Source organism: Enterococcus sp. HMSC076E04 (assembly GCF_001814285.1).
GTDB lineage: Bacteria > Bacillota > Bacilli > Lactobacillales > Enterococcaceae > Enterococcus_B > Enterococcus_B lactis.
Window position 1 is genome coordinate 8,791 of sequence record NZ_KV815578.1, and the last position, 57,671, is coordinate 66,461.

At 38.2% G+C, this 57,671-nt stretch carries 50 protein-coding genes, 1 tRNA gene and 2 pseudogenes; 43 read left to right on the forward strand and 10 right to left on the reverse strand.

Annotated features, from left to right (window positions below):
* The 7 genes and pseudogenes from HMPREF2961_RS15630 to HMPREF2961_RS03145 all read left to right on the forward strand — a co-directional run.
* A pseudogene (locus HMPREF2961_RS15630) lies at positions 1-113 on the forward strand (PTS fructose transporter subunit IIB); the annotation flags it as partial.
* 19 nt (positions 114-132) lie between these two features.
* Entirely contained in the window at positions 133-1,230 is a 1,098-nt protein-coding gene (locus tag HMPREF2961_RS03120) for a PTS fructose transporter subunit IIC (RefSeq protein WP_002315682.1), read from the forward strand.
* A gap of 56 nt (positions 1,231-1,286) precedes the next feature.
* Complete coding sequence (alsE, locus tag HMPREF2961_RS03125) at positions 1,287-1,976, forward strand: D-allulose 6-phosphate 3-epimerase (RefSeq protein WP_002315683.1); 690 nt, start codon at positions 1,287-1,289, stop codon at positions 1,974-1,976.
* A 213-nt stretch (positions 1,977-2,189) separates the two neighbouring features.
* Complete coding sequence (locus HMPREF2961_RS14435; protein ID WP_025477311.1) at positions 2,190-3,116, forward strand: PTS sugar transporter subunit IIAB; 927 nt, start codon at positions 2,190-2,192, stop codon at positions 3,114-3,116.
* Between the two features lie 23 nt (positions 3,117-3,139).
* Positions 3,140-3,937 (forward strand): PTS mannose/fructose/sorbose/N-acetylgalactosamine transporter subunit IIC, encoded by a 798-nt coding sequence (locus HMPREF2961_RS03135; protein ID WP_070703945.1) that lies wholly within the window; start codon positions 3,140-3,142, stop codon positions 3,935-3,937.
* The gene (locus HMPREF2961_RS03140; RefSeq protein WP_033650113.1) at positions 3,924-4,730 is read left to right on the forward strand and encodes a PTS system mannose/fructose/sorbose family transporter subunit IID; all 807 of its coding nucleotides are present in this window, start codon (positions 3,924-3,926) and stop codon (positions 4,728-4,730) included. Before HMPREF2961_RS03135 ends, HMPREF2961_RS03140 begins: the two co-directional genes overlap by 14 nt.
* 135 nt (positions 4,731-4,865) lie before the next feature.
* Positions 4,866-7,283: a hyaluronate lyase HylB gene (locus HMPREF2961_RS03145; RefSeq protein ID WP_002315687.1), complete on the forward strand. Its 2,418-nt coding sequence runs from the start codon at positions 4,866-4,868 to the stop codon at positions 7,281-7,283.
* A gap of 46 nt (positions 7,284-7,329) precedes the next feature.
* Here HMPREF2961_RS03145 and nrdF read toward each other — a convergent pair whose 3' ends face one another.
* From nrdF to nrdH, 3 genes are all read right to left on the reverse strand, one after another.
* On the reverse strand, positions 7,330-8,295 hold the full coding sequence (gene nrdF, locus HMPREF2961_RS03150; protein WP_002287792.1) for a class 1b ribonucleoside-diphosphate reductase subunit beta: 966 nt from the start codon (positions 8,293-8,295) through the stop codon (positions 7,330-7,332).
* 49 nt (positions 8,296-8,344) lie between these two features.
* Complete coding sequence (nrdE, locus tag HMPREF2961_RS03155) at positions 8,345-10,504, reverse strand: class 1b ribonucleoside-diphosphate reductase subunit alpha (protein WP_002315688.1); 2,160 nt, start codon at positions 10,502-10,504, stop codon at positions 8,345-8,347.
* A 158-nt stretch (positions 10,505-10,662) separates the two neighbouring features.
* The gene (gene nrdH / locus HMPREF2961_RS03160) at positions 10,663-10,887 is read right to left on the reverse strand and encodes a glutaredoxin-like protein NrdH (protein WP_002287795.1); all 225 of its coding nucleotides are present in this window, start codon (positions 10,885-10,887) and stop codon (positions 10,663-10,665) included.
* Positions 10,888-11,288: 401 nt separating this feature from the next.
* Here nrdH and HMPREF2961_RS03165 point away from each other — a divergent pair, with 401 nt between their 5' ends.
* The 6 genes and pseudogenes from HMPREF2961_RS03165 to HMPREF2961_RS03190 all read left to right on the forward strand — a co-directional run bounded on the left by HMPREF2961_RS03165 (position 11,289) and on the right by HMPREF2961_RS03190 (position 17,865).
* Positions 11,289-11,762 (forward strand): FeoA family protein, encoded by a 474-nt coding sequence (locus HMPREF2961_RS03165; RefSeq protein ID WP_002290585.1) that lies wholly within the window; start codon positions 11,289-11,291, stop codon positions 11,760-11,762.
* A pseudogene (feoB, locus tag HMPREF2961_RS03170) lies at positions 11,759-13,890 on the forward strand (ferrous iron transport protein B). The gene HMPREF2961_RS03165 and the pseudogene feoB overlap by 4 nt, the downstream one beginning before the upstream one ends.
* Before the next feature lies 1 nt (position 13,891).
* The gene (locus tag HMPREF2961_RS15110) at positions 13,892-14,026 is read left to right on the forward strand and encodes a hypothetical protein (RefSeq protein ID WP_002290587.1); all 135 of its coding nucleotides are present in this window, start codon (positions 13,892-13,894) and stop codon (positions 14,024-14,026) included.
* 93 nt (positions 14,027-14,119) lie between these two features.
* Entirely contained in the window at positions 14,120-14,764 is a 645-nt protein-coding gene (locus tag HMPREF2961_RS03180; protein WP_002287801.1) for a GntR family transcriptional regulator, read from the forward strand.
* A 187-nt stretch (positions 14,765-14,951) separates the two neighbouring features.
* Positions 14,952-16,145 carry a quaternary amine ABC transporter ATP-binding protein gene (locus HMPREF2961_RS03185; RefSeq protein WP_002290588.1) on the forward strand — a complete coding sequence of 398 codons (1,194 nt, stop codon included), beginning with the start codon at positions 14,952-14,954 and terminating at the stop codon, positions 16,143-16,145.
* Positions 16,138-17,865 carry an ABC transporter permease/substrate binding protein gene (locus HMPREF2961_RS03190; RefSeq protein WP_002290589.1) on the forward strand — a complete coding sequence of 576 codons (1,728 nt, stop codon included), beginning with the start codon at positions 16,138-16,140 and terminating at the stop codon, positions 17,863-17,865. Before HMPREF2961_RS03185 ends, HMPREF2961_RS03190 begins: the two co-directional genes overlap by 8 nt.
* A 173-nt stretch (positions 17,866-18,038) precedes the next feature.
* Here the strand turns inward: HMPREF2961_RS03190 and HMPREF2961_RS03195 are convergent.
* Positions 18,039-18,111, reverse strand: a tRNA-Lys gene (locus tag HMPREF2961_RS03195).
* Positions 18,112-18,492: 381 nt separating this feature from the next.
* Here HMPREF2961_RS03195 and HMPREF2961_RS03200 point away from each other — a divergent pair.
* The 7 genes from HMPREF2961_RS03200 (at position 18,493) to HMPREF2961_RS03230 (ending at position 25,690) form a co-directional block, all read left to right on the forward strand.
* Positions 18,493-19,059 (forward strand): DUF1836 domain-containing protein, encoded by a 567-nt coding sequence (locus HMPREF2961_RS03200; RefSeq protein WP_002290590.1) that lies wholly within the window; start codon positions 18,493-18,495, stop codon positions 19,057-19,059.
* Positions 19,049-19,909 (forward strand): DegV family protein, encoded by an 861-nt coding sequence (locus HMPREF2961_RS03205; protein WP_002315692.1) that lies wholly within the window; start codon positions 19,049-19,051, stop codon positions 19,907-19,909. Before HMPREF2961_RS03200 ends, HMPREF2961_RS03205 begins: the two co-directional genes overlap by 11 nt.
* A gap of 189 nt (positions 19,910-20,098) precedes the next feature.
* Positions 20,099-20,803, forward strand: coding sequence for a response regulator YycF (yycF, locus tag HMPREF2961_RS03210; protein WP_002290592.1), 705 nt, complete (start codon positions 20,099-20,101; stop codon positions 20,801-20,803).
* Between the two features lie 4 nt (positions 20,804-20,807).
* Positions 20,808-22,643, forward strand: a complete 1,836-nt coding sequence (walK, locus tag HMPREF2961_RS03215) for a cell wall metabolism sensor histidine kinase WalK (protein WP_002290593.1) — start codon at positions 20,808-20,810, stop codon at positions 22,641-22,643.
* On the forward strand, positions 22,640-23,956 hold the full coding sequence (locus tag HMPREF2961_RS03220; RefSeq protein WP_002315694.1) for a YycH family regulatory protein: 1,317 nt from the start codon (positions 22,640-22,642) through the stop codon (positions 23,954-23,956). The genes walK and HMPREF2961_RS03220 overlap by 4 nt, the downstream gene beginning before the upstream one ends.
* The gene (locus HMPREF2961_RS03225; RefSeq protein WP_002290596.1) at positions 23,957-24,826 is read left to right on the forward strand and encodes a two-component system regulatory protein YycI; all 870 of its coding nucleotides are present in this window, start codon (positions 23,957-23,959) and stop codon (positions 24,824-24,826) included. It begins immediately after the preceding gene.
* 54 nt (positions 24,827-24,880) lie between these two features.
* The gene (locus tag HMPREF2961_RS03230; protein WP_002315695.1) at positions 24,881-25,690 is read left to right on the forward strand and encodes an MBL fold metallo-hydrolase; all 810 of its coding nucleotides are present in this window, start codon (positions 24,881-24,883) and stop codon (positions 25,688-25,690) included.
* Between the two features lie 99 nt (positions 25,691-25,789).
* Here the strand turns inward: HMPREF2961_RS03230 and HMPREF2961_RS03235 are convergent, their stop codons facing one another.
* Positions 25,790-26,419 carry an NAD(P)-dependent oxidoreductase gene (locus HMPREF2961_RS03235; RefSeq protein WP_002315696.1) on the reverse strand — a complete coding sequence of 210 codons (630 nt, stop codon included), beginning with the start codon at positions 26,417-26,419 and terminating at the stop codon, positions 25,790-25,792.
* Between the two features lie 168 nt (positions 26,420-26,587).
* Between HMPREF2961_RS03235 and HMPREF2961_RS03240 the strand changes: the two genes are divergently transcribed.
* Positions 26,588-27,886, forward strand: a complete 1,299-nt coding sequence (locus HMPREF2961_RS03240) for a PTS sugar transporter subunit IIC (protein WP_002315697.1) — start codon at positions 26,588-26,590, stop codon at positions 27,884-27,886.
* A 76-nt stretch (positions 27,887-27,962) separates the two neighbouring features.
* Here HMPREF2961_RS03240 and HMPREF2961_RS03245 read toward each other — a convergent pair whose 3' ends face one another.
* Positions 27,963-28,625, reverse strand: a complete 663-nt coding sequence (locus HMPREF2961_RS03245; RefSeq protein ID WP_002290604.1) for a CPBP family intramembrane glutamic endopeptidase — start codon at positions 28,623-28,625, stop codon at positions 27,963-27,965.
* A gap of 224 nt (positions 28,626-28,849) precedes the next feature.
* On the opposite strand from HMPREF2961_RS03245, the gene groES reads away from it, so the two are divergent.
* The 5 genes from groES (at position 28,850) to HMPREF2961_RS03270 (ending at position 33,841) form a co-directional block, all read left to right on the forward strand.
* The gene (gene groES / locus HMPREF2961_RS03250; protein WP_002315699.1) at positions 28,850-29,134 is read left to right on the forward strand and encodes a co-chaperone GroES; all 285 of its coding nucleotides are present in this window, start codon (positions 28,850-28,852) and stop codon (positions 29,132-29,134) included.
* 51 nt (positions 29,135-29,185) lie between these two features.
* Positions 29,186-30,811, forward strand: a complete 1,626-nt coding sequence (gene groL, locus HMPREF2961_RS03255; RefSeq protein WP_002290607.1) for a chaperonin GroEL — start codon at positions 29,186-29,188, stop codon at positions 30,809-30,811.
* A 330-nt stretch (positions 30,812-31,141) separates the two neighbouring features.
* On the forward strand, positions 31,142-32,548 hold the full coding sequence (locus HMPREF2961_RS03260) for a PTS sugar transporter subunit IIC (protein ID WP_002315700.1): 1,407 nt from the start codon (positions 31,142-31,144) through the stop codon (positions 32,546-32,548).
* Positions 32,549-32,630: 82 nt separating this feature from the next.
* Positions 32,631-32,903 carry a hypothetical protein gene (locus HMPREF2961_RS03265; protein WP_002315701.1) on the forward strand — a complete coding sequence of 91 codons (273 nt, stop codon included), beginning with the start codon at positions 32,631-32,633 and terminating at the stop codon, positions 32,901-32,903.
* A gap of 14 nt (positions 32,904-32,917) precedes the next feature.
* Positions 32,918-33,841, forward strand: coding sequence for a LacI family DNA-binding transcriptional regulator (locus HMPREF2961_RS03270; protein WP_002293627.1), 924 nt, complete (start codon positions 32,918-32,920; stop codon positions 33,839-33,841).
* A 115-nt stretch (positions 33,842-33,956) separates the two neighbouring features.
* On the opposite strand, the gene HMPREF2961_RS03275 is transcribed toward HMPREF2961_RS03270, so the two are convergent.
* On the reverse strand, positions 33,957-34,709 hold the full coding sequence (locus HMPREF2961_RS03275) for a MerR family transcriptional regulator (RefSeq protein WP_002315703.1): 753 nt from the start codon (positions 34,707-34,709) through the stop codon (positions 33,957-33,959).
* A gap of 222 nt (positions 34,710-34,931) precedes the next feature.
* On the opposite strand from HMPREF2961_RS03275, the gene HMPREF2961_RS03280 reads away from it, so the two are divergent.
* The gene (locus HMPREF2961_RS03280; RefSeq protein WP_002293629.1) at positions 34,932-35,288 is read left to right on the forward strand and encodes a DUF1827 family protein; all 357 of its coding nucleotides are present in this window, start codon (positions 34,932-34,934) and stop codon (positions 35,286-35,288) included.
* Positions 35,289-35,889: 601 nt separating this feature from the next.
* Here the strand turns inward: HMPREF2961_RS03280 and HMPREF2961_RS03285 are convergent.
* Positions 35,890-37,431 (reverse strand): helix-turn-helix domain-containing protein, encoded by a 1,542-nt coding sequence (locus HMPREF2961_RS03285; RefSeq protein WP_070703947.1) that lies wholly within the window; start codon positions 37,429-37,431, stop codon positions 35,890-35,892.
* 440 nt (positions 37,432-37,871) lie between these two features.
* On the opposite strand from HMPREF2961_RS03285, the gene HMPREF2961_RS15635 reads away from it, so the two are divergent.
* From HMPREF2961_RS15635 to nadE, 8 genes are all read left to right on the forward strand, one after another.
* Positions 37,872-38,648, forward strand: coding sequence for a hypothetical protein (locus HMPREF2961_RS15635; protein ID WP_256277966.1), 777 nt, complete (start codon positions 37,872-37,874; stop codon positions 38,646-38,648).
* A gap of 63 nt (positions 38,649-38,711) precedes the next feature.
* On the forward strand, positions 38,712-40,667 hold the full coding sequence (locus HMPREF2961_RS03290; protein WP_256277967.1) for an L-type lectin family protein: 1,956 nt from the start codon (positions 38,712-38,714) through the stop codon (positions 40,665-40,667).
* A 73-nt stretch (positions 40,668-40,740) separates the two neighbouring features.
* Entirely contained in the window at positions 40,741-41,037 is a 297-nt protein-coding gene (locus HMPREF2961_RS03295; protein ID WP_002315707.1) for a hypothetical protein, read from the forward strand.
* A complete protein-coding gene (locus tag HMPREF2961_RS03300) occupies positions 41,027-41,599 on the forward strand; it encodes a hypothetical protein (RefSeq protein ID WP_025477312.1) in 573 nt (190 codons plus the stop codon). The genes HMPREF2961_RS03295 and HMPREF2961_RS03300 overlap by 11 nt, the downstream gene beginning before the upstream one ends.
* Before the next feature lie 22 nt (positions 41,600-41,621).
* Positions 41,622-42,245: a WxL domain-containing protein gene (locus HMPREF2961_RS03305; RefSeq protein WP_025477313.1), complete on the forward strand. Its 624-nt coding sequence runs from the start codon at positions 41,622-41,624 to the stop codon at positions 42,243-42,245.
* Between the two features lie 106 nt (positions 42,246-42,351).
* Positions 42,352-43,380, forward strand: a complete 1,029-nt coding sequence (locus HMPREF2961_RS03310; protein ID WP_070703949.1) for a WxLIP family cell surface protein — start codon at positions 42,352-42,354, stop codon at positions 43,378-43,380.
* Between the two features lie 179 nt (positions 43,381-43,559).
* Complete coding sequence (locus HMPREF2961_RS03315; protein WP_002291453.1) at positions 43,560-45,032, forward strand: nicotinate phosphoribosyltransferase; 1,473 nt, start codon at positions 43,560-43,562, stop codon at positions 45,030-45,032.
* A gap of 11 nt (positions 45,033-45,043) precedes the next feature.
* A complete protein-coding gene (gene nadE / locus HMPREF2961_RS03320; protein WP_002315712.1) occupies positions 45,044-45,868 on the forward strand; it encodes an ammonia-dependent NAD(+) synthetase in 825 nt (274 codons plus the stop codon).
* Positions 45,869-45,943: 75 nt separating this feature from the next.
* Here nadE and HMPREF2961_RS03325 read toward each other — a convergent pair whose 3' ends face one another.
* Positions 45,944-46,834, reverse strand: coding sequence for an ArsR/SmtB family transcription factor (locus HMPREF2961_RS03325; protein WP_002310057.1), 891 nt, complete (start codon positions 46,832-46,834; stop codon positions 45,944-45,946).
* Between the two features lie 196 nt (positions 46,835-47,030).
* On the opposite strand from HMPREF2961_RS03325, the gene HMPREF2961_RS03330 reads away from it, so the two are divergent.
* The 8 genes from HMPREF2961_RS03330 (at position 47,031) to HMPREF2961_RS03365 (ending at position 55,995) form a co-directional block, all read left to right on the forward strand.
* Complete coding sequence (locus HMPREF2961_RS03330) at positions 47,031-48,548, forward strand: arabinosylfuranosidase ArfA (protein ID WP_070703951.1); 1,518 nt, start codon at positions 47,031-47,033, stop codon at positions 48,546-48,548.
* A complete protein-coding gene (locus tag HMPREF2961_RS03335) occupies positions 48,520-49,809 on the forward strand; it encodes an ABC transporter substrate-binding protein (protein WP_002315714.1) in 1,290 nt (429 codons plus the stop codon). Before HMPREF2961_RS03330 ends, HMPREF2961_RS03335 begins: the two co-directional genes overlap by 29 nt.
* Before the next feature lie 174 nt (positions 49,810-49,983).
* On the forward strand, positions 49,984-50,880 hold the full coding sequence (locus HMPREF2961_RS03340) for a carbohydrate ABC transporter permease (RefSeq protein ID WP_070703953.1): 897 nt from the start codon (positions 49,984-49,986) through the stop codon (positions 50,878-50,880).
* Between the two features lie 13 nt (positions 50,881-50,893).
* The gene (locus tag HMPREF2961_RS03345; RefSeq protein ID WP_002310062.1) at positions 50,894-51,757 is read left to right on the forward strand and encodes a carbohydrate ABC transporter permease; all 864 of its coding nucleotides are present in this window, start codon (positions 50,894-50,896) and stop codon (positions 51,755-51,757) included.
* A 5-nt stretch (positions 51,758-51,762) separates the two neighbouring features.
* Complete coding sequence (locus HMPREF2961_RS03350) at positions 51,763-52,326, forward strand: DUF624 domain-containing protein (protein WP_025477314.1); 564 nt, start codon at positions 51,763-51,765, stop codon at positions 52,324-52,326.
* Positions 52,327-52,347: 21 nt separating this feature from the next.
* Positions 52,348-53,859, forward strand: a complete 1,512-nt coding sequence (locus tag HMPREF2961_RS03355; RefSeq protein ID WP_174126263.1) for an alpha-N-arabinofuranosidase — start codon at positions 52,348-52,350, stop codon at positions 53,857-53,859.
* Positions 53,860-53,870: 11 nt separating this feature from the next.
* Positions 53,871-54,830 (forward strand): glycoside hydrolase family 43 protein, encoded by a 960-nt coding sequence (locus HMPREF2961_RS03360; RefSeq protein WP_025477315.1) that lies wholly within the window; start codon positions 53,871-53,873, stop codon positions 54,828-54,830.
* An 85-nt stretch (positions 54,831-54,915) separates the two neighbouring features.
* Entirely contained in the window at positions 54,916-55,995 is a 1,080-nt protein-coding gene (locus tag HMPREF2961_RS03365; RefSeq protein ID WP_002315719.1) for a GntR family transcriptional regulator, read from the forward strand.
* A 157-nt stretch (positions 55,996-56,152) separates the two neighbouring features.
* Here the strand turns inward: HMPREF2961_RS03365 and HMPREF2961_RS03370 are convergent, their stop codons facing one another.
* Positions 56,153-57,553 carry a sugar porter family MFS transporter gene (locus HMPREF2961_RS03370; RefSeq protein ID WP_070703957.1) on the reverse strand — a complete coding sequence of 467 codons (1,401 nt, stop codon included), beginning with the start codon at positions 57,551-57,553 and terminating at the stop codon, positions 56,153-56,155.
* Positions 57,554-57,671 lie beyond the last annotated feature (118 nt).

A 57,671-nucleotide genomic window follows, 5' to 3' on the forward strand; every position in this document is an offset into this window, starting at 1 on the left:
GAGAACGATTTGAAGGAAAACGTATCATTCAAGTCCCCACTGAAATAGCCGTAAAGTCACCCAATAAACTGATCGAAAAAGCACAAGAAATAATTGAAAAACAACTTGTTTGATCATAAGGAGGGAAAAAAGATGGAAAAGATAAAAAAGTTAAATTTAAAGGGACATTTATTGACAGCGATTTCTTATTTGATTCCAATCGTTTGTGGAGCAGGGTTCTTGATTGCTATCGGGATGGCGTTCGGTGGAACAAGTCAAGGGACACTGGTACAAGGTAAATTTTCTTTTTTTGATGCTTTAGCAACAATGGGAGGCGCTGGTTTAGGGTTACTTCCTGTAGTCATTGCAACAGGGATTTCTTATTCTATTGCAGCAAAACCAGGGATTGCTCCAGGGTTCATCATCGGATTGACAGCGAATGCTATTGGGGCTGGTTTTATTGGGGGGATATTAGGTGGCTATCTTTCTGGATTTCTCGTGTTAGCTATTTTAAACCATGTGAAAGTCCCAAATTGGGCAAAAGGACTGATGCCAACATTGATTATTCCATTTGTTGCTTCTATCCTAGGTGGGTTAATCATGGTCTATATCATTGGAACACCTGTTGCCTTGTTTACGTCTTTTCTTACGAATTTCTTAGATGGATTAGGTAATTCGTCCTTGTTGATTTTTGGCGGTGTAATCGGCTTACTAAGTGGCGTTGATTATGGTGGACCAATTAACAAAACTGTTTTTGCCTTTGTTCTCACAATGCAAGCAGAAGGAATCAATGGGCCAATTACAGCCCTCCAATTGGTAAATACGGCGACGCCTATCGGTTTTGGATTAGCTTACTTTGTCGCAAAAATATTTCGGAAAAACATCTATACAAAAGTGGAAGTCGAAACATTGAAATCAGCTGTTCCAATGGGTGTGATCAATATCGTCGAAGGTGTGATCCCACTAGTGATGAATGATATCGTCCGAGGTGTGGTTGCTACGGCTATTGGCGGATTTGCTGGTGGTGCAACGACAATGATCCTAGGCGCCGATGCAACAGTACCCTTTGGCGGCGTATTGATGATTCCGACGATGTCCAGACCTTGGGCAGGCGTGATAGCAATCTTAGTGAATGTTCTTGTGACAGCCGTTGTTTTGGCAATTATCAAAAAAGATGTGGGGAAAGAAGTCGAATCCGTAGTGGAAAAGGAAGAAGAAGATATTGACTTGGGAGACATTCAGATTTTCTAAGTCCTACATTTAGTCGGGGATTCAATCATTGATTTTTAAATAAAGGAGTCTTATATATGAGTAAAGTTTTGTTCTCACCATCTTTAATGACGATGGATCTAGATAAATTTAAGGAACAAATTGAATTTTTGAATCAGCATGTCGATTCTTATCATATCGATATCATGGATGGACATTATGTACCTAATCTGACATTGTCTCCATGGTTCATTGAGGAAGTACGAAAAATCAGTCATTTACCAATGTCTGCCCATTTAATGGTCACAGACCAAAGTTTTTGGGTGAATCAATTGATTGCACAAAAATGCGAATGGATTTGTATGCATGTCGAATGTTTAGACGGGCTAGCCTTTCGATTGATCGATCAGATCCATGCTGCAGGGCTAAAAGCAGGAGTCGTATTAAATCCTGAAACACCTATTGAAACTATTTTCCCTTATATTGATTTAGTGGATAAAATCACTATCATGACAGTCGATCCCGGTTTTGCTGGACAGCGCTTCATCGAAAGCACATTAGATAAAATCGTTGATTTAAGAAAACTTCGTCAAGAAAAGGGATATCATTATTTGATCGAAATGGACGGATCTTCGAATCGAAAATCATTTAAGCGAATTGATCATGCCGGACCAGATATCTATATCATCGGCCGTAGTGGATTATTTGGTTTAGACGAAGACATTGAGAAATCATGGACCATCATGAAAAGAGACTATGAGGAAACAACTGGAAAAAGTATAGAATAAGGAAATAGTTAAAAAGGTGAGAGGCAAAAGTTTAAGAGCTACTTTTGCCTCTCACCTTTTTTGTATGCTGATACTTTTTAGATAATTGTACAGAAATAAAAAAAACATAACATGTTAAGATGTTAGGTTTACGAATGAGATAAACTATGTTATAGTGTGTTTGTACAAAAGATAATATGTTAAGTAGGATTTTATTTTTGGGGAGGAAAAGTGATGCAGAATATTATATTGATTAGTCATGGCAGTATGGCTGAAGGCGTCAAGGCAAGTTTAGAAATGATCGTCGGAAAGCAAGATCATGTTCATGTCGTTGCGTTGACGCCTGATGGAGACAATCGGCAATTCGAAGAAGAATTATTAAAAAAAATGAAAGCCCTTAACGGCTCATCCTTGATTATTGCAGATCTTTTAGGTGGTACGCCATGTAATGTAGCATTAAGCAACTATCTAGAATCAGAAAATGTAGAAATTATTGCAGGGATGTCTTTACCATTAGTCATAGAAGCAACGTTGAATTCAACTGCTACGGTAAAAGAATTGATCCAAGCAGCAACAACTGGCATTGTTGATGTGAAGCAAAAAATGAAACAAACAGAAATCGAAAAAGAACCAAGCCTTCCAATGGATAATAGCCAATTGTATGAGGCATATAAAGGAAAAGAAAATATCGTGAATGTCAGGATAGACGAGCGTTTGATCCATGGACAAGTTGCGGGCATCTGGGCGCCCAGTTTGCACACACAGCGAATCATTGTGATCAACGATGAAGCAGCAGCAGATACGTTACAAAAGTCTTCCTTAAGAATGGCAGCGCCTACATCAATGAGACTTTCAGTTTTGTCGGTTGAATCTGCTGCGAAAAATATACGTTCAGGAAAGTATGGAAAACAGCGTCTATTCCTAGTATTCAAAAATCCAACAGATGTCTTACGTTATTTGAAAGCCGGAGGAAAGCTAACACACGTAAATGTTGGAAATATGAGTTATAAAGAGGGATCAAAAGATATAACAAAAAGTATCCAAGTATTAGAAGAAGAAATTGATGTGTTCGAATCAATTGCAGCAATGGATATAAATGTAACCGCTCAATTGGTACCAAATGATCCAGTTATTGACTTCATGGATAAACTGAGAAATTAAACAAAAATGAGGAGGAAGAAAGTATGCACTTAGCAGCGTATCAAATTATTCTTATTACGGTTTATGCTTTTATTACAATCAATGATTCGCTTATTTCAAATACATTAACACAACCAGCCATCGCAGGTATGATTTCTGGAATGATCATGGGAGACTTAAAAACAGGCTTGATGGTTGGAGGTACATTGCAACTAATGAGACTAGGGATTGCGGCTTTCGGTGGGGCATCAGTTCCTGATTATTTCACAGGAGCCGTCTTGGGAACAGTATTTGCGGTTATCTCTGGGAAAGGTGCAGAGTATGGTATAGGATTGGCTGTTCCAGTATCTTTATTGATGTTGCAACTTGATGTAGTCGCTCGCTTTTGTAATGTTTATCTCTTGCATCGTGTAGATAGAGCAATTGATGATATGAAAATCAATCGTATACCGCGATTAGTCTTATCTGGCTCTTTTCTTTGGGGATTGTCACGAGCCATTCCGATTTTATTGATGCTTTTAGTCGGTGATGCTGCTGTTTCAACGATCACAGAAAATACACCAGAATGGTTGATGAATGGACTAAAAACTGCTGGTGGGGTGTTACCAGTCGTTGGTGTAGGAATCTTGTTGCATTACCTTCCAACAAAACAATATATTCCTTATTTACTATTGGGTTTCTTTTTAGCCGCTTATTTACAAGTGCCAATGCTTGGTATCTCAATCGTCGGTGTGATTGCTGCAATTATTGTATTTAAAAAAGATAGTGAAAAAGCAGAACATCCGACAGTGACAGCCACAAATAATGGAACATTTGAAGGAGGATATGATGGGGATGAATAACCAGAAATTAACAAAGCAAGAGCTGAATGCGATTAGTTGGCGCTATATTTTAGGAAGTCAGCTGAACTGGAACTATGAACGAATGATGAGTTCTGGCTATTTATATGGGATATTACCAGTATTGAAAAAATTCTATGGTAATGACGAATCACAATTACAGGATATGATGCGTACACATAATCAATTCTTCAATACCAACGCGATTTTCGGAAATTTGATCATGGGGATTGATGTGGCAATCGAAGAAGAAGATGGTTACAAAGCAAAAGACACAATCATTGCCTTAAAAACAGCTTTAATGGGTTCTCTTGCTGGCGTAGGTGATTCATTGTTCCATGTGATTTGGGGAACGATTTTTGGATCGATCGCAGGAACATTAGCTCAAAGTGGCTCAATTGTTGGGTGTGTGATTTGGGTCATCGCGAATATCGCTTTATTATTTGGACGGGCTGCATTATTACCATTAGGATACAAACAAGGAGTCAAACTTGTCACAACTTTGAAAAACAAATTATCTGCATTCACTAATGCCGCAACAGTTTTAGGTGTCACGGTAATTGGTGCTTTGATTCCTTCCGTGGTAAAGGCAACGGTCCCATTTGTTTATAAAAAAGATGGGGTGGAATTAGTTATCCAAGATACATTAGACGCTATTTTACCCTCTCTTGTTCCAGTATTACTTGTTTTATTAACTTATTGGATGTTGGGACAAAAGAAATTGAATTCCACACGAGTAATCTGGATCATTTTGATTCTTTCCATTGCATTAAGTGCGTTTGGTATTTTAGCTTAAAAAAGGAAAAGTGAGATACGTCCGTTCACACATTTGTCCAAAAAGTAGAGGCTAAGCGGTTTTCTCATTCACTAAGATAAATGTGATTTTAGCCTCTGTATATTCATACAATCTGATGAGAAAGAGGGAGCAAAGATGGAGAAAAAAGGTTTGGGTAAAAGGCTTCTTTTGATGAGTATGCTTAGTTTAATTAGTTTATTTGGAATGAGTATATCAACCTTTGCCGAGGAAGATGAATTTCAAAAGATGGAAGAACGATGGAAAAGTCAACTTGTCTTTGAAAAAGAAAGTCCGGAAAATGAGTCATTAAGAGCATATATAGAAGCGTTATCAAAAGAAGCGGAAAATTTATATCAAACATTGGATCAATCACCTGACCGGACCTATCTATGGCCACTTGAATCGGGAAATACTTCTTCAGCAGATTTGACGACACAATTTATGAAACTCCAGAAACTTACTTATGCCTATAAAACAAAAGGGACAACACTTTATCAACAGCCAGAGGTTGCTGCAGCAATTAAAGAGGGAATCGATTTTATGATTACCAAAAAAGGATATGATGGGAAAAAGTATTATGGAAATTGGTGGGATTGGCAAATTGGTATCCCACAAAAATTTGTGAATATCCTTCTACTGTTGCACCAAGAGCTATCCAGTGAAAAAATCCAACAATATACAGCTATTTTGAGTCAATATGTACCTGATCCATTCCAGCAATTATATACTAAACCACAAGATTCATTTGTAGACCTTGCATTTATCCCTAACTTTTCAACGACCGGTGCCAATCGAACAGACTTATCATTGACTGTTTTAGGAGTAGGTATTTTACAAAAAGATGCCACAAAAATCCATCAAGCAGTGAATGGGATCAAAGATGTTTTTCAACTCGTGGCAAGTGGAGATGGGTTTTACGCAGATGGTTCCTTTATCCAGCATAATGATATTCCTTATACAGGTTCTTACGGGAATGTACTAATCAAAGGAGTTGGACAGATTTTTACGATTGTGGATGGGACTTCTTATACAGCAGCTTCTGATGCCATTCACGCTTTCGTAGAAAATGTAGAGAAGGCCTTTATTCCTTTGATTTACCAAGGTGAAATGCTTCCCATGGTGAATGGACGCGCTATTTCACGTGCGCCTTCAAAGACGAAGGTAGGATACGGGTCTTCAACGATGTATAATTTATTGATTGTTTCAAAATTTGCACCAGAAGATAAGCAAAAGGAACTAAAAGAAGCAGTCAAATATTGGATGCAATTGAACCCTTCGTATTATATAACGAATGTAAGAGATTATAATGACCTGGTCATGACACTATCCTTATTAGAAGACCAGACGATTTTAGGGAAGGATTTACCATTCATAGGGACAAAAATGTATCATAAAATGGATCGTTTTGTTCAGCGTACCAGTAAGTATATGGTAGGAATCAGTATGTATTCGAACCGTATCTCTTCTTTTGAAGCAGGAAATAAAGAAAACAAACGTGGCTGGCATACATCGGATGGGATGGTCTACTTATATAATGAGGATGATGTACAATTCGGTAAAAGCTATTGGCCGACTGTCGATCCTTATCGATTGCCAGGAACAACGGTCGATACAGTCCCTTTAAAAGATGAAATCTCTTCTTTTACGACTGTGCGATCAAATGAAAAAGCCGTTGGCGGTGTATCAAATGAAGGTCAGGCAGTGGTAGGTATGGCTCTAAATAAAACTGGAACAAAGAATAATGGGACAGTTTTGCCAATGGATGTCAAAGGGAAAAAATCGTGGTTTGTGCTTGACGATCAATTGATTGCGCTTGGTTCGGGAATTACCGGTAACACAAATGCGTCTATTGAAACGGTTATAGATAATCGTTTATTAAACGATCAGTTTACTTATAAAGTTGTAACAGAAACAGGAGAAGTTACCCAGCCAACCGAACAAAGTGAAAAAGAATGGTTATTGTTACAATCAAGTCAACCAGAAACATCGATCGGTTATTATTTTCCTGAGAAAGAAACAGTAAAAGTGATAAGTGAAGAACGGCAAGGTACTTATAGGGAAATCAACGAATCATTTCCCAGTGATGAAGTTTATCATGGAAGTTATCGGAAGTTTTTGATCAATCATGGAAAACATCCAATCAATGAAGCTTATGCATATGTGATATTACCAGGAGTGAACGAAAAAGGATTAAAAGAATATGCAGAAAAAGAACCAGTTACTATTCTTCAAAATACTCCAAAAATTCAAGCAGTAAAAGTAAAAGAATCCGGTTATTTGGGTATCAATTTTTGGGATAATACTGGTGGAGAATTAGATGGATTAAAAACAGATAAACCACTTTCTGTATTAAAGAAAATAAACGAACAAGAAAAAAGTTATACGTTTGCTGATCTTGCTCATACAAAGACGAAAATAACAATTGAATTACCAAATAATTTTGAAGCTATTCGAAGCATGAGTGAAGGAATCACCTATGATGAGCAGATGGGTCGCTTTACTATTGATTTTTCGCAAACATCGGATACACAAAAACAAATTGTCGTGGAATAAAAAAAGCGCACAAGAATAGAATATTCTTGTGCGTAATTTTTTATCCTTATTCCAATCCAATCAAATAATCGTCATCTTTCATGGCTTCTACATGACCTAACAAATAGCCGTTTCCGACTTGTGAGAAGAAGTCATGGTTGCTTGTGCCTGTTGAAATCCCGTTCATTACGATTGGGTTGACATCATTGGCAGTATCTGGGAAGAGTGGATCCATCCCTAGGTTCATCAATGCTTTGTTGGCATTATAGCGTAGGAATGTTTTGACTTCTTCTGTCCAACCGATTGGATCGTATAATTCTTCTGTATAACGTTCTTCGTTTTCATAAAGTTCATAAAGAAGGTTGTACATCCAGTCTTTCAACGTTTCTTGTTCTGCTTCAGGCAATTCGTTGAAACCTAATTGGAACTTGTAACCGATGTAGGTTCCATGTACCGATTCATCTCGGATGATCAGTTTGATGATCTCTGCTACGTTTGCCAATTTGTTGTTTCCTAAATAATAAAGAGGAGTATAAAAACCTGAATAGAACAAGAATGTTTCTAAAAAGACGCTGGCAATTTTCTTTTCTAGCGGTGTACCGTGTTTGTAGATTTCATTGATACGCTCAGCTTTTTTTTGCAGATAAGGATTCGTATTCGTCCAGTCAAAAATTTCTTCGATTTCTTTTTTCGTGTTCAGTGTACTAAAAATAGAAGAATAACTTTTGGCATGAACGGATTCCATGAATTGGATATTGTTCAAAACGGCTTCTTCATGGGGAGTGCGGACATCTTTACGCAACTGATCCATGCCGCTTTCAGATTGGACAGTATCCAGCAGTGTCAAACCGCCGAATACATGTCCTACTGTATCTTTTTCCAATTGAGACAATGTGCGCCAATCATCTAGGTCATTTGAAAGTGGGATACGTGTATCTAGCCAAAATTGCTCCGTCAGCTTCTCCCAAGTGGATTTATCAATGATATCTTCAATTTCATTCCAGTTTATTGCTTCATAATATGTTTCTGACATGAGAATGCTCCTTTAATTAAAATATGAATAAGCGAATCTATCTATGATATTAGATCACGCAGCTTTCACATTGATTGCTTCCGATTTCTTCTGCATCATCAGTAAAGGTACGTACATAATAAATGGATTTGATTCCTTTATGGAAAGCGTAATGTCTTAAAATATTCAAATCACGTGTCGTTTGCTTCGTTGTTGTCTTCCATTCATAAATACCTTCTGGGATTTCAGAACGCATGAATAAAGTCAAACTCATGCCTTGATCGACGTGTTGTTGTGCTGTTGCATAAACATCGATCACTTTACGCATGTCCATATCATAAGCAGAAGTGTAATATGGAATCGTCTCATTGGATAAATAAGGCGCTGGGTAATAAATTTTACCGATTTTCTTCTCTTGGCGTTCTTCGATCATGCGAGTGATAGGATGAATGCTTGCACTCGTATCATTGATATATGAAATTGAGCCATTTGGTGCTACTGCCAAGCGATTTTGGTGATATAGCCCATCTTTCATTACTGCTTGTTTCAAGGCATTCCAATCTTCAGCAGTTGGAATAAAGATTCCTTCAAATAATGCTTTGACTTTTTCTGATTTTGGCTGGAATTCTCCAGTTACGTATTTTTCGAAATAAGTGCCATCAGCATAAGCTGATTTTTCAAAATTATGGAAAACTTGTTTTCTTTCACGAGCGATATTATTGCTTTCAACAAGTGTCCAATAATTCAACAGCATGAAATAAATATTTGTAAAGTCTAATGAATCCTCTGAGCCATATTCCATTTGTTCTTTTGCAAGATAAGTGTGTAAGCCCATGGCACCTAATCCAATCGTATGATTCAGCTTATTTCCGTTTTGGATCGGCGGTACGACATCGATATCAGATGCATCTGTAATAAATGTCAATGCACGAGTCATCGTACGCACAGATTTACCAAAGTTAGGGCTTTGCATCAAATTCACGATATTTGTCGAACCTAAGTTACATGAGATATCTGTTCCTAATACTTCATACTCCTGTTTGCCGTTGATCACAGAAGGCGTTTGAACTTGTAAAATCTCTGAACATAAATTACTCATGATAATCTTGCCGTCGATTGGATTCTCGCGGTTCGCTGTATCAATATTGATTACGTAAGGATAGCCAGATTCTTGTTGTAATTTTGAGATTTCATTTTCAAGATCACGCGCTTTGATTTTTTGTTTGCGAATGTTTGGATTTGCAACTAGATGATCATACTCAGCTGTAATATCTACATAAGAGAATGGGACACCATATTCTTTTTCGACACTATACGGACTAAATAAATACATGTCTTCGTTTTTACGTGTCAATTCATAAAATTTATCAGGTACGATCACACCAAGAGAAAGAGTTTTTACGCGAATCTTTTCATCTGCATTTTCTTTTTTTGCTGAAAGGAAAGCAATAATGTCTGGATGGAACACATTCAAATAAACCACACCAGCTCCTTGACGCTGACCTAATTGATTAGAATAGCTGAAACTATCTTCGAATAATTTCATGACTGGAACGACACCACTCGCAGCACCCTCGTATCCTTTGATAGGAGCGCCGGCTTCACGAAGATTTGATAAAGTAATCCCCACGCCGCCGCCAATACGGGACAATTGCAAAGCAGAGTTGATTGAGCGCCCGATAGAGTTCATATCGTCAGTGACTTGAGTCAAGAAACAAGACACCAATTCGCCCCGACGTTTACGTCCAGCATTCAAGAAAGAAGGTGTAGCTGGCTGATAACGTTGATGGATCATTTCATCTGCAAGAGCAAGTGCTAATTCTTCATCTCCGTTCGCAAAGTAAAGCGCATTGAAGGCTACTCGATCTTCATAAGTTTCCAGATAAGCGGAACCGTCGTTGGTTTTCAACGCATATTGAGAATAAAATTTGTAAGCAGCCATAAAAGATTTGAAAGAAAAATGTTGTTCGTCCAAAAATTGATATAGCTTTTCAATAAATGATGGTGAATATAATTGGATGAATTCTGCTTCTATATATTCTTGATCGATCAAGTAATTGATTTTTTCCATAATAGATGGAAAAGTCATCGTATTTGGTTTGACATTTTCTTCAAAAAAGGCAGCCAAAGCTTCTTTATCCTTATTCAAAGGGATTTGACCATTGACTGGTCGATTGATTTCATTATTCAGCTTGAAATAACTGACATCTTGTAAATTTTTAAGACTCATACGTACGCCCAACCTTCATTTCGTATTTAATGATGCTTGATTGCAAATCATTGCATTGTTTTTAAGCTTTAAAAAAGGATTTGGAAGTTTGCGACAAAAACTGGTGCTGTCTCAAGCCCTTCAAATCCATGTATCTTGTTTTGATTCTTTTAGTCATGTTAGCTGGCAAGTTTACGCAACTGATCAGGACGGAATCCGATAACTGTTTCTGCATCGGAAGTAATGACAGGAACACTTTGGAATCCTTGTGCTTTCAACCAGTCTACTGCTTCCGGTTGTTCATCGATATTGACTTCTTCAAAAGCGATTTGATTTTCTGTTAAAAAACGTTTGACCATCTTGCATTGCATACAATTATTTTTAGAAAAGATTTTTACGTTCATGATGAGTGCCTCCTCTAAACACATTCTTATTATCTATAATAGATAGTATAAAACTCTTAGTAAAAAAGTCAAACAACAAACACTACATATTGTGTTGTGGAAACTGTGGAATACTAAGTTTTGTGTTTTTGAAAAAAGAGCTGAAAACAAGTATCGTGTGGGAAAATAGCAAATCTAATAGAGAAAAAATTGTGGAAAACTATGAAAAAATATTTTTTTCTTATTTTTGTCTATCAATACTAAAGATTCGCTCATAATATCACAAGTGTAATTGACATTCTCAATTACCGAGAGTATTCTATGTGAGAATGATTCTCATTTATTTGCGTAATACGTAAGAAAACTAGAACATAGAATGAATGGTTTCAACACATGGTTTATTTCACAAGAGAGGAATCAATATGCAGACCTTAGCGCAGGCAAAGCAAAACTTCGTTTATCAAGTCGAACGAATTGAAACAGAAGAAAAAACAAAACGCCATTTGCAAAATATTGGGGTCGTTGTCGGAAGTAAAATCGTCGTCGTCAATTTATCAGGCAACAATGCCATTTTACTGATAAAAAGTCATCGAGTGGCAGTAAGTCGGGAAATACTAAGTCAGATCTTTGTCAATAAAAAGACTGCTTCCTCTGAAAGCTGGACTTCTCTTGATCAATTAAAAGCAGGAGAGACGGGGATCGTCGTAGCCATCCACGGACAAGGCGCAGTGAAGCGGCGGTTGATGGATATGGGATTGACGCGAAATGTAAAAATAGTCATCCGAAAACTAGCCCCTCTAGGAGATCCAATCGAACTGACAGTGCGAGGATATGAATTGACGTTACGAAAGTCAGAGGCTGAACTAATCTTGGTACAAAGGGAGGAAAACGAATGAATATCGCGTTAGTCGGAAATCCAAACAGCGGGAAAACGAGCTTGTTCAATCTCTTGACTGGTTCGAATCAATATGTAGGGAATTGGCCGGGCGTAACAGTAGAAAAAAAAGAAGGATCGTTGAAAAAAAATCCGAACATTCACATTCAAGACCTACCCGGTATCTATTCTTTGTCTCCTTATACACCCGAAGAAGTGATTGCAAGAGATTATTTGGTTCATGAACAGCCTGAACTGATCATCAACATCATTGATGCTACCAATTTAGAGCGGAATCTATATTTAACTACGCAGTTATTGGACTTAGACATTCCTATGATCATTGGTCTGAATATGATGGATGTCATCAAAAAAGAAGGAAAAAAAATCAACCTAGAAAAGCTTTCCTATGGTCTTGGTGTACCAGTTTTACCAATCAGCGTATTGAAAAAGCAAGGAATCGAAAAATTAATCGAAAAGATTCAGGAGTCTGCAAAAAAACGGCCTTCTATTCCTGTTCCCTGTACATACGATCCGCGTTTAGAAGCAGCTTTACATGAAATTGAAGATGTACTAGGAGAAAAAAGCAGCAAGAAACGCTGGTATGCAATGAAATATTTTGAAAGAGATCAGAAGGTGAATGAGGATGATGAGATAACAATTTCTCAGCAAAAAGAAATCGAACAACTGATCCAGTTGACAGAGAAACTATTGGATGACGATAGTGAAACGATTCTAGTCAATGAACGTTATGAATTTATTACCCAATTATGTGCACTATCTGTCGTGTCAAATGATTCTTTCCAATTATCGATGAGTGACAAAATCGATCAGATTGCAACGAATCGTTGGTTAGCCTTGCCAATCTTTGCATTTGTGATGTGGCTGATTTATTACTTGGCTATTCAAACAGTAGGAACAATGGGGACAGATTGGATCAATGATACATTGTTTGGAACGTGGCTACCAGAACATGTTGGCAGACTGCTAGCTGAATGGCAAGTAGCGGAATGGATGCAGGAGCTGATCTTGAACGGCATCATCGCAGGCGTAGGAGCAGTATTAGGATTTTTACCGCAATTGATCGTATTGTTTTTATGCTTGAGCTTTCTAGAAGACTGCGGATATATGGCGAGGATCGCTTTTGTCATGGATCGACTTTTCCGGAAATTCGGGCTTTCAGGAAAATCCTTTATTCCTATGCTGATTGCCACAGGATGTGGCGTACCAGGCGTCATGGCTACTCGCACGATTGAAAACGAGCAAGATCGTCGGTTGACGATCATGGTCACGACATTCATGCCTTGTTCTGCAAAATTGCCGATTATTGCCTTAGTGGCAGGGGCCTTTTTCCTCACCAATCTTGGGTAGCTCCTTCTGCCTATTTTCTTGGTATGACTGCAATTATTTTCTCTGGAATCAGCTTGAAAAAAACGCGTTTGTTTGCTGGAGAAACAGCTCCGTTTATCATGGAATTGCCCGCATATCATTTTCCTCAATGGTCGACGATCCTAAGACAAACCTATGACCGCAGCAAGTCTTTTGTAAAAAAAGCAGGAACGATTATCTTTGTTTCTAGTATCGTGATCTGGTTTAGCTCTTCTTATAATTTTTATGCTCAACCTGTTCCTGAAGACCAAAGTATCCTAGCCTTTTTCGGACGAATCCTAGCTGTTGTTTTTCAGCCGCTTGGTTGGGGGAATTGGCAAGGAACTGTCGCAGCGATTACAGGATTAGTTGCTAAAGAAAATATTATTGGCACATTCGGTATTTTGTTTGGACATGCGGAAGTATCCGAAAATGGCAGAGAAATCTGGCAAGTGCTACAACACACATATACTCCCGCAGCAGCTTATTCATTGTTAGCCTTCAATTTACTTTGTGCGCCTTGTTTTGCGGCAATTGGGGCTATCCATCGGGAAATGAATGCCAAGAAATGGACTTGGATCGCCATAGGCTATCAATGCGGTTTAGCTTATTTAGTTAGTTTTGTGATCTATCAGTTGGGACACTTATTGGAAGGTGGACAGGTAGCGTTAGGGACGTATCTTGCTATTTTATTGATGATAGGACTCGTTTATGTTTTGTTCCGTCAGCCAAAATCCAAGAACCAGTTTTATGCTATATTGTCATTAGAAGGAGAGGAATAGGATGGCGACATTCTTATTAAGTGTATTAATCTTTGGAAGTGCAGGGGCGATTGTCTATACTCGTTTAAAATCCGGAAAGAATTGTGATGACTGTCAAACAGCTTGCCCAGTAAAAAAGGAACAGATCAAGCGATGATCAGTCGTTGCAAGAGTCTGTTCTCCCCTTTTTTGCTTATTTTGCTAGAGCATAGTAAGATGAGGGAAAGTAAAAAAAGAAAGAGGAAAGAAAATGTCTGGAAAGAAAAAAATCGTCCGCCCGCGCTATCAGCAGATTGCTGTTGATTTAGCCGAACGTATCGTTGAAAACCGATATAAAGTGGGTGAGAAGATCCATGCTCGCTCAACGCTTGCCAGTACGTACAATGCTTCTCCTGAGACTACTCGAAAGGCTATCAATGTGCTGGTAGATCTTGGGATCATGGAAGTACGGCATGGGAGTGGGGCATTTGTTGCCTCGAAAGAAAAAGCAAAAGATTTCCTATTGCAGTATCAAGATGTACAATCTATCCAAGATACAAAAGCAGAAATCATGGCGAGTGTGGAGAAGCAACAAGATGAGCTGAATCATTTTTCTCAATTATTGGATCAGCTGGTCAATCAAACGAAGCGAATACATAAGATGAACCCTTTACTTCCGTTTGAATTGTCTTTATCAGAAAAAGCAATGCATCTGGACCGCTCGATTAGCGAGTTGAATATCTGGCAGGCGACTGGTGCTACAGTTATCGCAATTTCTCATAACGAAGAACTACTTGTTTCACCTGGACCTTATGCTAAATTTACGGCAGGGGATATCGTTCATTTTATTGGAAATGAGTATACGCTACAGCGTATGACAAACTTTTTTTACCCGGAACATCAGCTTGCAGAATGATTGTGTGAAATATTATAAAAATATTAACTTGGCTAAACCTTTTATTTATAAAGATTTAACCAAGTTTTTTTTCTGTTTGGACAAGCAAATTTCTTTCATTTTTGACAAAGTGACTACATGATGTTAACATAGTGTGGTCACTTTTTTCAGAAAGAAAAATGAATTTACATAAAAAAGGAGAATTTGTTTGGTAAAAGTAGAAGTAAAACATTTAACAAAGATATTTGGTAAAAAGACACAAGCCGCTTTAGATATGATGAATGATCACCAGCCGAAAACGGAGATTTTAAAGAAAACCGGTGCGACGGTTGGTGTGTATGACGTGAATTTTGACGTAAAAGAAGGAGAAATCTTCGTGATCATGGGGCTTTCCGGGAGTGGGAAATCCACATTGATCCGTCTATTGAATCGTCTGATCGAGCCAACTTCAGGCAGTATCTATATTGATGGAGAAGATGTATCGAAGTTAAGCAAAGAAGAATTGCGAGAAGTCCGTCGTCATAAAATCAATATGGTTTTCCAAAACTTCGGTCTGTTTCCACACCGAACGATCTTGGAAAATACAGAATACGGGTTAGAAGTCCGTGGTGTACCTAAAGAAGAACGACAAGAAAAAGCAGAAAAAGCATTAGAAAATTCTAGTCTGCTTTCATTTAAAGACCAATATCCTAGTCAGTTATCTGGTGGGATGCAGCAACGGGTCGGCTTAGCCAGAGCTTTAGCGAATGATCCTGAGATCTTGCTGATGGACGAAGCGTTCTCGGCTCTTGATCCGCTGATCCGACGAGAAATGCAAGACGAATTACTGGACCTGCAAGCCAATGTTCAAAAAACGATTATTTTCATTACCCATGATTTGAATGAAGCTTTACGGATCGGGGACAGAATCGCATTAATGAAAGACGGCGAAATCATGCAGATCGGAACAGGTGAAGAAATATTGACCAATCCAGCAAATGATTACGTACGTGAATTTGTGGAAGAAGTCGATCGTTCCAAAGTGCTTACTGCTCAAAACATCATGGTACCTGCATTGACGACGAATATCGAATCTGATGGACCAAATGTCGCATTGACAAGGATGCGTAATGAAGAAGTCAGCATGCTGATGGCTGTTGACCGAAAGAGAAACCTGAAAGGAATCATTACTGCAGATCAGGCGTTAGAAGCTAGGAAGCAAAAACGTCCATTGATCGACTTCTTAGATGAAAATGTGACGGTGATCGGAAAAGACATGGTTGTAAGTGATATTTTCAATATTATTTATGATTCACCGACTCCGCTTGCAGTTGTAGAGGATGGAAAATTAAAAGGTGTCGTCATCCGAGGTAGTGTGATTGAAGCATTAGCAGAAACAAGCGAGGTGAGTGAACATGAATAATCTATTAAACTATCAATTACCAGTGGCAAACTGGGTAGAAAATATCACAGAATGGTTTACGACAACTTTTTCTGGCCTATTTTCATTTTTACAAACGATCGGACAGGCAGTGATGTCTGGGATTACAAATTTACTGTTAGTGATCCCAGCGCCTTTGTTTATCTTGTTATTGACGATAGCAGCTTTCTTTATTTCTAAGAAACGTCCAGGACTTACGTTGTTCACATTGATTGGTCTATGGTTTATTTATAACCAAGGTCTATGGAATGACTTGATGAATACTGTCACACTTGTTCTTTTATCTAGTGTGATCTCCATCATCATAGGTGTACCGTTAGGGATCTTGATGGCAAAAAGCAGTAAAGCTCAAAGCATCATCAAGCCAATCCTTGACTTTATGCAGACGATGCCAGGATTCGTTTATTTGATTCCAGCAGTTGCATTTTTCGGTATCGGGATGGTGCCAGGGGTATTTGCCTCAGTCATCTTTGCTTTGCCACCAACCGTTCGTTTTACGAATTTAGGGATTCGACAAGTACCGAAAGAGTTAGTAGAAGCTTCTGATTCATTCGGGAGCACAAGTCGTCAAAAACTATTCAAACTAGAATTGCCTTTAGCTAAAAGTACGATCATGGCAGGGATCAATCAAACAACGATGCTGTCACTTTCAATGGTCGTTATTGCCTCTATGATCGGTGCACCCGGCTTAGGACGGGGAGTATTGTCCGCTTTACAAAGAGCACAAGTCGGGAATGGATTTGTCAACGGGGTTGCATTAGTTATCTTAGCAATCATCATTGACCGTTTTACCCAGCATTTGAATCAGCCGAACAATAAGAAAGTTGCAGGAGCTGCAACACAAAAAAGTAAAAAACGTCAAGGATTGATCATTGGTGCTGTAGTAGTAGTGATCTTAGGTGCGATTGGTATAGGAAGTTTTTCTTCTGCCAAAGAAACAAAACGTATCAACTTGTCTTATGTCGAATGGGATACAGAAGTTGCTTCAACAAATGTAGTCGGTGAAGTATTGAAACAAATGGGCTATGATGTAACGATGACACCGCTAGATAATTCAATCATGTGGAAATCTGTTTCAAATGGCGAGTCAGATGCCATGGTTTCAGCTTGGCTACCTAAAACTCATGGTTCACAGTATGCACAATATAAAGATCAAGTCGAAGACCTAGGTGCCAATTTGACAGGAGCAAAAGTCGGTTTAGCAGTACCAGCCTACATGGATGTAAATTCGATCGATGAGTTAACCGATCAGGCAGGTAAGAAAATTATAGGAATTGAGCCAGGAGCTGGTGTAGTTACGGCTGCTGAAAACACGATCCAAAAATATGACAACTTGAAAGACTGGAAAGTCGAGACATCTTCTTCAGGAGCAATGACCGTTGCACTAGGACAAGCAATCAAAAAACACGAACCAATTGTAGTTACAGGATGGACACCTCATTGGATGTTTGCCAAATATGATCTGAAATACTTGGAAGATCCTGAAAACGGAATGGGAAGCGAAGAGCAGATCCATACGATGGTTCGAAAAGGATTGAAAGAAGACCAGCCAGAAGCTTATAAAGTATTAGACAATTTCCATTGGTCAGAAAAAGATATGGAAAAAGTCATGTTGGAAATCAACAATGGAAAAGATCCACAGCAAGCGGCAAAAGAATGGATCAAAGAGAACCAAGAATTAGTCGAAAGCTGGAAAAAATAAAAAAAACGGAAACAAAATAAATGGAGCTTCCAAAATTGGATCAAAAATCCAGTTTTGGAAGCTCCATATTCGTCTGTCTCTTTTTTTGCCTATAAAAAAAGAGAATGCGCAGTTCGTCTTCGAAACGTCCGAAGACGCCGACAAACTACCATTCTCGTGGGTTTGGCACCCAATGGGCCGTGAGGGGCTCGAACCCGCGACCCGCTGATTAAGAGTCAGCTGCTCTACCAACTGAGCTAACGGCCCATACAAAAAGTACTTAATAATAGTAGCACTAAGAATTTTAAAATGCAAGACTACATTTAAAGAAAATCAGAAAAATCTTTACTTCCTTATAGGAAATCATTCATAGATTATTCACATTTGCTCGTTATTATATAAGCATACCAACAAACAAAGTTCTTGCAAGAGAACAAACCCTAACACTTTTTTCATTTTTTACTCCTTTCCCGCCGTCTCCCCGGCGGGTCTCCTGTTCTTAACGATAAAAGACAAGAAGGCTTGGCCTTCTTGTTTTTTTGCTTTTATAAAATTCCATTAATTAAATCATCTAGTTCAAATAACTAGATTGAATGTTTATGGTAACTTTGGTATCATGTTAATGAAATGAAAAAAGGAGCGATTACGATGGAAAAAATGCGTCAGCAATTAATGGAGTGGGGAAAAGAACTGGAAACATTCCGTCTGCCTCACTGGGAAGAGCTCCCCGACCTAGAACTTTATATGGATCAAGTCAGAACGTTAGTTGATCGTTATCTTTCACCTGTGATACAAGGAGAAAAGCATCCATTGCTGACCTCCTCTATGGTAAACAACTACGTTAAACTGGGTTTGATACCAGCACCAGTTAAAAAAAGATACAATAAAGAACATGTAGCATTTTTACTTGCAATCACTACATTGAAACAAGTATTGACTATTCCTGAAATCAAAGAAGGAATATTATTCCAAGGAAAAACAGTGGGGATTCGTGAAGCTTATAATCTATTCTGTGATGAACAAGAAGCAGCTGTATGGATGGTCAGCCAATTAGCACAAGGCAAATCCCATCCCCAAAAATTCGACCAGGCGACCCCTGTAGAATATATTGCTGTAAGAGCAGCAACTTTATCGTTTGCAATGAAACTTCTTGCGGAAAAAACGATTGTTCTAGAAACCGAATACTTAAAAGAGGAGAAAACAAATGAAAAATGATAAAATCGCGATTTTAGTAGATTCTGGTACGGATGTGCCAGAAGAATTGATAAAAAAATATGAGATGTACATGATTCCTTTGAAAATTATTTATAAAGATCAGGTATATACAGATAAAATAGATATTACACCTGAAGAAATCTATCAACGTTTGCCAGAGGAAATTCCAGGTACATCTTTGCCTGATGGTGAGTCGATCACAGAAATCTTTGAGCAAATCAAAAAAGATGGTTATGAAAAAGTACTTGCGGTAACGATTTCCAGCGGATTGAGCGGGACGTATAACGTGGTTCGTTTGATTGCAGAACAGCAAGAAGAACTAGAAGCGTATGTACTAGATACGAAAAATATCGGTATTGGTGCGGGTTTTTCTGCAATACAAGCAGCGAAATGGCTAGAAGACGGTGTCGAGTGGAATCAGCTGATCAGTAATTTGAATGAATTAGTCGAAAGAACAAAAGTTTTCTTTAATGTTGCGACATTGGAATATCTCCAAAAAGGTGGACGGATTGGTTTGGTTGCTTCTATTTTAGGAACCGCTTTAAAGCTTAACCCGATCATCTCCTGTAATGATGAAGGAATCTATTACACAGTAGGAAAAGCTAGAGGGCGTAAAAAAAGTTTGGATAAGACGGTTGCTTATGTCAAAGAAAAAGTCGGCAATGCCAAGGTTTTTAACTTAGCCGTTGCCCACGGTGATGCGAAAGAAGAAGCGATTGAAATGGAAGCGAGGCTCAAAAGAGAGTTTCCACAAGCAAACCAAATCTACTTTGGTCAAATTTCTCCGGCATTAGTAGTCCATACTGGTCCGGGATTATTAGGTGTCGGTGTACAAGTTTTAGAAGGATAAATCAAAAAAAGGAAAACAATGATGTGAAAATCAGTGTTTTCCTTTTTTTATTGAAGTTAGAACAAAAAAAGAAAGTATTTTGCACTCCCATGTTAATTTTCTCTTTTGTTTTATAGGCAAAGATGAAACAAAACCAGAAATACGGTATAATGAAAAGGTGTGACAATAATATATAAGAGGTGGCTCTTTATGAAAAAAGTTTTAGTTGTCGATGATGAGAAGCCGATTTCGGATATCGTCAAATTCAATTTAGCCAAAGAAGGCTATGATGTTTATACTGCATATGATGGGGAAGAAGCCTTGGAAAAAGTTGCTGAGGTAGAACCTGATTTGATTTTACTTGATTTGATGCTACCTAAAATGGACGGCTTAGAAGTGGCTCGTGAGGTACGCAAAACGTATGACATGCCAATCATTATGGTAACAGCCAAAGATTCTGAAATTGATAAAGTCCTAGGCTTAGAATTAGGCGCGGATGACTACGTGACTAAGCCATTTTCCAATCGAGAATTAGTGGCAAGGGTCAAAGCGAATCTTCGTCGTGGTGCCACGGCTACGAGGGAACCAGAAGATGCGGCTCCTGCGGAATTGACGATTGGTGATTTGACCATCCATCCAGAAGCTTACATGGTGACGAAACGAGGAGAAACAATCGAGTTGACACATCGTGAATTCGAACTACTCTTTTACTTGGCGAAGCACCTTGGGCAAGTGATGACAAGAGAACATTTATTACAAACGGTTTGGGGCTATGATTATTTTGGAGATGTACGAACAGTGGATGTAACTGTACGTCGGTTGCGCGAGAAGATCGAAGATAATCCAAGCCATCCAAATTATTTAGTGACACGTCGTGGTGTCGGTTACTATTTGCGTAACCCAGAACAGGAGTAATTGGATGAAAAGAAAAGTCCGCTTTTTTCGATCAGTCAATTTTAAGATCGCTATTACTTTTATTTTGATTTTATTGATCTCGATCGAAATTATTGGCGCCTATTTTATACGTGGATTGGAACGTTCCACGATCAATACATTTATTAAAGATATGAATCAAACGGTGGAATCATTAGCGACGACAATCAGTCCGGAATTAAATCGAAAAGATAACGTAGATGACGAAGAGGTAAATGCGAATATCAAGAGATTCATTGAAAACAGTGCGACTAGCGATATCATCGAAATACGGGTCGTTGACGAAAAAGGGATCATCCGAGGAACAACTGATGTCAATGAACAAAGCGCTGTGGGAAAGAAAAATGATTATGTCGATATCAATGATTTCACAACTAAACGGTATGTTGCTTTAGATAACGACGATAAACGGGTGAATATCAATGTTCAACCGATCCTGTCCCCGACCGGCGATGCCGTTATCGGGGCTCTTTACGTCAAAAGTAATATCGAACAAAAATATTCGGAGATCAATAATACAGCAGTCATTTTCTTTACTGCCTCACTGATTGCTGCGTTTATCTCAATGATCGTCTCCGTTTTAGTTGCTCGTTCGATTACTCAGCCAATCGGTGAAATGAGAGAACAAGCCATTCGAATCGCCAGAGGAGACTACAGCCGGAAAGTCAAAGTGCATGGACAAGATGAACTAGGGCAGTTGGCTGATACCTTCAATCAGTTAGCTGAACGTATCGAAGAAGCTCAAGATACAATGGAAGCTGAACGCAATCGGTTGGATAGCGTGCTGTCTCATATGACAGACGGCGTCATCGCGACAGACCGCAGGGGGAAAGTCATTACGATCAATGATATGGCTGTTTCCTTGCTAGATGTCAAAAATGAGGAAGCAATTGGACAATCGATTTTGACACTTTTGGATATCGAAGAAGAATATACCTTGCGTAAATTATTAGAAGATCCAAACGAAATGGTACTTGACCGTTCAACCAGTACATTGGAGAGCGATCAGATGATCTTACGAGTAGACTTTTCCATGATCCGTCGCGAATCAGGTTTTATCAGCGGATTAGTAGCTGTCTTGCATGATGTGACAGAACAAGAAAAAACAGAACGGGAACGCCGTGAATTCGTTTCTAATGTTTCCCATGAGCTTCGTACACCACTGACAAGCATGCGCAGTTATATCGAAGCATTGAGCGAAGGTGCATGGAAAGACGAAGAAGTAGCACCAAATTTTTTGAAAGTAACATTGGATGAAACAGATCGGATGATTCGAATGATCAATGATCTTCTGAATCTATCTCGCATGGATACAGGAAATACCCAGCTTCAATTAGAGTATGTCAATTTTAACGAGTTAGTGAATTTTGTTCTTGACCGTTTTGATATGATGGTGGGAAACCAAGAAAAAAATTATAAGATCCGTCGCGAATTCACGCAAAGAGATCTTTGGGTCGAAGTAGATACAGATAAAATCATCCAAGTAGTCGATAATATCATGAATAACGCGATCAAGTATTCACCAGATGGGGGAACGATCACCTGTCGCTTATTAGAAACGCATAATAACGTGATTTTAAGTATTACCGACCAAGGATTGGGGATTCCTAAAAAAGATCTGAACCGAGTGTTCGAACGATTTTATCGAGTAGATAAAGCACGTGCTAGAGCACAAGGTGGGACAGGACTTGGATTAGCTATTTCTAGAGAAGTAATCAAGGCGCACCGAGGCGCGATTTGGGCAGAGAGCAAGGAAGGAAAAGGATCGACTTTTTATATCTCGCTGCCATACGAACCTTATGAGGAGGAATGGTGGGAATGAGAATTTCTGAAAAAGTCGTTCGCGTAGGACTTATTTTGATGGTTGCATTAAGTTTATATTTCTCTTATGCCATCTGGCTGAGTCCAGCAGGGAAAAGTTCGATCAGCGTCGATGAGACAAACACTCAAATGATCGAGTCTCAAAGCAGTCGGAAAACTTCTGAAGTTTTTCTTCCGCTTCATGTCACGTGGCACCATTCGGGAACGATCCAAGAAACCAACAGTGAAAATCTCGTGTACCGATTGCAATTGATCATCGATAAAGCAAGATTCGGGAAACTTTCTGAAGTCGTTTCGGGAGATGAATCACAATTCGAACAAGTGAAAAACCTGACATCTGGTTTCGAGTTGGCCTATAATGCGCCTTTTTTGCTAAGAGAATATAAGGAAGCATTTGATTTAGATGTAGACGTCTCGAATTTGGCAAAAGAAAGCGAAAATATGTATTTTACTAGAATACAATTCGATCAAGAAAACAAAAAAATCCGATTTTTGAATTATTCGAACCACCTTGTATATGAAGCGAATATTTCGTTGAATTGGGAGGATATCAACAAAGAATTAACAGCAAACGACACGAAATGGACAGAAATGTCAACAGAACCGTCGACGATCGACACCCAATATGCTACGAAACATTCAATCAAGTTGAAAAAGTACAGCTATATCCTTTCGCAGCAACCCTATACACTTTTTAGAAATGCTTTTTTCCAGAAACCAGATAGCGTGAAGAATAATGATGAAAGCAATGAATTGATTTTTTACGGTGGGAATGAAACGATGTCTATCCATTCGGAAACGCAAGTAGTTGATTTTCGAGGAGAGCTGCCAGAGAAAAAAGAAAATGCTAGTGTATTTTCTGAAAGTTTTCCCTATATTAGCAAATTAGGCAGTTCTTTAGGGAATCTCAGATATTTTGACCGCAGTGACAATACCATCGATTACCGGATCTTCGTGGAAGGCTTCCCGGTTTTTGGGACGGACAGCAGAGGACAGATTGGTGTGGAAGTTGGCGGTGAAACGAACGGTTCGGTGCAAGTGAATATTCAAACCAGTTTGAATACGATTCAAGTACCGATACCGTCAGATGAAGAAGTAGAACTTGCAAGTACGAATGAAATCATCCAGCAGCTGGAAGCTAAGGGAGCAGATAGCAACAAGATTGGTTCAGTAATCGTTGGCTATACATGGCAAAATGTTAAAGAAACGAATCGCGTCGTTGATCTCTTACCTGAATGGTATGTGAAATATGAAGATAACTGGTATTCAGCTAACGACCTTCTGGAAAAATTACCTGGATTGGAGGCGAATTAATTGGATTTTAAAAAAATCGAATGGATATTTTTCGTCGCTTTTTTAGGGTTGAATGTGTTTTTATTCAGCAGTTATCATGATGCGGTATACCAAGAAAACAATGTTATTCGTTCTGATCAGACTGAATCCATCCAACAACGTCTGGCTAGTGACGATATCACTTATACGGGGAAGATTTCTTCTGAGAGCAAGCAAGGCTATTATCTTAGCGCGGAACAGACCAATCTTAGCACTTCATTAGCAAATTATCGCAAGGCTGGTAAAAGCGGATTGTTGGAAAGTGGCGTGTTTTTAGACGGCGATGTTTTGACAAAATCCTTATCCAGCTCAGAATCTGAAAAGAACGTGATTGATCCAGATAAGATCAGCAGTTCTTTGGAAGATTTTTTAGCTAACAAAGACAATATTTTGTTCGGTAATGAGTATGTGTATACGAAAAACTTTTCTCATTTAGAAGAAGAACCACTAGAAATCCAAGCAAGCCAAGAGTATGAAGGTATTCCGTTCAATGATGATACAGCAAAAATCGTTCTTTCTTTAGAAAAAAACGATAACGATTATAGTATCACGAAATACATGCAGACGCATTTATCTGATATCGAGCAGCTGCGTGAAAAGACGGAACTGTATACAGAAGAGGAAGCAATCAATACATTGTACATCAATAACAAAATACCAAGAGGATCAAAAATCTTATGGCGTCAACTAGCTTATTCCTGTATTCTGAAAGTCCGGGAAAAAAATGTGTATGTTCCTGTTTGGCATGTAGCGATCGAAACAAGTGATAAAGTGGTTCAAATCGAGAGCGTCAACGCTTTCAGCAATACGATCGTGACAAACAACACTGTACCAAAAGTGGAAGATCAATAAAAAAGCGAGTATAATGAAAAAAGTTTACAAAGTAAGAAGGGAAGTAGGAGTCAAATGGCTGAAGAAAAAACAGCTTTTAAAATCAGTATCCTAGCAAGTGGAAGTTCGGGTAATTCACTTTATATCGAAAGTGAAAAAAAACGGCTTTTGGTCGATGCAGGACTTAGCGGTAAAAAAATCACTTCCTTGATGGCTCAAATTGATCGGACACCGGACCAATTAGATGGAATACTTGTGACGCATGAACATCGAGACCATATACATGGTGTGGGTGTCTTGGCTCGTAAGTATCATTTGGATGTTTTTGCCAATCAGCAGACTTGGGAAGCGATGGAGCCGCTGATTGGGAATGTACCAGTGGAACAAAAACATCTATTTGAGATGGGAAAAGTAAGAACATTCGGCGATATCGATATTGAGAGTTTCGGCGTCTCCCATGACGCAGCAGCTCCGCAATTTTATCGTTTCCATAAAGAAAACCGTTCATTCGTCATGTTGACGGATACCGGATACTGCAGTGATTACATGCGAGGTGTCATTGAAAATGCCGATGGTTATTTGATGGAAAGTAACCATGATCTTGAGATGTTACGCATGGGGCCTTATCCGTGGAATCTAAAACAGCGTATTTTAGGAGATAGAGGGCATCTTTCCAACGAAGATGGTGCACTTGTCATGACTGATGTGATCGGTAATCGGACCAAACGGATCTATCTTGGTCATCTTAGCAAGGAAAACAATATGAAAGAACTCGCTCATTTAACGATGGAAAATGTTTTGAAAGAAAAAGATTTTGGCGTTGGACATGATTTTGAAATCTATGATACAGATCCAGATGAAGCAACTGAGCTATTTTCGATTTAAACAGTGCAGTCAATAAAAAATAAAAACAGAAGATAAAATCAATTAGTGTTGGTTTTATCTTCTGTTTTTATTTTTCAGAACATTGACAAAACAACCGTGTTATCGGCTGACTACACTGATATGCTGTTTTTCATGTTGTTTATCCAGTATCTCATCTACTAATGCAATCGCGTAATCTGCCATGCTGATCGTACTGTCGCCAGCAGCGTTTCTTTGTAGATAATCATCACTTAATAAATAAGTGCCTGTACGCTTGCCGTGTGGATCAAATAAAGAAGCTGGACTGATATAAGTCCACTGTAGATTTTTAGATTGTTTCAATTTTAGCAATCCTTCGTACATATTGAAAGCTGTTGGATAGAAGGGTGCATTTTTAGGTACTTGGTCAATCATACGAGTCGTCTTTTCTGTATCCAAGAATAACGAAGAGGCACCCCCAACGACGATTAAGTGTGTATCGGTTCCTTCAAGTATCTCAATCAAATGGGACAAAGAAGTTTGATGCATTTCTTCTTTTCCTTTAGGAGCGTTGAAAGCATCAACGACAACATCAAAAGATGCAAGGTCAGTAGCTGTCAACTCAAATAAATCCTTTTGTATAAACGGAACATCTGATGGTAATTTTTCTGGATGACGCACGATTGCCGTCACATCTAACTCTCTGGACAATGCTTCGTCTAAAATAAATGAACCTGCATGACCAGTAGCGCCAATGATTGCGATTTTCATAAAAAACCTCCTTTTTTATTTCTGTCCATTGTAAGCAGTTACTGGATATTCGTCAAAGAATCCGTTTTTTGAAAAGCTTAGTGCGCATTCCTTTCATGGTTCGTGTTCATTAGGTATAGTTAAATTAAGAAAACTGGTTAATCAAATAGAAGATGAAGGAGATAAGAAATGAAAGAGTGGTTAGATCGTGCCTTTTTACCAATGATAACATCTGTTGTGAATCTTAGACCCTTAACTGCTTTGCGTAATGGAATGACTTATACGATCCCGATAATTATAGCTGGCTCGCTGTTTTTCTTATTTGCTCATTTTCCTGTAGATTACATCGCTCAGTGGATAGACAAAACAGGATTTTCTATGTATTTTACACAAGTATACCAGGCTACATTTGACGTGATAGCCTTTTGGATCGTTTTTGCTATTGCGTATGCTTATGCAAAAGAAGAAAACATCGATCACTTGCCAGTCGGCATGACAGCCTTGTCTGCTTACCTACTACTTATTCAGCCACTTAATGTTCAGGGAGAGATAGATAATATCTGGACAGGCGGTGAAGGGATACTAGGAGCAGTTGCAACCGGGCTCCTCATCGGATGGGGCTATGCACGTTTAGCAAGATTTGCGAAAGGGTGGAGGCAAAGAGGGAAGATTCCTGAAAATGTTTGGCAGTCTTTTACTTCATTGATTCCAATACTTGCTATAGTCATTTTTACGCTTATAGGTTCAGCTGTTTTTCAACAGTTGTTCGGGATGACTGTTATTCAAGGAATATGGACGTACGTCCAGCTTCCGATCCAATCGTTGATAGACACGTTATTCGGTGTGCTTTTATTAGGTTTTTTTGTCCCGTTTTTATGGCTATTTGGTCTTCATGGATCTGCGATGGTCAATGGGTTGGTTAGTCCGATCTTACAAGCAAACTCATTAGCAAATGCAGAAATCTTAGCCTCTGGAAAAGAATTGACTGTGGCAAATGGCGGGCATATCGTTACTCAGCAATTTCTTGATCAATTCATGACTGTTACCGGAGCAGGTTTGACGTTAGGGGCTGTATTTTTTATGATGTTTTTTGCGAAATCGAGGAAATACCGAGAATTAGGAAAACTTTCTCTTTTACCAGCCTTTTTCAATATCAATGAATCGATTATTTTTTCCACACCGATTGTGATGAACCCGATGATGGCTGTTCCTTTTATTTTCGCGCCGATCCTCTCAGGATTGATTACCTATTCCGCTTTATATTTTGGATTTGTTCCTTTATTTACAGCGGTCCAAGTTCCTTGGACAACACCGCCGATCCTCTCGGGTTTTTTAGTAGGCGGAGTGCCTGCAGCGATTTTACAAGGTATCGTGCTGGCAATTAGTTTTTTTATTTATTTCCCATTTTTGAAAAAAATAGATTCTGCAAACTTCAAAAAGGAAAGACAGACAAAAAATGCTGGAACAGCAGAAAAGATCATCGACTAAAAAAACAAAAATACTCCTGTCGCTTTAGATTGGAAAAATCACCAATCTAGGATGACAGGAGTATTTCTAATCATGTTTATACCAGTCCTTTTTGGACAGCTAATTGAACAAGAACAACTAATGTGTTCATTCCTACGTGTGTGATCATTGATGTCCAGATCCGACCAGTAGCTTTGTACTCTAGGCTGAAGAAGAAACCTAAGAAAAAGTAAATCAGCAAATGACCATCATTATGAGCGAACGCAAACAGCAAAGAGCTGATCACTGCCCCGACCCAAAAATTTGAATACCGGCTGATGATCCCCAGTATGCTGCGGCGGAATACGAACTCTTCCATGATGGGTCCTGCAATAGTTGTCGCCAAAATAAAAGCAGGTGCTTCCATGATCATCTGGATGATATTTTGTGTATTCTCAGAAGGGGTTGCTTCGCCAAACAATACAGATTCCAGCATGACAGCGATGCTTTGCAGAAGCAATGCGACAAAGATCCCAACTAATCCATAAATAACGATCTTTGGAACAGAAGCTTTTTTTACTGCTGATTCGATCGCTAAAGGCTCACGTTGCTTAAAATAAAAAATAGCTAGGACAACCGCGCCCAATATATACATGACTGCAGTTGCTGTGATCAATTCAGACGTAGATTTTACAAGTCCTATCGAAGCGAGGATCAAGGGTGAGATAAAAATTAAACCATAGCAAAAAATGCTGAGGAAACTATATTTTTTTAAAGACATGTAATTCCTCCTTTTAAGGGATAACAAGCATGCAAGGCAAGCTTTTATCGATTGATTTCAATTATATCATAATTTCAATAAGCAACTGTCAGAATAAAATTTCTTTTCTTTGATTTAAAAGCTTGCAAAAAAGAGGGAGAATGAGTATTATTAAAAATGTAGGTTAGCACTCGAAGGTTAAGAGTGCTAACGAATTAAAAAAAGAGTTATCGGAGGGATTTATCGTGTTAAAACCATTAGGTGATCGCGTCATTATCGAAGTCGCAAAAGAAGAAGAAAAAACTGTCGGAGGAATCGTTTTAGCTTCTTCAGCTAAAGAGAAACCCCAAACTGGGACAGTTGTTGCAGTCGGTGAGGGCCGTTTGTTGGAAAACGGTGAAAAAGTTCCTGCCGCTGTGAAAGCAGGCGACCAAGTTATGTTCGAAAAATACGCCGGTACAGAAGTAAAATACGAAGGAAAAGAATATCTGATCGTCGCAGGAAAAGATATCATGGCGATTGTTGAGTAAATTTTGAAGATAGAAAAAATAATCAAAAATAATCGATGAGGTGAATCAATCATGGCAAAAGAATTGAAATTTGCAGAAGACGCACGCGCAGCTATGTTACGCGGGGTAGATAAATTAGCAGATACAGTGAAAGTAACATTAGGACCTAAAGGCCGAAATGTCGTACTAGAAAAATCTTACGGCTCTCCATTGATCACAAATGATGGTGTGACGATCGCAAAAGAAATCGAGTTAGAAGATCATTTTGAAAACATGGGTGCAAAACTTGTATCAGAAGTAGCATCAAAAACAAATGATATTGCCGGTGACGGAACAACGACAGCAACTGTTTTGACACAAGCAATCGTTCGCGAAGGTTTAAAAAACGTAACTGCAGGTGCTAATCCTCTAGGCATTCGTCGCGGGATCGAATTGGCAACAAAAGCCGCAGTGGAAGAGTTGCATAATATCTCAACTGTTGTTGATTCAAAAGAAGCCATTGCACAAGTAGCAGCTGTTTCTTCAGGATCTGATAAAGTTGGACATTTGATTGCTGATGCAATGGAAAAAGTTGGAAACGACGGTGTCATCACAATTGAAGAATCAAAAGGAATCGAAACAGAACTAGATGTTGTAGAAGGTATGCAATTTGATCGTGGTTACTTATCACAATATATGGTAACAGATAACGACAAAATGGAAGCTGTTTTAGAAAACCCATATATCTTGATTACAGACAAAAAAATCTCTAACATCCAAGACATTCTGCCATTGTTAGAACAAATCTTGCAACAATCACGTCCATTATTGATCATTGCTGACGATGTAGATGGCGAAGCATTACCAACGCTTGTTTTGAACAAGATCCGCGGAACATTCAATGTAGTAGCTGTAAAAGCTCCTGGCTTCGGTGATCGTCGTAAAGCAATGCTTGAAGATATCGCTATTTTGACAGGTGGTACAGTAATTACTGACGATCTAGGTCTAGAATTAAAAGATGCAACAATCGAAAACTTAGGAAATGCGTCTAAAGTTGTTGTAGATAAAGACAATACAACGATCGTAGAAGGTTCAGGAGAAAAAGAAGCCATCGAAGCGCGTGTGCAATTAATCAAAAACCAAATTGCTGAAACAACTTCTGATTTTGACCGCGAAAAATTACAAGAACGCTTAGCTAAATTAGCAGGCGGTGTAGCTGTTGTTAAAGTCGGTGCAGCTACTGAAACAGAATTGAAAGAATTGAAATTACGCATTGAAGATGCATTGAATGCTACACGTGCCGCAGTAGAAGAAGGAATGGTCTCAGGTGGTGGTACAGCTCTAGTGAACGTTATCAGTAAAGTTTCTGCTGTAGAAGCAGAAGGAGACGTGGCAACAGGTATCAAGATTGTTGTTCGTGCCTTAGAAGAACCAATTCGTCAAATCGCTGAAAACGCTGGTTATGAAGGATCAGTGATTGTTGATAAATTGAAGAACGTAGAACTAGGTACTGGTTTCAACGCTGCTACTGGAGAATGGGTAAACATGGTTGAAGCAGGTATCGTAGACCCAACTAAAGTAACACGTTCTGCCTTGCAAAATGCCGCTTCCGTTTCTGCCTTGTTATTAACAACAGAAGCAGTCGTTGCAGATAAACCAGAACCAGCAGCACCAGCAGCTCCTGCAATGGATCCATCAATGATGGGCGGTATGATGTAAGAAAAGCACCTTGCTTATCTAGCGTAGCCCATTATTTGAGAAAGATAGATAAAAAGTAGAAAAGGAAGCGAAATACTTCTTTTTCTACTTTTTTTGTATGCTTATTCATAATAAATGTTATTTAAAGGGTATCATTTGCTTTTGCGAGTAGTTGGAAACTATACTATTTATAAAGGATTATGCATATTTTTTGAATTTGCATAGTTATTTATTTTATCTGATAAAAACAGATAGCCAGATAGGAATAACTAAGCTATATTTATAATATCATTATAATGTATGCGTATTCGAAACGGAGCTTCGGTAACAATAAAAACAGGAGGAGAAAAAATGAATGGATTAATGAGTTGGATGGAGAAGTATATTTTGCCAGTTGCAACGAAAATCGGGTCGGAGAAACACTTGGTTGCATTGAGGGATGCTTTTATTGGTACAATGCCAGCTACGATGGCAGGAGCAATTGCTGTTTTACTGAACGCATTTATGCGGGATTTTCCGAATACGTATCTAGGTGAAGGGAATGCAATCACGACATTTTTTACCCCAGTCATTGGCGTAAATGGATTGATCTGGAATGGTACTTTAGCTATTATGGCAGTGGTCTTTGCCTTATCACTAGGAGCGAATCTAGCGAAAGCCTATGAGGTCGATCCTGTCTCAGGAAGTATTGTTTCTCTGGTTGCTTTTATTATTGGCTTACCCGATGCAGCAACAGCGGTGTTGACATTGCCCGAGAAGCTTTCGCAAGACGCAGCAGATTTGATTACTTCTGCAGGTGGTGTGATTGCTGGAACGCCAGACGGAGGACAAACATTATCAGTAGGCGCATGGGGCTATTTTAATTTTGGTAAATATATGGGTGGGTCTGGTTTGTTCACTGCTATGATCTTTGGATTTATTTCTGTCATTATTTTTGCGATTTTGATTAAGAAAAAGATCATCATACGGATGCCGGATTCTGTGCCACCTGCTGTAGCAAGAGCTTTTGCGGCGATTATTCCTGCATTAGTTTCTTTATACGTCGTTGGTGTGATTAATTATATCTTTAGACAAACAGCTGGCGAGCCGCTGATTGACTGGATTTCTGAAGCCATCCAATCTCCTTTGATGAACTTGTCACAAGGTTACGGAGCGGTCTTTATCATTGTTCTTCTTGTGCATGTTCTTTGGTTTTTTGGTCTTCACGGCACAAATATCATGTCGCCCGTTTTGCAGACCTTATATGGTACCGCGATGGTCGAAAACACGAATGCCTTTCAAAATAATGAGCCCATCCCTTTCAAATGGGTGGCAGGTTCTTTTGAAGCTTTTGTCTGGCCGGGGGGAGCTGGAGTCACGCTGGTGTTGATCGTTATGATTTTATTTTTATCTAAACGGGCAGATTATAAAACGGTAGGAAAGTTGGGGCTTGCACCAGGAATCTTCAATATCAATGAACCAGTGATGTTTGGTCTTCCAGTTGTGTTGAATCCGCTGTTGATGATTCCGTTCATCTTGGCACCTCTTGCGACTGCAACGATCGCCTATTTTGCCACGATGGCTGGGCTTGTTCGTCCGGTTGTAGTAAATGTGATTTGGGTCATGCCAACGATCATTAGTGGATTTTTAGCTACTGCGGGAGATTGGCGAGCCATCGTTTTAACAATCATTAATTTAATAGTAGCTGCTTTGATCTGGGCGCCATTTATTTTAGCAGCAAACCGCTTAGATCCAAATTTAGGTGAACCAGAGGAATAGAACTTTTCTATTGCAAAACAAACTCCTTGATATGAGACGCGTTTCATACACTATACTCAAAGTATCAAAAGGAGGGCTTGCAATGAATACCTATGTAGAGATAACAGATGGCACAACGAACAATTATTTTTATGCGTTTGTCGAGTTTAAAGAATCCATATTAACGTTGTACAGTTTTCAAGGACTGAATAAGAATATAGTAAAAGAAATACCGATGAATGAAATCGAAACGTTGACAAAAGATATATATTGGGGTGGACAGCGGATTAGTTTTTCTCATGATGGAAAAATGTATCAGTTTTTTGAATGCGGTCCAGCTGTGGTAGACTATTTACAAGAAAATCTTTTTGTATAGGTGGCGAAGCAGCAGTGGCAAATATTCGAGATATCGCAAAGCTCACAGGTTATTCAGTTTCTACTATTTCACGTGTAATCAATGGACATCCATATGTAGATGAGGAAAAAAGGAAAGAAATACTTGCGGTCATGAAAGAAGTCGATTATATCCCTAATGCAAAAGCCAGACAGTTGAGTTATGGAAAAACGAAAAGTATCGGAGTAATCTTGCCTTATACCAACCATCCGTACTTTGATCAGCTGATCAGTGGGATCATTGAAGAGGCGTTTGATTATGATTACAAAGTGACGCTTTTACCGACGGGTTATCAGAAAGAAAAAGAGCGAAGCTACCTTGAAGAATTTGCAGCTAAAGCGTTCGATGGTTTGATCATCACATCTCGTGCCAATACACTAGAAGATTTGCTAGATTATCAAAAATATGGTCCTCTAGTTTTTTGTGAAGAAATCAAGGAAAAACAGGCAAGTTGCGTCTTTATTGATCGAGAACAATCGATTACAGAAGGTCTTTCTTATTTGAAGCAGCAAGGGGTAAAACGATTGGGCATCACATTGGGGCGAAGTGGCAGGCTGAGTTATAATTCAAAGATCACTTTGCAACTATGTCGTCGACTTTTTCCATTTTTTGATGAGTCACTTGTTTTTTGGGATTGCATAGATGCAGAGAAAGGAAAACAAGCAGGTATCTTTTTTAAAGATCATAGAGTTGATGGGGTCTTTACAAATTCGGATATGGTCGCAGCAGGCATCTTGCAAAGCTATCTGCAAGATAAGACACCAGTGGTGATTGGACGCGATAATTTGCTGATCAGCGAGCTTCTTGGCTTTCCAACGATCGATCACCATCTGGAAGCTTGCGGAGAAATGGCTTTTCAATTGTTTCTTACAGAAAAAAAGGATAAAGTGAAAATACCTTATACGTTTATTCAGCGCTGAATTTTGGCAAAACACTTGTAAAAAATGAATCAGACACCAAATGTTAGTATAAAAAATCTAACTTTGGTGTCTGATGTTTTGTTGTTCGGTCGTTTTTGTCGGATCATGTAAACTATTATGCCTTTTTTTGGATGATTTCATTTAATGCTTTCGCTGCACCTTGACCACTTCGTTCGTCATAATATGCACTGAATCGTTCATCGGCCTCGTACATCATCCCTAATCCTTTATGCACTTCTGGCTGATATTCAGACCAGCTGTAAGATAACCACTTCTTATGAGCTTGAAAGATGCGATCTGCTAAGTTTTCATCTGCAGAGGCTTGTAAATAAAGAGTGAGATCAGCTAACATCTGCTTTTCAACAGTTTGCATTTCTTCATACGTTTCTTTATCCATATTCATCCATTTTTCGTTGGATGCTGTAACCTTTTCTTCCCCGTATTTTTGTCGAATCTCTTGTCCATAAGTTTCTTCATTTTCTTTCAATTTTTGTTGTTTGAACCCTTCAAATTTTTCTTTATCACTCATTTTTCTTCCTCCTTCGTACCTATCAAGTGTTTGTTGGACAGTTGCCAAGAGGATGTCGATTTGTGCCCGTTTTTCTAGAAGCATCTGCTGATGTTCGATTAAAGCTTTCTGGTGGTCAAAATACGGATTATCTAAGATTTCTTGAATATCCTCCAACTTGAATGCCAACGTTCGATAAAATAAGATATGTTGCAGACGATCGACTTCTTTTTTGCCATAAATCCGATAACCTGAGGAATTGATCCTAGCTGGCTTTAGCAGTCCAATCTCATCATAAAAGCGCAAGGTTCTCGGACTGACTCCCGATATCTCTGACATTTTCTTTATTGTGTATTCCATTATTTTTCCTCCTGACAAATGTAAGCATAATCCTTTACGTAACGAGAAGGTCAAGAAAAAAGTGTATTTTTTTCTCATAAAATTATGTTATACTATTAAGTGATAAAAGGTAAATCCTTTTGTTTTTTAAGGTTCAATTGTAACCGATTCCTTCATGTTGGGGACGACGGGGAATATATATGGGATTGAATCTAAATCGACTATATAGAAAAGAGGAATGAGATGAAGCTAATCGAAACACCTGTGAATAGTAATTTAAATATTAAGACATTTTATCCTAAAGTAGTAGAATTCTTTTTTGGGAATACGGCCATTAATTATTACAAATTATTTTCGTTAGATCGGACACAGTTGCTGCTAGTGGACACATATGACAAAAAGCAAGTTGTGATGATCAATACGAAGAAAAAAATCACAAGGCAAGAAATCGACTATGCGATTCATCACGTTTTAAAAATGACACGGGAAGATGTCAAAGTCCATATAGGAGTGAAACAGGAGCTGGAACGTGCCGGAATACAATTCAAACGTCCAAATAAAGATATTGTAGTTGTCGAACAAAAGAATCCGATGGATTGATGTCCTAACGACTAAACAGTATGCTAAACCGCTCCATATTTATGATGTATACAGCAAAAAGAGGTTGTGAAAAAGCTGTTCTGCATCACGTAATAAGAACAGCCAAACGAAAATAGTTCGTCATATTTTTTGTTTGGTTGGGCTTATTACCGCAGATGCAAGCTTTTGAACACCGTTTAAGGAAGAGGTTGTGAAATCAGCGTTTTGACCTGAGTATTAGAGAAACAAACGGAAAAATAGTTCCTCATATTTTGCCGTTTGTTGAGCTAATACCGAAGGTCAGCTGATGGAACACCGTTTAAGGAAGAGGTTGTGAAAAAGTCGCTTAGTTTCGAGTATTAAGAAAAATTTTGTGAAAATGGCTTTCCACATTTTTGCATAAATTTGGCTTAATACCGAGAAACTGGCTTTTGAACACCGTTTACCAAGAGGTCGTGAGCCTGCCGTTCAGCTCCGAGTCACAAGAAACAATTTCAAAAAACAGCTTCTTATGTTTTATGGATATTGTGACTTGTGACCGAGGAGTTGGCAGGAGAACACCGTTTATTCGGAAAAAAGGGAATGTGACAGACTTTTGTCGCAGCCCTTTTTTGCGATTCAATTATACGAACAGTTGTGGTTTAATTGACGGCAGCTTTTTTCTTTCAGGTCTTTTTAAAAGCAAGTGAAACTTCTTATTTTCATGAGCTTTTTTCAATTCAAGGTACAACTTGACATAATCTGTCTTTCCTTCCAAAAAATTCACTACATAATAACTTGTATCCGTTTCTTTGGGCATAAGATGTACAGAAGAGACGATCAGAAAATCAATGGGTTGTATTTCTTCATAGGATAATTCCTTCAGTTCGATAAAGGACAAGTCTTTTAAAAAATTCTTGATATCTTGGGTAAAAAAATAATTTGTTTCCATCACTAAAGAAACTTGTAACTTAGTTGAATTTTCATTGTCCTCGCAACATTGCAAAGTCAGCCATGCAAATATTTCAGCTAAATCGTTACAGCAAATAGAAAGCCATTGATAATTATGTCGCCGCCCCATCTTATTCAAGAAAAAGGTAAAATGCTCTTTTAAATAGTAATAACTTGAAGACTTCTTTTTATGAAAGTAATTCATTAGAAAGAAGAGTGTCGGTACACGCTTTGGAAAAAGATAATAACAAAAAAGAATATTAAATAAATGGAGGTGAACAATTTGATTGTGTTGAAAAACACGGTCATCAGGAAAAATCTCAGTTTGCCAATAATTGTCAAGTTCTTTCAATAAGGAAGAAAGCAGCTGTCCTTTTTTGTCGAATATGTCTAAAGCTTCATTAAGAGTAGGCTTCTCATATTGAAAGGTCGGTGCATAAAACACCATAAATTGTGCAAAACGAAATTCACTATCTTGATGAGAGGCGGGAATAGAAAAATGTTCACCAAAAAGGCATTTTATTCGATGATCATTACTAAAAACTGCTTCGCTATAGCGAGGGTCATCCTCTACATAGTGACCTTGTGCAATTCGCTGAGTGGTAATCCCAGCAAAAAGACAAACTTCTTTTTTTCCTACGAAACTCCAATTTAAAGATGTATGCTTAGTAAGTTCAGCCAATTTTTTTAATAACTCAGATTTTGAGACGTAAAAAGCATAATCTTCATTTCCGCGAGAAGCTGCCCAAAGAATATTGAATAATATCAAGCGAATCAAGCGTTCGTCTCCTTTGAAAGATAATTGGCTGCGATTAAAAATGACATCGAATTCCTGTACATAATCGGCTAATGACTGCAGATGCCGCATAGCAGAAGCACGACTAATGAAATTTTCTTGGCAGAATTCCATCAGATTTTTCTCTGGATAGAAAAGAGAAGATTTAATCGCGCGATAAGGGAGGCTCTGCTGGATAAGATAGGAATAATAATAATCATAGTTTAAATCAATTGGCAGATTCTGATTGATCTTGTTTTTTGACAATAATTTGAATCCAGAAAAGCAAAAGTCATCAAATTCATTCTCCATTTCATTCAATATATTTTTTACGACACTAGAAGATAAATCAAGTTTTTTACTGATTTCTTTGATAGTTAATTCATGTTGCTCCTCCAATAGATGAAAAATTGCTAACTTGCGGCGTTCTTTCTGGGTAAACACAATATTGAAAAACATAGGACCTCCTTTTTGATTGCTTATTTCTTTAAATAATTAAAAATACAAATATTTTATAAACTATTATTCAACTCCAGATCATTTCTAGATACCTCTTCATTTTTCTTTATATCCGCTTAAATTATATTTTTCTCATTTTTTTAGTTTTATTCCCATTTTATTGTCTCAAATTTGATCGATAAATACAATTTATTTGAGAAAACACTTCCATTTTTTATGAGTTAATGTTTTTTATTAAGTTGGTTGCTACCTTTTATTATGGATTTAATGGCTGTTTACGGTATTTTTTTGTTATTATATTTTTTAACAACCTCTTTCTAATCTATTTGCAATCTTATTTTAATTAAGTTAAATTTTAGTTGTCGGATAAAAGATGAGAACGACTATATCGGAGCTTTTTGAAAAAATCTCACTAATATTCAAGAAGGGGAAGAGAGGAAATGAAAAAAACGAAAACTGTCTCACATTATGGCAGTGTAGTTTTTATGGTTGCTGTCCTATTTTTATCGCAACTTACGGGACTGTCGCAAATCGCTTTTGCCAAGACTGAGTCTGAAAAAGTAGTAGCTGATGAACATGCGAATATTGTGATCGATTACGAAATGGATGAGGAACTGAAGCAGATACAATGGAGTATGACATATGAGAAGCATGCAAAAGATGAAGCTGAATATCAAATGCAATTTAAGCTGGAAATAGTTGAACACGAAGGATTATTACTGAGAGAAAGCATTCAGGAAATCGAACGAACCTTTGGAAAAGTAGGACCAGTTGATGAGGAATGGTACTACGCAGGTGATTTTTCTTCAGAGAATGAGAGAATTGCAATCGTTTTTAAAACCCTCATAGTAGAAGAATACAATCAATACCATCTAAAAATTACGCCAAGACTAATGAAACAAACAGGAGATGAATTAGAAGAGATATTCATCGGTGACCAGACAGAGTACGTAGTCGCAGTCGATTTATCGGAAAATACTGCCGTACCTGAAATAAATGGGGAGCCTACTGAGATTTCTGATAAGCCAGAAGCATCAAGAGAAGAACCAGTGGAAGAAGCTCAAACAGAAGCGGAAGAAGTTGAAAACTATGCCGCTCCCAGTATATTAGATCCCAATTTGAATGGTGCTTTTGCAGATGCTATTCCTTTAAATCACTTGTTTGCAAGACCAAGTCATATTTTCACACTTGCACCTAATGTCGCAACATTAGATTAAGACTACCGATTAAGTTATATGACGCCTTCAAATTTGAGTTCATTGCTATATAACAGAGGGCATATGGTTTCAACAAGTTCTAATAGGATTGATTTTACGAACATGTCTACGGATATCGGATTTACAAGTTATCTCTATTTTGATGAAGATACAGAGGGAATCACGTTCTTTCTTCATGATGGGAATCCTACTAATTTGTTTTTCAGCAGACGGGGTATCTACAATATGTATGATCCTACAGCAGGGCATTCACCTAAGTCATTAGGAGCGTATTATCACCCAGACCTTTTGACAGGTATAGCTCCTATTGATAAGTATATAGCGAATGGAATGATTCTTGAATTCGATAATAAAATTTCTACTGGCCCTCTTCTAAATATCAATGCATTAGGAGATCGAGAATTCTCTGGTGCCCATATTGCAGCAGCGTCTTCAGGTAATCCGACTACTAAATCTTTTAAAAAAGACTTTGGCATAAACAGTGAATTTTCGACTAACAGCTGGTGGAAATTGGATATCAACATTACCCCAGCAGGGATGCTTACCTTTACAATGGAGGATCTGCGCCAAACAGGAGGATATGGCATAACAGAAGGCACCATCAATATCAATGACTATTTTACCAATCTTCCATCGAAGAAACTATACTGGGGATTCACTGCGACTGCTGAATTTTCTCTTCTTAGTCCTCGTGCAGATGCAGCAATCTTTTTAACCAATCCACGATTTGAGGTCCAAGGGGAATTGGTGCATGAAATTACAACGCAAGAGCAAGGCGTGACGGTGAATGTGAATGGCAAAAAAATCCCTATCAATACAGAATTGGAACACGCAGTTACATTTTACAACGAAGAAGGCGATGGTAGTATCTTCCTTAATCCTAGTGAAGATAATGGCATCACTATCTTGACTTCTGATGAAGAAGAAAGCAAATCCAATCCTTTTGAGTTTACTGAATTAATCTTATCAGAAGATGGCTATCAACCATATTTTACGTATCAAGAACTAGATAGTAACGGTGAAAATGCTACAAGAATAGATGTAAATGCTTTTTATGATTCATCCACCCAGCGCTTTTATCCAGAGGAAGCTATCGAGATTCCTATAGGAACAGAAGTGACGTTGCATTACAAAACAAAAGTAAAATCAGAGTTTCAAGGGCTTGAATATCATAACGTCTATGAGCGGGTAGAGTTTATTGGGAGAACAGGCACTACAACCGGTGAGTATTATCATGCTCAAGTCGAACATGCAGTTGAATACGAGATTCAGCGTGAACCTAACCACCCACCAGAAATTGACAACTTACGAACGACAAATGCAGTGTTTGGCGAAAAAGATACATTTATTGATTTTCAAGATCCGTTCCACTTTACATTTGATTATCTTGATCCAGACTTAGATCGTTTGTATTACAGTGTATGGATCAATGATGAGTTATTGATTGAAAATCAGATAATCACAGATGCAGAAGAAGAATTCAAAATGCATCAATCAAGAGGGTTCAAAATCGATCTAAAAGATTCAGATGGTGTTTTCAAACTAGGAGAAAATACAATCAAGCTCACCCTTACTGATAATCGGCCTATCAATGATGAGATCACTTATCTAGAGCTAAATGGAACCTTCACTGTTGAAGGATTTATCGGATTTGAATTCGTGACAGAAGAATACAGCTGGAAGTATGCTCGATCACAATTGCCAATGAACAGAAAAGCACAAGCTCGTGAAGAAGGGATGCGTGTTGTTACTAGAAACACGTTGAATACATCGGATTCATATAGAGTGACCGTATCCGCTGAAGAACTAAATCATCTGGATATGCAACATGCGATTAGTGAAGAGTATCTTGTGTTCAAAAATGAATGGGGTGAAATCGCACTTTCTGCTTTAACGCTTGAGATTGACAAAAAGTATGAATTTTCGGAGGAAGAAGGGCTATTGCTGCGGCTAAACAATCAAGATGAGTTAGGTGTATATTCTGGAACGATCACGTGGAAAATTGAAGATGTGTTATAGCAAGAAGCTAGCTTTGAAAGGGGGGATCGTATGGCTGGCTAGATACTAGAAAAAAAGTGGAAAGGAGAAAACAATGAAATCAAAAATCCGATACTGGATAATTTCTGTTCTTCTTCTACTCCTGTTCTCGTTATCGATGCCAGTGGTGAATGCTGCTACCCAAGCTGGTGAAACGCATGCAGTCATAGAAATCAATGAACGGGAGATAGGAAAGCAGACTGAAATGGGAGAAGAAAAACAGAAAAGCAGTTTTCCAGAGGCAAGTGAAGCAAAGGCAGGATTAATTTCATTTGCTGGGACGCTGTTGATTATCGGCGTTATTTTAGTCTATCGTCATCAAATACGTGGAGGCGAAAAACATGAAAAATAGATTTTCGCTAGCGTTATGGAGTGCATTATTCATAGGAATGTTTAGCTGTTCTTCTGCTGTTCACGGACAGACCGAGGGCACGACTTCTCTGAAAATCATTCCTTTGAATGAAGAATTTCCACGGATGCTATACATTGATGATTTACTGTTCGTATCGCGCTATACAGATGAACACAATCAAATCCATCGAGAGAGCAACGATTTATCGATTACCTTTCTTGATTCTCGAAAAGAGAGCACAGAATGGCAACTACAACTGAAAACAGAAGACTTCCGTTGTAAAAAAGATGGCCATCTTTTGACTGCCGATTATCAATTAGGCAGAGGCATGTTCAGCGGAAAGAACGAAGAAGCTGTCGAAGGATTGGAAGCTTTCGAATATGATCACCAAGATGCAGGAAAAGAGTATCGTACGATCATCCAGTCAACAGGAAACAAAGAACGTGGAATCGTTACATATACGATTCCTGGCGAGCAGTCAACACTCTCTTTTCCTGAGGGGACATCTAGTGGTCATTACTACTCGAAACATTATTGGCGATTTGTGAATGCAGAATTTTGATGAGAAAAAAGGAGGACAAAAAATGAAAAAATTAGTAGGGGTTTTAAGTACAAGTGCGATGTTATTTACATGTTTTGCACCAACAGTCATGGCAGCAGAATTTGGTGAACCGATAGATGGAACGACTAGAGTGGAGATCACTGACTTTTTAGTAGTGGATGATCTTCCAACTTACCCAGGAATTTTTACACTAGATTCTGTTCCTGATATCGATTTTGGTGAACATACGGTTGCGCAAATCAGCGCAAATACAACTGTCAATGGTACTTTTGATGGCGCATTGCAAGCTTCCGATTTTCGTCCGCTAGAAGCCAGCAAAACAGAAGCTTTAGAATTGATCAGCGAATACACTGGTGTTGAAGATACAACAGAGCTGACAGCAGCTTGGGAGAATGCTGTAGTTGCGAGAGATTGGGTATTGACAGTCAGTGCAACAAACTTAACAGATGATATTGCTTCTGCTCTTACGATCAATGGAGAAAATGTATTAGAATCTGCAACAACTCTTCCGATATCTTATGTTTCCGGTACATTTGATCATATAAGTGAGCTCACATCAGAAGCGCCAACACTAACAGTCAAAGCGAATACATCGGTTGGAGAGTATACTGGGACAGTTACTTACACAGCAGTTGATTCGATCTAACAGCAGTATTTCAAGTAAAATAATTTGTTTTACTTGTAAACAACCGCAAAGGGATGGAGCGGATAAGCTAACTCCATCCTTTTTACATAAAATGGAGGGATGAAAAGTGAGACGACATTTAGTATTGGTTTTGATAACTTTGTTAATACAGCTAGTTTTTCCTGGAATCGTCGTTTTTGCTGATGAAAATCATGGAGCAGACTATAGCGTCCATCCTATTTTACCGGACAATCAGCGAGAAGGACGTTCATTCTTTGATTTACGAGTAGAACCTGGAACAAAACAGACACTACAGATCCAGATCAATAATTTTTCTGATCAGGAGCAAACGTACTTTATCAATGTCAATACAGCTCAGACAAACGGAAACATAGTGATTGACTACGGACAAAATGAATTACCAGAGGAATCAATCGTTCAGCAACCCATCTGCGCATTGGTCGATTATCCAAAAGAAGCAGTGATCCCAGGGAATAAAGCAGGAGTCGTTACTTTAGAAGTGCAAGCACCTGATACTTCCTTTGATGGAATCTTATTAGGCGGGATCCAAGTGAAAAAAGATTTTTCAGCCGAAAAAGAAGAAAGTAATCAGCCTTTTTTTAGCGAATACGCTTATGTGGTTGGGTTGATGATGAGCGCAAATGACAAGGAAGTTGTGCCGGATCTGAAGTTGAATGAGGTACGTTCCGAAGTGATCACCAATAATGCTGGTGTGGTTGCTGTGCTAGAAAATCCTCAACCAATCAATATCAAGGGAGTGAATGTTGAAGCAACTGTTCACTCAAAAGGACAGGAAGAACCGATAATGACACGAAAAATCGAAAATGGTGGTATTGCTCCTGAATCAGTTTTTGCTATGCCTATTTATCATGGGGAAGCTGGAAATACGAAACCTTTAGAATCGGGGGATTATCAACTTTTAGTCGAAGCGCAAGATGAGACAGGGCAAAAGTGGTTGCTGACAAAAGACTTTACGATTACGAAAGAACAAGCAAGATCAGTCAATCATGAGGTTTTTACTGTAGAAAATAATACAAATTCTTTGTTGTATATCATTATTGGAGCCCTAGCAGCGGTTCTTTTAGTCGGTGGTTTCTATGTATATCGCAGAGGAAAGAAATTCCGCAGAAGGTGATTCATATCGAATATTAAGTGAAATCTGTTTTATAAGAAGTAGTAAAAATAAGAGTAGGGGCTGTGACAAAAGTCTTGTTGCAGCCCTTTTTTCAGAAAATAATGAAGATTTCTTTTCCTATTAATTTTTTTTGTTATAATGGGTAGGAAATGAAAACTTGCCAAGAGGAGTAATACAAGATGAATAATACTTACCCAGACGACAGTTTGACGCTGCATACGGATCTATATCAAATCAATATGATGCAGACATACTGGGAATTAGGTCGAGCTGATTTACATGCTGTTTTTGAATGTTATTTTCGAGAAATGCCTTTTAACCACGGGTACGCGGTTTTTGCAGGATTGGAACGGTTAGTCAATTATTTAGAGAATCTGACGTTTAGTGATTCTGATATTGCTTACTTACGTGGCTTAGAAGTCTATCCTGAAGGGTTTTTGGAGTATTTACAAAATTTTGAATTTAAAGCAACGGTTCGTTCTGCTCGTGAAGGTGAATTAGTTTTTGCAAATGAACCATTGATCCAAGTGGAAGGTCCTTTGGCACATTGTCAATTAGTAGAAACAGCACTGTTGAATATGGTCAATTTCCAAACGTTGATCGCGACAAAAGCAGCTCGAATCAAATCTGTGATCGGAGAAGATCCGCTCTTGGAATTTGGGACTAGACGAGCACAAGAATTGGATGCGGCAGTCTGGGGAACTAGAGCGGCATATATCGGCGGAGCAGATGCTACAAGCAATGTACGTGCTGGAAAGATATTTGGGATACCAGCTAGCGGGACTCATGCGCATTCGTTAGTCCAATCTTATGGAAATGATTATGAAGCATTTATGGCGTACGCTAAAACCCATAAAGACTGTGTGTTCTTAGTCGATACTTATGATACGTTGAAATCAGGTGTGCCAAGTGCAATCCGCGTAGCAAAAGAATTAGGTGATAAAATCAACTTCCAAGGCGTACGTATCGACAGTGGAGATATGGCCTATATATCTAAGCGTGTTCGGGAACAATTAGATGCAGCTGGATTTACGGAAGCAAAAATCTATGCTTCAAATGACTTAGATGAAGCAACGATTTTGAATTTAAAGATGCAAAAAGCTAAAATTGATGTATGGGGTGTCGGAACAAAACTGATCACCGCTTATGATCAGCCAGCCCTTGGTGCAGTATTCAAACTAGTATCAATTGAAGATAGCGAAGGAAATATGGTGGATACGATCAAGTTATCAAGCAATGCGGAAAAAGTGACAACTCCAGGAAAAAAACAAGTATGGCGTATTACTCGAAACTCTGATGGGAAATCTGAAGGAGACTATGTCACATTATGGGATGAAGATCCTCGAGAAGAAGAAGCTATCTTTATGTTTCATCCAGTGCATACGTTTATCAATAAAACTGTTCGGGATTTTACCGCTCGCCCCGTTTTACAAGATATCTTTATCGAAGGAAAAAGAGTATACGAACTACCCGTGCTAAACGAAATCAAAGAATATACAAAAGAAAATCTAGATTCACTGTGGGAAGAGTACAAACGAGACTTGAATCCGCAAAAATATCCGGTCGATCTATCTACTGAATGCTGGAACCATAAAATGGCTACGATGGAACGAATGAAAAAAAGCGTAGCAGAACTTCATACAGAAGCATAGGAGGAGAATAAATGAGCCTGCAAACAGAAATCATCCATGAATTAGGTGTCAAACCAACAATTGATCCAACAGAAGAAATTCGTAAAAGTATTGATTTTATGAAAACTTATTTGAAAAAATATCCGTTTCTTAAAACCTTCGTATTAGGTATTAGCGGTGGTCAAGATTCTACTTTAGCCGGTCGTTTGGCGCAACTAACGATGGAAGAAATGCGTGAAGAAACGAAAGATGAAAGCTATCAATTTATCGCTGTTCGTCTTCCTTATGGTGAACAAGCAGATGAAGAAGATGCAAAAGCTGCCCTTGACTTTATCCAGCCTGATGTCAGTCTGCGAGTAAATATCAAACCTGCTGTTGATGCACAAGTACAAGTATTAAGTGAAGCAGGTGTGGAAATCAGCGATTTTAACAAAGGAAATATCAAAGCACGACAACGAATGATTACACAATATGCCGTAGCCGGAGAAAGAGCAGGAGCTGTATTAGGGACAGATCATGCTGCAGAAAACATCACTGGTTTTTTCACGAAATTTGGTGATGGAGGAGCCGATATCTTACCATTGTTCCGTTTGAACAAACGGCAAGGGAAACAATTGCTTCAAGCATTGAATGCACCGGAAAAGCTATACACAAAAATTCCGACTGCAGATCTTGAAGATGGAAAACCAATGATTGCGGATGAAGTCGCACTAGGTGTTACGTATAACGAAATCGATGATTATCTAGAAGGAAAAGAAGTTCCCGCTCAAGCACAAGAAAAAATCGAAGCGTGGTGGAATAAGACGCAGCATAAACGTCATTTACCAATTTCTGTTTTGGATGATTTTTGGAAATAACAATAAAATAAAAAAACAGCCAATCCCTTCATAGGGATTGGCTGTTTTTTCTTTATAAAATAGAAAAGAAAACTATCAGCTGTAGTAAACTTTTAATTTGATATCCTGGTCGTAATTACCGAATCCTTTACCAAATAAAGTACAGCCACCTACATGTTCGGCATCTTCTTTTACTTCGATTCGCAAATGCCAAGTGTCTTGATCTTTAGGAATGTCGTTGATCGTGATGTCTGACAAAGGTTCCCCATTCATATTTGTCAAATGTTTGGTGATTCGGATCGTCTTCAGCAAGCCGTATTGATTAAGATTATCTGGATACCAATCAGGCGTATATTTCCCACGGATATCAGCAAAATCTCCAGGACTCGTCCATGTTCCTAGCTCTACGCCATTTAGGCTGAAAGTGATATCGGAAGGCCAATTGTCATTTGAAAAAGGAAATTCAGAAGAAATTTCCACAGAAACTTCCAACATTTCTAATGTATCCTCTGCATTCAAAAAATTAGGTGACTGATACTCGACAAACCCGCTGGTGAACCAGAGGATACGAGCATCCATCCTTCGAGGATCCACAAAATAGCGTGGTTCATCCACTTTTCCGATAAAGTCATGGATCGTCGCTAAACCACATGTCGGTTCAATTGCATAATTCGTATAGTGACCAATAGGTATCGATGTTTCTTTCGTGTCAAAAGCATTGAATATTTTTTCTGGGAAACTGATATCTATTTTATCGACACGAAGGCTCGAAATTTTTTGTTGTCCTATTTTCTCTGTTTTGATGATGTTCGCTTCTTCTAACTTTTTCACGTGCATCGTCGTGATCGCGCTGCTTACTCCAAGTTCTTTTGCCAAATCTTTGACATTCATCTTCTTTTTGGAAAGCAGCTGAATGATCCTGATTCTTGTCTTGCTAGCTAATGCTTCATATACCGGTAAGGATTCCTCGTTTATTTGTAGTTGCATATATATCACCGCTTAAAAGGTTTTTCTTCTATATTAACATATTTATTAATGAAAGCTATATTGAATTATTTGATTTAATCGTAATTAATATTTACATTAATTATAATGGATAAAAATAAATAGATTTAACATTTTTATTATTGACAACGCTTTCAACAAGGTGTATTATTCATGTATAAATTAAAGGAGGTCAGTTATGGAAGCCACAATGTTGATTAGTAGTGTCAAGCGTGTAGGCAAAGTTGATCCGCGGTTGTATAGTTCATTTATTGAACATATGGGACGAGCAGTATATGAAGGGATTTATCAGCCAGATCATCCATCAGCTAATGAAAGTGGATTTCGCCAAGACGTCATTCACTTAGTAAAAGAATTGAACATTCCCATGATTAGATATCCTGGTGGAAATTTTGTGTCAGGATTTCGTTGGGAAGACAGTATTGGTCCCATAGCAAGTAGACCCAAAAGGTTGGATTTAGCTTGGCGGACAATTGAAACGAATGAAGTTGGGATTCATGAATTTTATAACTGGTGTCAGCATGTAGGGGCCGAAATCAATATGGCTGTCAATCTGGGTACTCGTGGGGTAGATGCAGCTCGCAATTTAGTCGAATATTGTAATTTTCCTAAAGGAACTTATTGGAGTGATTTAAGGTGTTCGAATGGTCAAGAGAGCCCTTTTGGAATTAAGACATGGTGTTTAGGGAATGAAATGGACGGTCCTTGGCAGATTGGTCATAAAACAGCAGAAGAATATGGACGGTTAGCAGCGGAAACGGCTAAGGCGATGAAACTCGTAGATGATTCAATTGAGGTGGTTTTATGCGGAAGTTCTAATCGGCAAATGCCTACATTTGGTGATTGGGAGTTAACAGTCCTTGATCAAGCATATGATCAAATAGATTATTTGTCTCTTCATCAATATTATGGCAACCAAAAAAATGATCTTTCTCATTATCTTGCACGTTCCTTGGACATGGATCGGTTCATTTCTGAAGTGACAGCGATGTGCGATACAATCAAGGCGAAGAAACATAGTAAGAAGCAGATCAACCTGTCCTTTGATGAATGGAATATTTGGTATCATTCAGCGGAACAAGATGAGCAAGCAGCGCCTTGGCAGATTGCTCCTCCTTTACTAGAAGATAACTATAATTTTGAAGATGCATTACTATTAGGCTGTCTATTAATCACTTTATTGAAACATGCAGACAGAGTAAAGATAGCTTGTCTTGCTCAATTGGTAAATGTTATTGCACCAATCAGGACAGAAACAAACGGAGAAGCTTGGAGACAGACGATTTATTATCCATTTATGCAAGCTGCTATGTATGGACAAGGAGAGGTGTTAAGCCCACAAATTCATTCAGCAAACTATGCGACGGAAGATTTTGAAGAAGTGCCGTATTTAGAAAGTGTAGCAGTAATAAATGACAAAGAACTTGTCATATTTGCAGTTAACCGTGGAGAAGAAGAAATGAATCTAACTGTTCGCTTGTCTGAATTATCAGTAGCAGGAGTGATTGATTTTTCTGAAATGAGTGGGTTTGATACGAAAGCAACCAATCTTCCTAAAAGTGAACAAGTAAAACCAAGCCATTCAACGAATGTAAAAGCTGAAGATGGGAAAATCAATTGTTTGTTGAAACCGCTATCTTGGAATGTAGTCAGATGTCATTTATCAGATGAAGGAGGAACAAAGAATGAAAGGTAAAAAATGGTTAATTGGCTCTTTATTGGTAGTTGCAACAGGTATTTTAGGTGCTTGCGGTGGCGGAAGTTCAACAGAATCTGATTCTGATAAAGAAGTGACTTTGACTTTTTGGAATGGGTTTACTGCATCTGATGGGGAAATATTGCAAGAAATCGTTAATGAATTTAATAAAACAAATGATAAAAACATCAAAATTGAAATGGATATCATGACTTGGGCCAATTTGAATGAAAAACTTCCTACAGCGATTTCTTCTAAAAAGGCACCTGACTTTATTGCATTAAATTATCCAGATTTTGCACAGTATGTAGAAAACGGAGCGGTACAACCATTAGACGATTTCTGGGAATATGATGGAGTAGATAAATCTGATTTTAAAGAAACGGCTGTTGAATTAGGTCAAGTAGAAGGTAAACAGTATTTTGTCCCCATGCAGGTACAAGGAATGTATATGTATTGGAATAATGATTTGTTTAAACAAGCTGGTTTAGACACTGAACAACCACCTACTACTTGGGAAGAATTGACAGAAATGGCACCACAATTAACTGATAGTAGTAAAAATGTATCAGGTTTTGTCTTCAATAAGGATGGAACTGCACCATTATATAACTGGATGTTAGCAAATGGCGGTAAATTAGTGAACGATGATTATACTAAGTCTGAATTTGCCTCTCCTGAGAACCTTAAAACGTTAAAAGCAATCCAAAAAATGATTCATATAGACAAGACTGGCCCAGAATCGATTTCTGGCGCCGAAATGGACAATTTAATGAATGCTGGTCAACTAGCCATTGAAATCAATGGGCCATGGTTAAATAACGGATTGAAAGCAAACGAGATTGATTATAATGTGACTACCTTACCACAAGGGAGTGACTTGGACAAAAAAACAGCTATTTTAGATGGCGTAGGATATGCCATTCCGGCAAGTACAGATAATAATAAAAAAGAAGCTATCTATGAGTTTTTGAAATATTGGAATACAACTGAAATTGGTAAAAAATGGAGTATCGAAAATGGGTTTCCTGCCTACTTGGATTCAGTAGCAAAAGATGAAGAAGTCAAAAATGATCCTATTGTTTCTGAATTATCGAAACAAATGGACTATGCAGAGCCATATTTACCAGGTTTTACCCAAATCTCTGCGATTAATAACGATATCATCAACCCATTGATTGAAAAATTATTAGCGGGAGAAGACCCTGAGACACTCATGAACGATGCAGATGATGCCATCAATCAATTATTGCAAAAATAGTACAGACCTTTATATAGGATAGACTGTTAACAAGATACAGATATCTGAATGATCGATGTAGTGTTTACAGATAGGTGTTATTGCAGAAATCACAGCGATCGTTCGGATATCTTATTCAGATTCGATTAAACCAAGCTCGTATATTTTATCAAAATGAAAGATGAGGTGGACTATATGAACGGATTTACCAAATATTGGAATCGCCCTGAACGTGCTGCGTATTTGTTTTTGACTCCATCTTTTTTAGTTTTATTATTATTTACTGTCATACCGCTTTTAGGAACATTTGCTATTAGTTTTACAGATTTGAATATTTTCTTTACATCAAGAAATTTTGTAAGTTTTGAAAATTTCACACGTATATTTAGTGATGAACGAGCAGTTAATTCGTTGATTCATTCTTTATATTTTACCGTACTTGAAACGCCAACACAAATTATCGTTGGTTTATTAGCAGCAGTAGCATTATCTAAAAATACCAGATTCAATCGGTTTTGTCGTTCAACGTTTTACATTCCAGTTATTTGTTCATTGACGTCAATTGCGATTATTTTTTCTATGTTACTTGATCCGAATGTAGGGGCGATTCCTTACTTGTTTTCACAAGTCGGCTTGCCGATTCCTCAATTTTTTCGCGATCCAACTCTTGCCATGCCAACTGTAGCCATCATGACTGTTTGGAAGAATTTTGGTGTTACTATGACGATTCTCTTGACTGCTATTCAGGGAATCTCTCCCTCTTTGTATGAATCTGCTCAAATGGATGGTGCAACAAATCGGCAGCAGTTTTTTAACATCACACTACCTCAGATCGTTCCCTCCTTAGGTTTTTGTGTTTTAACGAATCTGATTGGTTTGATGCAAGTGTTTGACCAAGTATATGTTGCAACCGCTGGTGGCCCACAATTTAAGACAGAAACAGCTGTTCAATATATTTACAGTCGAGGATTTACAGCACCTTATGAATTGGGTTATGCATCAGCATTGTCTTCGGTTTTGTTTATCATTGTTGCAACTATAGCTATCTCCACTAATGTGTACATGTCACGGAAAGAAAAACAAATGAAATAGGAGGGAAACCTGTATGGCACCAGAAAGCTCGATTACAGTTACTGTGAATAAGAGGAAAGCAGTTAGTGGTAAAAAAATCATTCGAACGATTAGTATGCTAATTATATTGTTTGTTATTGCTTTTCCTTTTTTGTGGCTGATTATTTCTTCTTTTAAACACGAAAAAGACATTATCTCATTTCCGCCTAGAATATTTGCAGACAGCTATACCCTAGATAACTATATTAAGGTTTGGACAACGATCCCTTTATTAGATTACATCAAAAATACAGTAATTTTTGCTGGAGGGACAGTGATTACTTCTGTATTCTTTGATTCTCTTGCGGGGTACGCATTTGCTCGTATGCGTTTCAAAGGGAAATCAGTTTTGTTCTATTTCGTTTTACTGACAATGATGATCCCATTCCAAGTCTTCATGATTCCTCTATTTATTGAAGTCAATTTGCTTGGCATGCTTGATACTTATGCAGGTTTAATCATTCCTCGTATGACAACTGCATTTGGTATCTTCATGATGCGCTCCTTTTTTATCACTTTACCAGATTCTTTGGAAGAGGCAGCACGCATTGATGGACTAAGTGAGTTTAATATTTTTTTGAAAATCATGTTGCCATTGAGCAAACCTACTCTTTTATCATTAGGGATTTTCACGCTGATGAATAGTTGGAATGACCTGCTTTATCCATTGATATTGACAAGTAGTTCAAAAATGAGAACTTTACCAGCAGGGCTAGCTTTATTTACGGGGCAGAACATTTCTTTCTATGGACCTGTAATGGCTGGAACTGTTATTTCAATGTTGCCATTACTAGTGGTTTATATTTTTGCACAGAAATATTTTGTTCAAGGAACAGCTATGTCTGGAATGAAAGAGTGAGGAAGATGAAAATAGTTGAGACAAAATTTTATGGACAGTTGATTGTGGTTTCTGATCACATCTTATTAGGAATTCTCTGGGTAATCGTGTGTTTGCCGGTTATTACTATCGTGCCTGCTACATGTGCTGTTTTTTATGTAATGGCGCAATGGAAAGGTAAGGGATCAGGACACATCATTTATTTTTTCTTTCAAGGAATAAAGCAACATTTTGGTAAGAACTTGTTCCTTAGTATGTTAACGACCGTTATTTATTTTCTTGTTAATCAATTATTAGAAGAACAGACAATCGGACTTTCAATTAGTGGATATGTAGTTGCACTTATTTATTCCATGTTTCTTTTATCCTGGGTATATGTGATTTCTGAAAATAAAGATACTTCGTTTCTACAAATTTTTGAACAAAGTACATGGAAAGTATTTTTTGATTTTTTGAGAAATATTCTTTGTTGCGCTTTGTTATTAGGTTTTGTACTACTCATATTTCTTTTTCCTCCGTTTATTTTTATCTTTGCTGGTGGCGTATGGAAACTTGTATCTATTATCTTGACTATAGGAAATGAAAGGTAGGGAAAGCTGTTGGACGAAGAAATAAAAGTAAAAATCAGAGAGGATTTTACAGTAGGAGAGATCAGTTCTCGGCTGTTTGGCTCATTTGTTGAACATATGGGAAGTGTCGTCTATACAGGTATTTATGAACCGAGCCATGAAACAGCTGATGGTGACGGGTTTAGACAAGATGTCCTCTCTTATGTAAAGGAATTGGAATTAGGTGTCATTCGCTATCCTGGAGGGAACTTTACATCTGGTTATGATTGGTTGGATACTATAGGTAGGAAAGAACAGCGACCGAAAAAGATTGATTTAGCATGGCGAGGTATAGAACCAAATTCTTTTGGAATCCACGAATTTTTTAAATGGATCAGTCATGTACAAGCGGAACCGATATTCACAGTGAATTTAGGAACAAAAGGCATCGATGAAGCAAAAAATTTAGTAGAATATTGTAATTTTCCAAAAGGAACCTTCTGGAGTGATTTGAGAATAAAAAACGGGCAAAAAAAACCTTTTGGCGTTAAATTATGGTGTTTAGGGAATGAGCTAGATGGGCCATGGCAAGTGGGTGCTAAGAGTGCTTATGAATATGGTAGGTTAGCAAATGAAGCCTCGAAAGTCATGAAGTTAGTAGATGATTCAATTGAAACAATCTTAGTTGGAAGCTCTACGCCACGTTTACCATCGTACCCTAAATGGGATCGTATCGCATTAGAAGAAGCATATGAGAACGTAGATTATTTAGCTTTGCATAACTATAATGACAAGTATGATGAAGAAGACTTGACTAAACCTCCTAAAAATGAGCGTGATGATACAGCGACATACCTGGCAAAAGCTTATCGATTCGATCGTCAAATTGAAGAAATCGTTGCTACTTGTGATTATGTAAAAGGATATTTGAGAAGTGAGAAAACAATGTATCTAGCGTTCGATGAATGGAACGTACATGCCCAACCGGAAAAAAGACACAGGGATTTTGAAATCGGTAGTCCCATTGATTGGTGTTACTTTACTATGGAGGATACATTATTATTTGGTTCATTAGGATTGGCTATTTTACGACATGCAGATCGCGTAAAGATTAGTTGTCAATCATTGTTAGTAAACACAATACCTTTAATACTGACAGATGCTAAAGGCCAAGCATGGAAGAATCCAACTTATTATGTGATGCAACACTTATCGAAATATGCTAAAGGTCAAGTATTGGAACAACAAATCATTTGCCCTGTTTATGATTGTGAAAAGATAAAAAAAGTTCCTTATGTAGACAGTGTGGTCGTAGATAACGGCAATCAACTGACTATTTTCTTGATCAATCGCACTAATGAACAACAAAATGTAATGATTGAACATGATTTTAATTTGCTAGATCAAGGAGAGCACTACACATTGACCAGTAGTGATCTATTGGACAAAAATACACGTGAAGAACCAGAAAAGATAAAACCTGAAATAAACTATTTTTCAATAGAAAAACATGACGAGTTAAATGTAGGGATAGAAAAATACTCTTGGAATGTAATTAGAATAAAGAAAATGTGAGGAAATTTGTTATGATGAAGACACTTTATAATAATCCTATCGTTCAGCAACGGGCAGATCCTTGGGTATATAAACATACAGATGGTTATTATTATTTTACAGGATCGGTTCCCGGCTACCAAGTGATTGAATTAAGAAGGGCAAAGTCACTGAATGAATTAGAACATGCTGAAAGCCTGATTGTATGGCAGGCTCATGAAGAAGGACCGATGAGTGAATTGATCTGGGCACCTGAAGTCCATTATATCAATGGAAAATGGTACATTTACTTTGCTGCAAGCAATCATAAAACCATACGTGATGAATCCCATCATCACCGCATGTTCGTACTTGAAAATCAGCATATGGATCCAATGAATACAGATTGGATAGAAAAGGGACAAATAAAAACGAAAAGGGAAACTTTCAGTTTAGATGGAACAACTTTCTCTTCTCAGGGAAAGCTATATTACGTGTGGGCTCAACAAGATCCTGAAATTGCTGGGAATTCTAATCTTTATCTATCCGAAATGGCTAATCCTTGGACGTTAAAGGGAGAGCAACTCCTCCTTTCTATACCTGAGTATGAATGGGAAAAACGGGGTTTTTCAGTAAATGAAGGTCCAGCAGTCCTTACTCGTAATGGGAAAATATTCATTACGTATTCTGGTAGTGCAACGGATGAAAACTATGCCATAGGTCTGCTGTGGGCTGATGAGCACAAGAATCTTTTATTAAATGAATCATGGCATAAATTATCGGAGCCAGTATTCGTTTCTTCTGAAAAAAATAAGCAATTGGGGCCTGGTCACAACTCGTTTACGATTTCAGAAGATGGATGCTTTGATATTTTGATTTATCATGCTCGACCAGAGAAGAACCAAAAAGGGGATCCATTAGACAATCCCAATCGGCACGCGAACGCGCAATGCTTTACGTGGAATGAGCAAGGATTTCCAGAATTTGGTGAACCTGTACCGTATGACTTATGAGAACAAGAAACCTTGATTTTTGCTTGAATAAACCTTGCAGACTCGTTATGATATATGTACGTACAAATAAAAAGGGGCAAGGTAAATGGCAAAATATCAAGATATTGCAGAAGAAATAAAACAAAAGATTCTTCATGAGGAATACGAAGTAAATACAACCATTCCCTCAGAATTCAAGCTGCAAGAAATATATGACGTCAGCAGACATACGATTCGGCAAGCAATCGCTGTGTTGGTAAATGAGGGCTATCTGCGTAAAGAAAAAGGATCGGGCACATATGTAGATGACAGCTATAAGACAGAAAAAGCACCATTGAACAGAACAAAAACGATCGGTGTCATCACCACATATCTCTCTGATTATATTTTTCCGTCGATTATCCGAGGAATCGAAAATGAATTACGAGAATCTGGGTATTCATTGCTTTTAGCCAGTACGAATAACGATCACGAATTGGAGAAAGAGTGTTTGAAGAAAATGATTGCTTATGGGGTAGATGGTTTGATCGTTGAGCCTACGAAAAGTAATCAGTATAATCCAAACTTAGCACTTTATGTTGCTTTGAGAGAACAAGGCATTCCGATGGTGATGATCAATGCTGCTTATGAAGAGTTAAATGCCTCTTATATTTGTTTAGATGATGTGAAAGTCGGTTTTATGGCAGCAGAATATTTGATAAAAAAAGGACATCAACGTCTGTTGTTCATTACAAAAATCGACGATCTTCAAGGAAAATACAGGATGAAAGGTTTTATCAGCGCGTGTGAACAGTATAATGTGCGATTTTTGACAGAAGATATCATTACTTTCACCACGGAAACACGAGAAACGATCGCTGAAAAAACAGTACAACGGTTGAAAGAAGAACAAGCTTTAGATGGCATCATTTGCTATAACGATCAAATAGCTAGTTTATTGCTAGATAAGCTGACAGAAAATGGTTATCAAATTCCAGATGACCTATCGATCGTAGGAACAGACGATTCTTCTTTAAGCCATTTAGGAAATAAAAAATTGACAACATTGACGCATCCAAAAGAAAAGTTGGGACAAGATGCCGCACGGTGGATCGTCACAACGATTGAAAAAGGACAGGCACAGCCGAATATTCTTTATGAGCCTGTACTAGTTGAACGGGAAACAGTAAAAGAAAACGAAAAATAAGAGACGGGTTTTTACCGCCTCTTATTTTTTATATCAATTTGAGACTGTGGCAAAAATCATCAAACATGAGAAACTGTGTTTTGAACTTGTTCCTTGTGACTCGGAACTAAGCGGCTCCTCTTGTTTCTTGAAGTTGCCTACTTCTGTCACAACCTCTTTAAGAATGATGGATAGAAATACGTTTAGGATAAGTTTTTTTAGATGCACTTTGTTCGATTTCCTCTAAAGATTTCCCACGAGTCTCTGGTACGATCTCTTGAATAAATAAAACCCCTAAAAAGCAGATGATCCCAAAAATACCGAAAACGATTTCTTGAGACATAGAAGCAGTCATCACAGGAAAAAGCAAGCCGACTAGGAAAGAACCAATCCAATTGAAAGAAGAGGCCAGGCCAGATGCTCGCCCGCGGACAGCTAGTGGGAATATTTCGCCTACGATTACCCATGTCAGTGGAGCCCATGTGCAAGAATAAAATGCGACATAAATACATAAAAACAAGAGAATCAACAACGAATTTGTATGAGCATCCAGTACAGTTCCTAAAACAGCTGGTAGGATGAAAGAAAGTCCCATCACGCTACCGCCTATTTTCAATAAAGTTCGCCGATTGAACTTGTCTGCAATAACCAAAAAGAGCAAAGAACCAGCAACTAAAATGATTCCTTGGATGATCGGCCACATCAATGCATCGCTCGCTGCATGCCCAGTCGCTTTTTCTACGATCAGTGGAATATAGTAAAAAATAGCATTAGCTCCTTGAAATTGCTGGAATACTGCTACACCAATACCGGCAATAACTAACGAACGATACTTTTCTAAAAATAAAGTATGCCAAGAAGTTACGGTTGTCTTTTCTTGTTTGACATTCAGCTGGATTTGTTCGAATTCCTGTTCAGCTTCGTTTGGTGTCCGAATATAGTTCAATACTCTTTTTGCCTCTTCCAAGCGACCAGATTGCACAAGAAAACGCGGTGACTCTGGTAGAGCTAAAACGCCGAAAAATAAAAACAGTGCAGGGACAGCAGCGAGTCCTAACATCACGCGCCAAGCCATCGTTTCAGGTAACCCTTTTAGCAAATAATCTGCAACATAGGAAAGGAGCATGCCAGAAGCAATCATCACTTGATTGATCCCTGACAATCTTCCCCTTAGTCTAGCAGGAGCCATTTCAGACATATAAGCAGGAACTAGGGCAGATGCAGCGCCAACAGCTAAACCTAGAAGAATCCTTGCTGCAATCAGAAAATAAGAACCATTGTGAGGGGCAGATGCAGAAAGGACAGAACCAGCCATAAAAATAAGTGCAGAAAGAAGAATCATTTTTCGTCGTCCAAGCTTATCAGAAAGAAGACCAGATAAAGAGCCACCAAGGATCGCACCTAACATGACCGAAGACGTGATCCATCCTATCAAAGAAGCCTTACCCGCCAAACCCCAATCATGTTGTAAAAAAGGTAAAGCGCCGGTCATAACACCAATATCATATCCAAATAGAATGCCGCCAAATGCGCCAAAAAAATAAATAAACGATGAGGAAACTTTTTTTTCTTTTTTCATAAGTATTCTCTCCTTCTAGAATTTCGAGAAGGCGGTTGATCAGATTTTGTAAGCAATTTCATTCTATAACTTATGTACGTACAAAACAAGCGTTTTTTATTATATTCTTGAAAATAAC

Bases quoted from the DNA above. Each gene is read 5' to 3' on its own strand.
- nrdE (WP_002315688.1), bottom strand. From the start codon at position 10,504: ATGAGTCTTAAAAATTTACAAGATGTCAGTTATTTCAAGCTGAATAAT.
- HMPREF2961_RS03325 (WP_002310057.1), bottom strand. From the start codon at position 46,834: ATGCAACTACAAATAAACGAGGAATCCTTACCGGTATATGAAGCATTA.
- yycF (WP_002290592.1), top strand. From the start codon at position 20,099: ATGAAAAAAGTTTTAGTTGTCGATGATGAGAAGCCGATTTCGGATATC.
- HMPREF2961_RS03230 (WP_002315695.1), top strand. From the start codon at position 24,881: ATGGCTGAAGAAAAAACAGCTTTTAAAATCAGTATCCTAGCAAGTGGA.
- HMPREF2961_RS03180 (WP_002287801.1), top strand. From the start codon at position 14,120: ATGTCTGGAAAGAAAAAAATCGTCCGCCCGCGCTATCAGCAGATTGCT.
- HMPREF2961_RS03240 (WP_002315697.1), top strand. From the start codon at position 26,588: ATGAAAGAGTGGTTAGATCGTGCCTTTTTACCAATGATAACATCTGTT.
- walK (WP_002290593.1), top strand. From the start codon at position 20,808: ATGAAAAGAAAAGTCCGCTTTTTTCGATCAGTCAATTTTAAGATCGCT.
- HMPREF2961_RS15110 (WP_002290587.1), top strand. From the start codon at position 13,892: ATGGCGACATTCTTATTAAGTGTATTAATCTTTGGAAGTGCAGGGGCG.
- HMPREF2961_RS03220 (WP_002315694.1), top strand. From the start codon at position 22,640: ATGAGAATTTCTGAAAAAGTCGTTCGCGTAGGACTTATTTTGATGGTT.
- HMPREF2961_RS03140 (WP_033650113.1), top strand. From the start codon at position 3,924: ATGGGGATGAATAACCAGAAATTAACAAAGCAAGAGCTGAATGCGATT.
- HMPREF2961_RS14435 (WP_025477311.1), top strand. From the start codon at position 2,190: ATGCAGAATATTATATTGATTAGTCATGGCAGTATGGCTGAAGGCGTC.
- HMPREF2961_RS03335 (WP_002315714.1), top strand. From the start codon at position 48,520: ATGAAGGAGGAACAAAGAATGAAAGGTAAAAAATGGTTAATTGGCTCT.
- HMPREF2961_RS03360 (WP_025477315.1), top strand. From the start codon at position 53,871: ATGATGAAGACACTTTATAATAATCCTATCGTTCAGCAACGGGCAGAT.
- HMPREF2961_RS15635 (WP_256277966.1), top strand. From the start codon at position 37,872: ATGAAAAAAACGAAAACTGTCTCACATTATGGCAGTGTAGTTTTTATG.
- HMPREF2961_RS03350 (WP_025477314.1), top strand. From the start codon at position 51,763: ATGAAAATAGTTGAGACAAAATTTTATGGACAGTTGATTGTGGTTTCT.
- HMPREF2961_RS03265 (WP_002315701.1), top strand. From the start codon at position 32,631: ATGAATACCTATGTAGAGATAACAGATGGCACAACGAACAATTATTTT.
- groL (WP_002290607.1), top strand. From the start codon at position 29,186: ATGGCAAAAGAATTGAAATTTGCAGAAGACGCACGCGCAGCTATGTTA.
- HMPREF2961_RS03235 (WP_002315696.1), bottom strand. From the start codon at position 26,419: ATGAAAATCGCAATCATTGGCGCTACTGGTCATGCAGGTTCATTTATT.
- HMPREF2961_RS03200 (WP_002290590.1), top strand. From the start codon at position 18,493: ATGGAAAAAATGCGTCAGCAATTAATGGAGTGGGGAAAAGAACTGGAA.
- HMPREF2961_RS03135 (WP_070703945.1), top strand. From the start codon at position 3,140: ATGCACTTAGCAGCGTATCAAATTATTCTTATTACGGTTTATGCTTTT.
- HMPREF2961_RS03315 (WP_002291453.1), top strand. From the start codon at position 43,560: ATGAATAATACTTACCCAGACGACAGTTTGACGCTGCATACGGATCTA.
- HMPREF2961_RS03190 (WP_002290589.1), top strand. From the start codon at position 16,138: ATGAATAATCTATTAAACTATCAATTACCAGTGGCAAACTGGGTAGAA.
- HMPREF2961_RS03205 (WP_002315692.1), top strand. From the start codon at position 19,049: ATGAAAAATGATAAAATCGCGATTTTAGTAGATTCTGGTACGGATGTG.
- HMPREF2961_RS03260 (WP_002315700.1), top strand. From the start codon at position 31,142: ATGAATGGATTAATGAGTTGGATGGAGAAGTATATTTTGCCAGTTGCA.
- HMPREF2961_RS03290 (WP_256277967.1), top strand. From the start codon at position 38,712: ATGGTTTCAACAAGTTCTAATAGGATTGATTTTACGAACATGTCTACG.
- nadE (WP_002315712.1), top strand. From the start codon at position 45,044: ATGAGCCTGCAAACAGAAATCATCCATGAATTAGGTGTCAAACCAACA.
- HMPREF2961_RS03305 (WP_025477313.1), top strand. From the start codon at position 41,622: ATGAAAAAATTAGTAGGGGTTTTAAGTACAAGTGCGATGTTATTTACA.
- HMPREF2961_RS03330 (WP_070703951.1), top strand. From the start codon at position 47,031: ATGGAAGCCACAATGTTGATTAGTAGTGTCAAGCGTGTAGGCAAAGTT.
- HMPREF2961_RS03340 (WP_070703953.1), top strand. From the start codon at position 49,984: ATGAACGGATTTACCAAATATTGGAATCGCCCTGAACGTGCTGCGTAT.
- HMPREF2961_RS03165 (WP_002290585.1), top strand. From the start codon at position 11,289: ATGCAGACCTTAGCGCAGGCAAAGCAAAACTTCGTTTATCAAGTCGAA.
- nrdF (WP_002287792.1), bottom strand. From the start codon at position 8,295: ATGTCAGAAACATATTATGAAGCAATAAACTGGAATGAAATTGAAGAT.
- nrdH (WP_002287795.1), bottom strand. From the start codon at position 10,887: ATGAACGTAAAAATCTTTTCTAAAAATAATTGTATGCAATGCAAGATG.
- HMPREF2961_RS03285 (WP_070703947.1), bottom strand. From the start codon at position 37,431: ATGTTTTTCAATATTGTGTTTACCCAGAAAGAACGCCGCAAGTTAGCA.
- HMPREF2961_RS03275 (WP_002315703.1), bottom strand. From the start codon at position 34,709: ATGGAATACACAATAAAGAAAATGTCAGAGATATCGGGAGTCAGTCCG.
- HMPREF2961_RS03245 (WP_002290604.1), bottom strand. From the start codon at position 28,625: ATGTCTTTAAAAAAATATAGTTTCCTCAGCATTTTTTGCTATGGTTTA.
- HMPREF2961_RS03300 (WP_025477312.1), top strand. From the start codon at position 41,027: ATGAAAAATAGATTTTCGCTAGCGTTATGGAGTGCATTATTCATAGGA.
- HMPREF2961_RS03365 (WP_002315719.1), top strand. From the start codon at position 54,916: ATGGCAAAATATCAAGATATTGCAGAAGAAATAAAACAAAAGATTCTT.
- HMPREF2961_RS03345 (WP_002310062.1), top strand. From the start codon at position 50,894: ATGGCACCAGAAAGCTCGATTACAGTTACTGTGAATAAGAGGAAAGCA.
- HMPREF2961_RS03145 (WP_002315687.1), top strand. From the start codon at position 4,866: ATGGAGAAAAAAGGTTTGGGTAAAAGGCTTCTTTTGATGAGTATGCTT.
- alsE (WP_002315683.1), top strand. From the start codon at position 1,287: ATGAGTAAAGTTTTGTTCTCACCATCTTTAATGACGATGGATCTAGAT.
- HMPREF2961_RS03295 (WP_002315707.1), top strand. From the start codon at position 40,741: ATGAAATCAAAAATCCGATACTGGATAATTTCTGTTCTTCTTCTACTC.
- HMPREF2961_RS03370 (WP_070703957.1), bottom strand. From the start codon at position 57,553: ATGAAAAAAGAAAAAAAAGTTTCCTCATCGTTTATTTATTTTTTTGGC.
- HMPREF2961_RS03120 (WP_002315682.1), top strand. From the start codon at position 133: ATGGAAAAGATAAAAAAGTTAAATTTAAAGGGACATTTATTGACAGCG.
- HMPREF2961_RS03280 (WP_002293629.1), top strand. From the start codon at position 34,932: ATGAAGCTAATCGAAACACCTGTGAATAGTAATTTAAATATTAAGACA.